47 protein-coding genes and 2 rRNA genes are annotated in these 52,966 nt (G+C 60.6%); 38 read left to right on the forward strand and 11 right to left on the reverse strand.

The annotated features are described in order from the left end of the window. From AB5Y83_RS12225 to AB5Y83_RS12265, 9 genes are all read left to right on the forward strand, one after another. Positions 1 to 76 (forward strand): 23S ribosomal RNA (locus AB5Y83_RS12225); the annotation flags it as partial. Between the two features lie 120 nt (positions 77 to 196). Then, positions 197 to 311, forward strand: a 5S ribosomal RNA gene (gene rrf / locus AB5Y83_RS12230). 183 nt (positions 312 to 494) lie between these two features. Continuing rightward, positions 495 to 1,001 (forward strand): NUDIX domain-containing protein, encoded by a 507-nt coding sequence (locus AB5Y83_RS12235; protein WP_279488339.1) that lies wholly within the window; start codon positions 495 to 497, stop codon positions 999 to 1,001. Positions 1,002 to 1,133: 132 nt separating this feature from the next. Next, the gene (locus AB5Y83_RS12240) at positions 1,134 to 3,296 is read left to right on the forward strand and encodes an AsmA family protein (RefSeq protein WP_368175241.1); all 2,163 of its coding nucleotides are present in this window, start codon (positions 1,134 to 1,136) and stop codon (positions 3,294 to 3,296) included. Between the two features lie 145 nt (positions 3,297 to 3,441). Next, complete coding sequence (locus AB5Y83_RS12245; protein WP_368175242.1) at positions 3,442 to 4,815, forward strand: DUF3404 domain-containing protein; 1,374 nt, start codon at positions 3,442 to 3,444, stop codon at positions 4,813 to 4,815. Next, entirely contained in the window at positions 4,812 to 5,459 is a 648-nt protein-coding gene (locus AB5Y83_RS12250; protein WP_368175243.1) for a response regulator transcription factor, read from the forward strand. The genes AB5Y83_RS12245 and AB5Y83_RS12250 overlap by 4 nt, the downstream gene beginning before the upstream one ends. Continuing rightward, entirely contained in the window at positions 5,456 to 6,277 is an 822-nt protein-coding gene (locus tag AB5Y83_RS12255; protein WP_368175244.1) for a DUF2861 family protein, read from the forward strand. Before AB5Y83_RS12250 ends, AB5Y83_RS12255 begins: the two co-directional genes overlap by 4 nt. 108 nt (positions 6,278 to 6,385) lie before the next feature. Further along, positions 6,386 to 8,587, forward strand: coding sequence for a glycoside hydrolase (locus AB5Y83_RS12260; protein WP_368175245.1), 2,202 nt, complete (start codon positions 6,386 to 6,388; stop codon positions 8,585 to 8,587). Between the two features lie 95 nt (positions 8,588 to 8,682). Beyond that, the gene (locus AB5Y83_RS12265) at positions 8,683 to 9,213 is read left to right on the forward strand and encodes a GNAT family N-acetyltransferase (RefSeq protein WP_368175246.1); all 531 of its coding nucleotides are present in this window, start codon (positions 8,683 to 8,685) and stop codon (positions 9,211 to 9,213) included. Positions 9,214 to 9,301: 88 nt separating this feature from the next. Here AB5Y83_RS12265 and glnE read toward each other — a convergent pair whose 3' ends face one another. Beyond that, entirely contained in the window at positions 9,302 to 12,175 is a 2,874-nt protein-coding gene (gene glnE / locus AB5Y83_RS12270) for a bifunctional [glutamate--ammonia ligase]-adenylyl-L-tyrosine phosphorylase/[glutamate--ammonia-ligase] adenylyltransferase (protein ID WP_368175247.1), read from the reverse strand. Positions 12,176 to 12,380: 205 nt separating this feature from the next. Continuing rightward, entirely contained in the window at positions 12,381 to 13,631 is a 1,251-nt protein-coding gene (locus AB5Y83_RS12275) for a methyl-accepting chemotaxis protein (RefSeq protein WP_005362726.1), read from the reverse strand. 101 nt (positions 13,632 to 13,732) lie between these two features. Here AB5Y83_RS12275 and AB5Y83_RS12280 point away from each other — a divergent pair, with 101 nt between their 5' ends. The 11 genes from AB5Y83_RS12280 to AB5Y83_RS12330 all read left to right on the forward strand — a co-directional run bounded on the left by AB5Y83_RS12280 (position 13,733) and on the right by AB5Y83_RS12330 (position 27,803). Beyond that, positions 13,733 to 14,485, forward strand: a complete 753-nt coding sequence (locus AB5Y83_RS12280; protein ID WP_368175248.1) for a potassium channel family protein — start codon at positions 13,733 to 13,735, stop codon at positions 14,483 to 14,485. A 146-nt stretch (positions 14,486 to 14,631) separates the two neighbouring features. Next, positions 14,632 to 15,237: a TIGR04211 family SH3 domain-containing protein gene (locus AB5Y83_RS12285; protein ID WP_005335443.1), complete on the forward strand. Its 606-nt coding sequence runs from the start codon at positions 14,632 to 14,634 to the stop codon at positions 15,235 to 15,237. Positions 15,238 to 15,566: 329 nt separating this feature from the next. Continuing rightward, a complete protein-coding gene (gene putA, locus AB5Y83_RS12290; protein ID WP_368175249.1) occupies positions 15,567 to 18,731 on the forward strand; it encodes a bifunctional proline dehydrogenase/L-glutamate gamma-semialdehyde dehydrogenase PutA in 3,165 nt (1,054 codons plus the stop codon). A 221-nt stretch (positions 18,732 to 18,952) separates the two neighbouring features. Then, complete coding sequence (gene nudC / locus AB5Y83_RS12295) at positions 18,953 to 19,732, forward strand: NAD(+) diphosphatase (RefSeq protein WP_368175250.1); 780 nt, start codon at positions 18,953 to 18,955, stop codon at positions 19,730 to 19,732. A gap of 182 nt (positions 19,733 to 19,914) precedes the next feature. Continuing rightward, entirely contained in the window at positions 19,915 to 20,982 is a 1,068-nt protein-coding gene (gene hemE / locus AB5Y83_RS12300; protein WP_179902467.1) for a uroporphyrinogen decarboxylase, read from the forward strand. A 111-nt stretch (positions 20,983 to 21,093) separates the two neighbouring features. After that, positions 21,094 to 22,023 (forward strand): ROK family protein, encoded by a 930-nt coding sequence (locus AB5Y83_RS12305; RefSeq protein WP_368175251.1) that lies wholly within the window; start codon positions 21,094 to 21,096, stop codon positions 22,021 to 22,023. Between the two features lie 60 nt (positions 22,024 to 22,083). Further along, complete coding sequence (epd, locus tag AB5Y83_RS12310) at positions 22,084 to 23,094, forward strand: erythrose-4-phosphate dehydrogenase (protein WP_368175252.1); 1,011 nt, start codon at positions 22,084 to 22,086, stop codon at positions 23,092 to 23,094. Between the two features lie 61 nt (positions 23,095 to 23,155). Further along, complete coding sequence (locus AB5Y83_RS12315) at positions 23,156 to 24,319, forward strand: phosphoglycerate kinase (RefSeq protein WP_011704731.1); 1,164 nt, start codon at positions 23,156 to 23,158, stop codon at positions 24,317 to 24,319. Between the two features lie 115 nt (positions 24,320 to 24,434). Beyond that, complete coding sequence (gene fbaA, locus AB5Y83_RS12320; protein WP_005340963.1) at positions 24,435 to 25,514, forward strand: class II fructose-bisphosphate aldolase; 1,080 nt, start codon at positions 24,435 to 24,437, stop codon at positions 25,512 to 25,514. Positions 25,515 to 25,672: 158 nt separating this feature from the next. Further along, the gene (locus AB5Y83_RS12325; protein ID WP_368175253.1) at positions 25,673 to 26,977 is read left to right on the forward strand and encodes an NAD(P)/FAD-dependent oxidoreductase; all 1,305 of its coding nucleotides are present in this window, start codon (positions 25,673 to 25,675) and stop codon (positions 26,975 to 26,977) included. 238 nt (positions 26,978 to 27,215) lie between these two features. After that, positions 27,216 to 27,803 carry a hypothetical protein gene (locus tag AB5Y83_RS12330; protein WP_368175254.1) on the forward strand — a complete coding sequence of 196 codons (588 nt, stop codon included), beginning with the start codon at positions 27,216 to 27,218 and terminating at the stop codon, positions 27,801 to 27,803. Positions 27,804 to 27,857: 54 nt separating this feature from the next. On the opposite strand, the gene AB5Y83_RS12335 is transcribed toward AB5Y83_RS12330, so the two are convergent. The 3 genes from AB5Y83_RS12335 to cutA all read right to left on the reverse strand — a co-directional run bounded on the left by AB5Y83_RS12335 (position 27,858) and on the right by cutA (position 30,508). Then, positions 27,858 to 28,271, reverse strand: a complete 414-nt coding sequence (locus AB5Y83_RS12335) for a hypothetical protein (protein WP_368175255.1) — start codon at positions 28,269 to 28,271, stop codon at positions 27,858 to 27,860. Between the two features lie 132 nt (positions 28,272 to 28,403). Next, the gene (locus AB5Y83_RS12340) at positions 28,404 to 30,194 is read right to left on the reverse strand and encodes a protein-disulfide reductase DsbD (protein ID WP_368175256.1); all 1,791 of its coding nucleotides are present in this window, start codon (positions 30,192 to 30,194) and stop codon (positions 28,404 to 28,406) included. Then, positions 30,191 to 30,508 (reverse strand): divalent-cation tolerance protein CutA, encoded by a 318-nt coding sequence (cutA, locus tag AB5Y83_RS12345; protein WP_227342013.1) that lies wholly within the window; start codon positions 30,506 to 30,508, stop codon positions 30,191 to 30,193. The genes AB5Y83_RS12340 and cutA overlap by 4 nt, the downstream gene beginning before the upstream one ends. Before the next feature lie 244 nt (positions 30,509 to 30,752). Here cutA and AB5Y83_RS12350 point away from each other — a divergent pair, with 244 nt between their 5' ends. Further along, complete coding sequence (locus AB5Y83_RS12350) at positions 30,753 to 31,109, forward strand: hypothetical protein (protein WP_069529227.1); 357 nt, start codon at positions 30,753 to 30,755, stop codon at positions 31,107 to 31,109. 162 nt (positions 31,110 to 31,271) lie between these two features. Here AB5Y83_RS12350 and AB5Y83_RS12355 read toward each other — a convergent pair whose 3' ends face one another. Continuing rightward, positions 31,272 to 31,718, reverse strand: a complete 447-nt coding sequence (locus AB5Y83_RS12355; RefSeq protein WP_005335423.1) for a PACE efflux transporter — start codon at positions 31,716 to 31,718, stop codon at positions 31,272 to 31,274. Between the two features lie 125 nt (positions 31,719 to 31,843). Between AB5Y83_RS12355 and AB5Y83_RS12360 the strand changes: the two genes are divergently transcribed. After that, a complete protein-coding gene (locus AB5Y83_RS12360; RefSeq protein WP_005335421.1) occupies positions 31,844 to 32,725 on the forward strand; it encodes a LysR family transcriptional regulator in 882 nt (293 codons plus the stop codon). A 6-nt stretch (positions 32,726 to 32,731) separates the two neighbouring features. Here AB5Y83_RS12360 and ygfZ read toward each other — a convergent pair whose 3' ends face one another. Then, positions 32,732 to 33,640 (reverse strand): tRNA-modifying protein YgfZ, encoded by a 909-nt coding sequence (gene ygfZ / locus AB5Y83_RS12365; protein WP_368175257.1) that lies wholly within the window; start codon positions 33,638 to 33,640, stop codon positions 32,732 to 32,734. A 111-nt stretch (positions 33,641 to 33,751) separates the two neighbouring features. Between ygfZ and AB5Y83_RS12370 the strand changes: the two genes are divergently transcribed. Continuing rightward, positions 33,752 to 34,021 (forward strand): succinate dehydrogenase assembly factor 2, encoded by a 270-nt coding sequence (locus tag AB5Y83_RS12370; protein WP_005335417.1) that lies wholly within the window; start codon positions 33,752 to 33,754, stop codon positions 34,019 to 34,021. A 19-nt stretch (positions 34,022 to 34,040) separates the two neighbouring features. After that, entirely contained in the window at positions 34,041 to 34,433 is a 393-nt protein-coding gene (locus AB5Y83_RS12375; protein WP_323937076.1) for a protein YgfX, read from the forward strand. Between the two features lie 155 nt (positions 34,434 to 34,588). Here the strand turns inward: AB5Y83_RS12375 and nadB are convergent, their stop codons facing one another. Next, positions 34,589 to 36,196 carry an L-aspartate oxidase gene (nadB, locus tag AB5Y83_RS12380; RefSeq protein WP_368175258.1) on the reverse strand — a complete coding sequence of 536 codons (1,608 nt, stop codon included), beginning with the start codon at positions 36,194 to 36,196 and terminating at the stop codon, positions 34,589 to 34,591. 182 nt (positions 36,197 to 36,378) lie between these two features. On the opposite strand from nadB, the gene rpoE reads away from it, so the two are divergent. The 11 genes from rpoE (at position 36,379) to cysQ (ending at position 46,050) form a co-directional block, all read left to right on the forward strand. Next, on the forward strand, positions 36,379 to 36,960 hold the full coding sequence (gene rpoE / locus AB5Y83_RS12385) for an RNA polymerase sigma factor RpoE (protein ID WP_005335411.1): 582 nt from the start codon (positions 36,379 to 36,381) through the stop codon (positions 36,958 to 36,960). 22 nt (positions 36,961 to 36,982) lie between these two features. After that, positions 36,983 to 37,585 (forward strand): RseA family anti-sigma factor, encoded by a 603-nt coding sequence (locus AB5Y83_RS12390; protein ID WP_368175259.1) that lies wholly within the window; start codon positions 36,983 to 36,985, stop codon positions 37,583 to 37,585. A 21-nt stretch (positions 37,586 to 37,606) separates the two neighbouring features. Beyond that, entirely contained in the window at positions 37,607 to 38,587 is a 981-nt protein-coding gene (locus AB5Y83_RS12395; protein WP_005335407.1) for a MucB/RseB C-terminal domain-containing protein, read from the forward strand. Positions 38,588 to 38,680: 93 nt separating this feature from the next. Continuing rightward, on the forward strand, positions 38,681 to 39,142 hold the full coding sequence (locus AB5Y83_RS12400; RefSeq protein WP_040068038.1) for a SoxR reducing system RseC family protein: 462 nt from the start codon (positions 38,681 to 38,683) through the stop codon (positions 39,140 to 39,142). A gap of 116 nt (positions 39,143 to 39,258) precedes the next feature. Further along, the gene (gene lepA / locus AB5Y83_RS12405) at positions 39,259 to 41,052 is read left to right on the forward strand and encodes a translation elongation factor 4 (RefSeq protein WP_005335396.1); all 1,794 of its coding nucleotides are present in this window, start codon (positions 39,259 to 39,261) and stop codon (positions 41,050 to 41,052) included. A gap of 3 nt (positions 41,053 to 41,055) precedes the next feature. Next, positions 41,056 to 41,979 carry a signal peptidase I gene (lepB, locus tag AB5Y83_RS12410; protein WP_368175260.1) on the forward strand — a complete coding sequence of 308 codons (924 nt, stop codon included), beginning with the start codon at positions 41,056 to 41,058 and terminating at the stop codon, positions 41,977 to 41,979. Beyond that, positions 41,980 to 42,651, forward strand: coding sequence for a ribonuclease III (gene rnc / locus AB5Y83_RS12415; RefSeq protein ID WP_005335394.1), 672 nt, complete (start codon positions 41,980 to 41,982; stop codon positions 42,649 to 42,651). Next, complete coding sequence (era, locus tag AB5Y83_RS12420; protein WP_042053921.1) at positions 42,648 to 43,547, forward strand: GTPase Era; 900 nt, start codon at positions 42,648 to 42,650, stop codon at positions 43,545 to 43,547. Before rnc ends, era begins: the two co-directional genes overlap by 4 nt. Beyond that, a complete protein-coding gene (recO, locus tag AB5Y83_RS12425) occupies positions 43,548 to 44,258 on the forward strand; it encodes a DNA repair protein RecO (protein WP_005335391.1) in 711 nt (236 codons plus the stop codon). 84 nt (positions 44,259 to 44,342) lie between these two features. Next, entirely contained in the window at positions 44,343 to 45,080 is a 738-nt protein-coding gene (gene pdxJ / locus AB5Y83_RS12430) for a pyridoxine 5'-phosphate synthase (RefSeq protein WP_204484068.1), read from the forward strand. 214 nt (positions 45,081 to 45,294) lie between these two features. Next, positions 45,295 to 46,050, forward strand: a complete 756-nt coding sequence (cysQ, locus tag AB5Y83_RS12435) for a 3'(2'),5'-bisphosphate nucleotidase CysQ (protein ID WP_257124956.1) — start codon at positions 45,295 to 45,297, stop codon at positions 46,048 to 46,050. Between the two features lie 87 nt (positions 46,051 to 46,137). On the opposite strand, the gene AB5Y83_RS12440 is transcribed toward cysQ, so the two are convergent. From AB5Y83_RS12440 to AB5Y83_RS12450, 3 genes are all read right to left on the reverse strand, one after another. Next, entirely contained in the window at positions 46,138 to 46,434 is a 297-nt protein-coding gene (locus AB5Y83_RS12440; RefSeq protein ID WP_005335344.1) for a YciI family protein, read from the reverse strand. Positions 46,435 to 46,458: 24 nt separating this feature from the next. Further along, positions 46,459 to 47,022, reverse strand: a complete 564-nt coding sequence (locus AB5Y83_RS12445; RefSeq protein ID WP_064335576.1) for a septation protein A — start codon at positions 47,020 to 47,022, stop codon at positions 46,459 to 46,461. 90 nt (positions 47,023 to 47,112) lie between these two features. Continuing rightward, entirely contained in the window at positions 47,113 to 48,636 is a 1,524-nt protein-coding gene (locus tag AB5Y83_RS12450) for an aminotransferase class V-fold PLP-dependent enzyme (protein ID WP_368175261.1), read from the reverse strand. Between the two features lie 175 nt (positions 48,637 to 48,811). Between AB5Y83_RS12450 and AB5Y83_RS12455 the strand changes: the two genes are divergently transcribed. The 3 genes from AB5Y83_RS12455 to AB5Y83_RS12465 form a co-directional block, all read left to right on the forward strand. Next, positions 48,812 to 49,447 (forward strand): hemolysin III family protein, encoded by a 636-nt coding sequence (locus AB5Y83_RS12455; RefSeq protein WP_005335337.1) that lies wholly within the window; start codon positions 48,812 to 48,814, stop codon positions 49,445 to 49,447. Positions 49,448 to 49,574: 127 nt separating this feature from the next. Continuing rightward, on the forward strand, positions 49,575 to 51,236 hold the full coding sequence (locus AB5Y83_RS12460) for a putative transporter (protein ID WP_021229463.1): 1,662 nt from the start codon (positions 49,575 to 49,577) through the stop codon (positions 51,234 to 51,236). 231 nt (positions 51,237 to 51,467) lie between these two features. Beyond that, positions 51,468 to 52,966, forward strand: a 1,499-nt coding sequence (locus AB5Y83_RS12465) for a retention module-containing protein (protein ID WP_368175262.1), incomplete at its 3' end; no start/stop codon positions are given.

Genomic DNA, 52,966 nt, shown 5'->3' on the forward strand with positions numbered 1-52,966 from the left:
ACGTTGATAGGTGGGGTGTGTAAGCGCGGCGACGTGTTGAGCTAACCCATACTAATTACCCGTGAGGCTTAACCATACAACACCCAAGAAGTGTTTCTGGCCTTGTAGCGAATGAACGAACTACTCAAAATTCAGTGATAGTGACAAGCCAAGCGCAACATCACTACTCACGTCAGCTTTCTAGATTAAGAATTTGCCTGGCGGCCATAGCGCCGTGGAACCACCTGATCCCATGCCGAACTCAGAAGTGAAACGCGGTAGCGCCGATGGTAGTGTGGCATTCGCCATGCGAGAGTAGGACACTGCCAGGCACCCAATACAAGAAACCCCGCTCATCGAGCGGGGTTTTTTATTGGCTGCAATTTAGAAAATCGCCTGATAATTGCCCCGTTTTATTCCTCTCCCTTTGAATTCCTCGTCTTTCCCGTCGGTTTTACTCATAAAAAACAGCCATGGCAGCGTAAAATAGCGCTTTATTTCGTCGGAGATAGCCCATGTTTTGTCCAAAATGCGGCGATCAAACCCTGCAGAGTGTCAGTCCCAAAGAGTTTCGCTGTGGCTGCGGTTTTCATTTTTTCCAGAATGTAGCGACGGCGGTGATGGTGGCGCTTTGCTGGCAGGACGAGGTGCTGGTTGCGGTGCGTGCCGGCAATCCGGGCAAGGGGTTGCTGGATCTGCCAGGCGGATTTGTCGATCCCGGCGAGTCGCTGGAGGGGGCGCTGGTGCGCGAGCTGCAGGAGGAGCTGGGGCTCGATGTCAGCGCCCAACCTTTTACCTACCTCGGTTCATTCCCCAATATCTATCCCTACGATGGCATCACCTATCACACCTGTGACACCTTTTTCGCCATCGTGCTGAGCGAAAAACCGGTCATCCAGCCGGCTGACGATGTGGCCGCCTGTCAGTGGCTGAAGATCAGCGATATCCCCTTGCCCCGCTTTGCTTTCGAGTCGACGCGCACCGCGATGGCGCGGTTGCAGCAATCCCCTTTGCAAGCCTGATCCTTGCTGATGACGATGGGGATTGGCAGCGACCATCCCTGTCTCATCCTTGTCCGCTTTTATCCCGCAGACGCCATTCGTCAGACGGTGAGTGGTATAGTCTGCAGTGGATCCGGATTCAAGGAGCATATCGTGAAGAAGATAGTTCTCATCTTGCTCGGCATCGCCGTGGCGGCCTTGCTGGCCATAGTGACGTTGATAAGCCTTATCGACCCCAATCAATTCAAGCCCCAACTGGCTGAACAGGTGCGCAAGAGCACGGGCCGGGAACTGGTGATGACGGGGGAGATTGACTGGCGTTTCTGGCCGAGCCTCGGCCTCTCGCTGGAAAAGGTCGCCCTGCGCAATCCGGCCGGTTTTGCCGAGCCGGATCTGGTTCGTTTCGAACAGGGTGAGGCCTCGGTGGCCCTGTTGCCGCTGCTCTCCCATCGTCTGGAGATTGGCAAGGTGACCCTGAGTGGCGCCCATCTCTTTATCCAGACCAAGGCGGATGGCAGCTCCAATCTGAGCGGACTGATCAAGGATGCCACTGCTGATGCAAGCGAACCGGTCGTCCCCGCAACCCCTGCGCCAACCGCTGATAGCACGCCCTGGCAGATCAGCTTGCAGGGTGTCGCGCTCTCCCAGGCCAGTGCGCTGGTACAGGATGATCGCAGCGGCACCTCGCTGCGACTGGATCGCCTCGATCTCGATATGGGGCAGCTGGCCACCGATCAGTGGGTACCCGTGACGCTGGCCGCCAAGGGGAGTGCCGACAAGCTCGCTTTCGATGTTAAAGGGCAGACCCAGGTCAAGCTGGCGCAGGAGGTGATGGCCAGTGAACTGAAAGATCTGAGCCTCAGTGGCAGCTTGAGTGACCCGTCTCTGCGACTCGACAGTTTCTCCATAAAGGGAGACCGATTGGCCCTCGGTGAGTGGAGCAACCTCACGTTGGCGCTGAAGGGTGCCAAGGTCGAGGGGCAGCAAGCTTCACTGGCTGGCTCGCTGGAAGGAACGCTCAAGGGACGGCTCGATAAAGAGATGAAGCTGGCCGAGCTCTCCGATGTGCTGCTGACGGCAGCGCTGGAAGGTGATGCCCTGCCGCGCCCGCAAATGAAGCTGAAACTGGCCGGTTTTGCCCGTGCCGAGCTCGACAAGCTGTTGATTACCCTGAGCAAGCTGGTGATGAGTGCCGATGAGGCGCTGTTGAGTGGTGATGGAACCGTGCAGCTTGGTGCTGTTCCCGCAATCAGCTTCGATCTCAAGGGGGAGAAGCTGGATCTCGACAAATGGCTAGCCAAATCGGCACCGACCACACCAGCGCAGGTGAAAGAGGACAAACCGGCGACCGGTGTTGCCAACACCGCTGCAAGTGACAATAAAGCGGTCACCGGCAAGAGCGAAGCCCTCTCCGCGGTTGAACCGGATCTGGGCGCGCTCAAAGGGGTGGATCTGGATGGTCGGTTGCAACTTGGCAGCCTGCGCCTGAAAGGGCTGGATCTCGGTGCTGTCGATCTGCAGGTGGCTATGGCCAAGGGACTGCTCACGCTCAAACAGTTCAGCGCGACCGTGGCTGGCGGTCAGGTAAGCGCGAACGGGGTACTCGACGCACGCCAGCAGCCCGCCACCTACAAGGTGCACAAGCAGGTGGCCGGAGTGAATATTCGCCCCTTGTTGCAGACTCTGGCTCAGAGTGATCTGCTGGAGGGCAAGGGCGATCTCGATGTGCAGGTGCAGGGGCGTGGTCTCTCTGAGTTGGCACTGCGCAACGGGATGCAGGGCAAGGTTACCTTGAAACTGAGCGACGGTGCCCTGCATGGCATCAACCTGCCGGAGATGATCCGCGAGGCGCGGGCTACCCTCACCGGCAAGGGGGCCGAGCAGGTGAAGGAGGCGCGCAAGACCGACTTCAGCGCCCTGACCGCCAGCTTCCAGATTGCCAACGGCATCGCCCGCAGCAACGACATCCAGCTCTTTGCTCCCGCCTTGCGCGTCAAGGGCGAGGGGCAGACGGCGTTGGTGCCGGAGAGCCTCGACTTCCTGTTCCTTACCTCCATCGTCGAGAGTAGCAAGGGGCAGGGAGGGAAGGATGTGGACGAGCTCAAGGAGATTACCATTCCGGTGCGGATCGGCGGCCACTGGCAAGCCCCCAGCTATCAGCTCGATGTGAAGGCGCTGCTCAGCAACAACAAGCTGCTGGAGGATAAGGCGCGCAAGGAGGCCGAACGCGGCCTCAAGAAGCTGCTGGGTGACAAGGCCGACAACGAGGCCGTCAAAGGGGTGGCTGACCAGCTGCTCAAGGGACTGTTCAAATAGGTGACGGTTCATATGGGCTGGCGGGAGCCGCGCCAATGCCGTTAGCGGTTGACCGGATGTCAGCGCCATTGAAAAATGGCGCTGACATTTTTTATGGCGCAGTGATCTGCTGCGCCTTGATCCGGAGTCATCTCGAGTTGAACCCATGCGCCTGATCCTGCTGCTCTGCTCCCTGACCTGCTACGGCATGGCGTATCCCGTGCTGGCCGGGCCGCTGGCAGATCGTCTGGCGGGCGCGCTGGCCGAGCAGGCTCCCGAACAGGCGCTGCCTCTTGACGAGGTGCAGCGGCTCGATCGTCGCCTGATCGCTCCCGACTCCCTTCATCCCGCCTGGCAGCGCTATCCGCTGCGTCAGCTGCAGGCCATCTATCGCTATCAGCAGGAGTGCGGGACAGAGAATGAGTTGCCCGCCGAGTGGCTGCCACTGCTGCGAGCGCTTTGCGGCCAAGGGGCTGTGCCCTCGACCCGCTGGTTTGCCGCTCACCCCATCTATCCGCTGGGCGGTTCCAGCGCGGCTCGCTGGCAGGTTGGTCATCCGGCGGCCGAGCTTGACGCTCTGCTCCATGTGCGGGAGCGGCGCGATCAGCTGGGGCTGCTCGGCGATGACAACCTCGACGCCCTGCTGCGGGGCGAGCGCTGGCTGCTGCAATCGGGTCAGCTCTGGCTGCTTGCCGATGGGCAGTGGCGTCGCTACGGTGCCGGGCAGTGGCTACCGCTGGCCGAGCGGCTTGGTGTGACGCTGGATAGCCGGGTCGATGGCTCCTGCCAGGAGCGGGTTGGGGGGATCTGCCTCAACGAGCGCCCCACGCTGCACTGGCAGTGGCTGGCGCTGGCCAGCACGCTTGGCTTTATCCTGTTGCTGGGGTGGGCCAGTAGGCAGCGCTGGCGCCTGCTGCGGGAGCGGCGCGTCGCATTGCAGATGCTGACCCACGAGCTGCGCACTCCCATCATGGCGCTCTCCGGCATCAGCGAGGAGCTGCGCCACGATTTCGACCAGCTGCCCCCTTCCGCCCAACAGAGCGTGGGTCAGCTGCTGGGCAGTGTCGCCCGCCTGCATCAGCTGGCGCAGGCCAGTCGCCACTATCTGGCGGCAGAGACTCTCGAAGATGAGCGGGTGGCGGTCAGTCTCACCGAGTGGCTCACCCTGGCTTGCGAGCGGCATGACGCCACCTTCTGCCTTGAGCGGGAGATGACTCTGGCGCTCCCCTTCTACTGGCTCGATCTCGCCCTCGACAACCTGCTGCGCAACGCCAGCCAGCATGGCCACGCGCCGGTTCGGATCTGTGCCAGCTGGCAGGCGGGGCGTTTGATCCTCGCGGTCAGCGATGGCGGCGAGCTGCCAAATTACCGACTCGCCACCCTGCTGCACCGCGGTGCCCGTGCCGATGGTTTGGGGCTGGGGCTTGCCATCGTGCGCCATCTGCTGCGTCGTCTTGGCGGGCGTCTCGCCCTATCCGGCCCGCCCACTACCTTTACCCTGACGCTGCCCTGCCAACTCTGGAGCGACCCCGAATCATGAAGACCATCCTGCTTGTCGAAGACGAGGCGCTGCTGGCGGAGAACCTGCAACGCTATCTGACCCGTGAAGGGTATCGCTGCCTCTGGTGCGACACTCTGGCTGCGGCGGAGCAGCAGTGGCTGACGGCGGATCTGGTGCTGCTGGATCGCACCATGCCTGAGGGGGATGCCCTCGACTGGCTGCCCCAGTGGCTGGCGCGCAAGGCACTGCCGGTGATCGTGCTCACCGCAAGGGTGGAGGTAAGCGATCGGGTGGCCGGGCTCGATGCGGGGGCGCGCGACTACCTGACCAAACCCTTCTCCCACGACGAGCTGTTGGCGCGGATCCGGGCCCAGCTGCGCCAGTTGGGGGATGGCACTCAGGCGGTGGGCTGCTTGCAGCTCCACCCCGCCCGGATGCAGGCGAGCTGGCAGGATGCGGAGGTGAGCTTTACCCCCACCGAGTTTGCCCTGCTCACCCTGCTGGTACGGATGGCGGGGCGGGTGCTGAGCCGGGAGGAGATCCTCAACCGGGTGTGGGGCTATCAGGCGTTTCCCTCCACCCGCACCGTCGATACCCATATTCTGCAGTTGCGCCAGAAGCTACCCGGACTGGCCATCGAGACGGTGCGCGGCATCGGCTACCGGCTGGAGGTGCCAGCGTGAAGCGTGCAACGCTGCTGGCTCTAAGCGTCGGCCTTCTGAACGCAAGCTGTGTGATGGCAACCGATCGCCTCCTGGAAACCGAGCACACCGACCCGCTGCAACCGGCTACCTTGGCGCTGTTGCAGGGAGATAACCGGCATGCCTGGCAATCTTTGCAGCAGGCTTGGCCTGCCCTCAACAGCGATGCCGAGCGCCGCAGCTGGCAGGGGATGCTGACTGCGCTGAGTGCCCAGCACTGCGGCAAGGATTTCCCGCTCACTCTGCCTGATGGGGTGAGCGAGCTGCGCCTTGAGCTGATCCAGCGCGATGCGCCGCTGCTGCGGGACTATCGGGTGCAGTTGACCGGCGAGGGGGCCATCACCGCCGCTGAACTCATCGATCCCGCTGGTCGCAACCGGTTGGCAGGTGCCCAGTGGGAGGCGGAAGGGAGCAAGGGGGCCAGGGTCGTGGGGGCCGATCTGCCTACGCCTTTGCCAGCCGGACTCTATCAGCTGCGGCTGGCGGTGGCTGGCAAGGAGTGGCAGGTAGTGCTGCCGCTGCCTGCGGTGCAGGATCTGGACTGGCTCTCCCGCTCGCCGCAGACGGTGGCCAATCCCCCCGCCAATCCCGCTTCGTGCACTCCGCTCTGGCTTGAGCAGACTGTGCTGGCTCGCCCGCAATACTCCCTGCTCTGGTGGCACCGCATTGCGCCCGATGAGCCGGTGAACTGGCCTGCTGCCACGCCCGACAGCTGGCGTACCCTTTCGCTGGTGCAGACCAGCCAGCGTGGCCAGCTGGTGTTGCAGCTGAGCCACAGTCAGGCGGGGCCGGTGGACTAATGGATGTCGTGATGGTCAGGTCACCGCAATCCTGACATTGGCCTGACAATCGCAGGCGGCCGATCTGCTGAAATGGCGATTCCCGTGTGTTATCAGGAATCACCGACCATGACTCTTCTTCCCGAATTAGCGAGCCGGATCCGCCCGCTGCTGCTGTTGGCGCCGCTGTTCTCCCTGCCTGCCGAGGCGCTGACCCTTGCCAACGATCAGTGGCGTATCGAGCTGGATCCCGCCACCCTGGCGGCCGAGGCTGTGCTGCCATCGGGCAAGCACCTTGCCATCTCTTCTCCCGGCCCGCGTCAGCCTGTCACCGCCTTGCAGCAGGAGGGGGTACGTGCCAACTGGCTGACCAGCTCTGATGGTGAGGTGCGAGCCTTGGCTCGCCTTGAGGGTAACCGTCTGATCCTTACCCTCAGCCGTGCGAGTGCTGGCGAGCTGGTGTGGCCGCGGGTACCGGCAGGGGCGCAGGCGCTGATGCTGCCGATCCACGAGGGATTTCGCATTCCGGCTACGCACACTGCGTGGCGCAAGGCGCTGGCGCAGGAGTATCAGGGGATCAACACCACGGATAATCTCACCCTGCCGGTGGTTGGGCTGGATCACGGCGATCAGCAGTTGGCGATCCTCTTTGCCAACCATTTCAACAACCGGCTCACCTTTGCTCCGAAGAAAGATGGCATTGCCCTCACCGCGACCCATAGCGTCAACCGCCTCAATCTGGCTGACCCCTATGAGGTGGCGGTGTCGCTGCAACCGGGCAATGACTGGCTGGCGGCGGCCAAGGCCTATCGCAGCTGGTTGCAGGCACGGGGCGAGCTGGTCTCGCTCGAAAGCAAGCTGGCGGCGGTACCGGATGGCAAACGGCTGATTGGTGCCTCTCACCTCTACCTTTGGGGCGAGCGACTGCTGGTGCCACAGGATGTGAAGAGCTGGCCCGCGCTGCGTCGGCTGATCCCCGCCGACTGGCTCAAGGGGGAGAGCAAGCGTGCGCTGCAAGCGCCCGATCTTGAGCGCAACCGCTATCTGCAAAATCTGGTGCTGACCGGAGTTGAGCAGGCGCTGGTGCTGCGCCATCCGGGTCAGCAATCGGCCGATTTCGCTGCCCGGCGTGCGCTGGCGGCCACGCAACTGGGCTCTGCGCTCAACGAGCCGCAGAGTTGGGGTGATGGCAGCTCGACCAAGATGATCGCCGCTCTCAAGCAGGCTGGACTACCCAGACTCTGGCTGGGGCTGCCCCAGTGGACTGCCGGTTTTGCTGCGCCAGAGGGGATTGCACTTGCCAAAGCGGCGGGCTATCTCATCGCTCCCTACGACTCTTACGATACCGCGCTACCGGAGGGAAATCGCCAGCAGAGCTGGCTCACCGCCCAGATGGGGCAGGATATTTACTTGCGCTGCGGCATCATGCAGGAGAACGGGCGGCGCAAGAGCGGCTTTCAAAATAGCGGCGTTTACACCAATCAGGCCTGCGTGCGTCCGGTGATGGAGCAGCGAGTGCCCAAATTGCAGCAGGCAAGCCACTACAACAGCTGGTTCCTCGATGTGGCGGCGACCGGCATGGTGTTTGACGACTTCGACCCGGCCAAGCCGACCACTCAGGCGCAGGATGCGCAAAACCGGATGGCCGGGATGGCGTGGATTGCCAGGAGTCAGGGGGTGCTGGTGGGCTCCGAGGAGGGCGGCGCGGTTGCCAACCGCACTGCGGCCTTTGCCCACGGCCCTCAGACCAGCGGCTTTGGCTGGCAGGATCCCGATATGCGCCGCAACAAGCGCTCTCCCTACTATCTGGGAGCCTGGTATCCCGAACATGAGCCCGCGTTCTTCTTTCGCCAGAGCCATTTAAAACCTGAGTATCAAGGGCTCTACTTCGATCCGGCGCTGCGGTTGCCGCTGTTCCAGAGCGTCTTTCACGACAGCATAGTGACCACCCACCACTGGACGATAGATAGCCTCAAATTCAAGGAGAGCCGTCAGGTCACCGAACTGTTGCAGCAGCTCTACAACGTGCCGCCCCTGCTCAACATCAGTCTGGATAGCGCCAGCGCTCGCATTCCCTACCTCAAGGGGCTCGATGCCTTCTTCCGCCCGCTGCATGAGCGGCTCTACAACCAGCCGCTCACCGGTTTTCGCTGGCTCGATAAAAGAGGTGTGGTGCAGCAGAGCGAGTTTGCCGATGGCACAAGATTGGTGGCCAACTTCGGCCCGGCCACCGAGCTGGCGGGGATGAAGCTGGCAGCTCAAAGCGTGCTGGCGCTGCTGCCCGATGGCAGGCGGTTGCAGTTTATTTCGCAACCGGATGGCGCCCGCTAATCTGGCGTTCTGGCTTTTATTTCACCAGAGGATGCTGTGGCAGAACTTTTCATGTATAGATGAACGTTCTGCAAAATAAACGAGAGGCAGTTCTGATGATTGAGAGTGAAGTGATTAGAGAGGTAAACCATCCGGCGTGGTCGTTGGTCTGGCAGATCTATGGCGAGAGTTTTCCCCGCTACGAGCAGCGCCAGTCACAGCATCAGCCGCAGAAGATGCGGGATCCTCGCTATCACTGCCAGATCTTTTATCAGGACGGCCTGCTGCTCGGTTTCATCTTCTGGTGGGCGTGTGGCGAGCAGATCTATATCGAGCATCTGGCCATCAATCCTGCGCTGCGCGGCAGCAACTACGGCAGCAGCCTGCTGGCCGAATTTTGCGAGTGGGTAGGCAAAACCGTCATTCTCGAGATCGATCCGCCAGAAGATGAGATTGCCATTCGCCGTCTGCGCTTCTATCAGGGGCTGGGTTTTTGTCTCAACGACTATGCCCATGTCCACCCGCCCTATCATCCTGATTATCAAGGACATGTGCTGCGGGTGTTGAGCTATCCGGGGCTTCTTGAGGAAGAGGCCTATCAGCATTTCAACAGCATGCTGGTGGAGACGGTGATGGATCACGGCTGAGCAGCCGTAAGAATGCTGTTTTACCGATAAGAGCTGGGCCCGCCTGAAGCAATTCAGGCGGGCCCATTTTCATTGCCGCTGGCGGGAATTACTCCCCCAGCAGGGTGTGCCAGACGGCGAGCACATGGCTGCGCTCACTCTGCAGCTGATCGTCGCTCACCTTGCGGGAGATCTCCGAGAGGTTGAGGCGATGGCCGAGGTTGCGGATCTCCAGATAGGCCTGCTTCAGCCCCTCCGCCTGCTCCAGGGTCAGCACCCCCGCCATCACGCACTCATCGAAGATGCGCACGTTATCGGACCAGCAGGTGAGGGCATCGGGCTCGCCGCAGGCGTGGGCCAGCACCAGATACTGGGCGATAAACTCGATATCCACCATGCCGCCGGGGGACTGCTTGAGGTCGAACTCGCCAGCCCCCGCTTTCAGCAGGTGATCCCGCATCTTGTGGCGCATCTCGCGCACCTCGCGGGCCAGGGTCGGCAGCTCCCGCTCCTTGGCCAGGACATCGCGGCGGATGCGGGCAAATTCGGCAATGATGGCGTCATCGCCATAGATGGGGCGAGCCCGCACCAGCGCCTGATGTTCCCAGGTCCATGCCTCGTTTTGCTGGTATTGCTCGTAGGCCGACAGCGACGAAACTAGCAGGCCGGAGTCGCCGGAGGGGCGCAGCCGCATATCGATCTCGTAGAGAATGCCGGAGGGGGTGCGGGTGCTGAACAGGTGCAGGATCCGCTGCGCCAGACGCAGGTAGAACTGACGGCTGTCGATGGGCTTGCGACCATCTGTGTAGCTGTTGGGATCGCCGCCGTGCAGGAAGACGAGGTCGAGATCCGAGCCGTAGCCGAGCTCGATGCCACCCAGCTTGCCATAGGCCACCACCGCAAAGCCGCGCTGGCCGCTCACCGCCACCTCGGGTGGCACCCCGTAGCGCTCGCTCATCTGGGCCCAGGCCTGATTGACCACCTCTTCGGTGATCGCCTCCGCCAGCCAGGTGAGGTGATCGCTCACCTTCATCAACGGCAGGGCGCCGGCGATGTCGGCCGCCACGATGCGCAGCAGTTGTACCTGCTTGAACTGGCGCAGCGCCTCCATCTGCTGCTCCACATCCTCTTCGGGGATGCGCAGCAGGAACTGGCGCAGTTGGGGCTTGTACTGATCGAGCGGGGTGGGATGGTAGAGGTGCTGGGGATCGAGCAGCTCATCGAGCAAAATGGGGTAGCGGGCCAGCTGCTCGCTCACCAGATGGCTGGCGTCGCACAGCCGCACCAGCTGGCGCAGGGCGCCCGGGTTTTCCGCCAGCAGCTGCAAATAGGCGCTGCGGGTGAAGATGCGGGTAAGCAGCTCACAGACCCGCTCGAACAGGCGGGCGGGTTGCTCACTGGCGACCACCAGCCGCAGCAGCTCCGGCATCAGCCAGTCCAGCGCGATGCGCCCCTGCGGCCCCACCTGACGGCGCTTGTACTCCTCCTTGAAACGCAGCAGCGCGGCGCAGAGCGGGGCGGGCTCGGCCACCCCCTGCGCGGTCAGCAGTTTTTCCAGCTCGGCGGCGTCGAGCTCGGTGCGCCACAGATCGAGCCAGAGCTGCTCCAGATGGGCGGGTGCCTCTTTCTCTTCCCCCACCACGGCGGCGAACTCCTGATGGACGGCGGCCATCTCCTCATCCAGATGAGCCATAAAGGCGTCCCAGTCAGCAAAACCCAGAGCAGCGATCAGCCGCTGGCGATCCCGCTCCTCGGTGGGCAGGGTCTGGGTCTGTTGATCGCCGATCTCCTGCAGGATGTTTTCGACCCGGCGCAGGAAGCGATAGGCATCCAGCAAGCGGTCGCAATGGGCGGATTCGAGGGCGCCGCACCGGGCGATGGCGGCCAGCGCCTGGGGCAGGTGGCGCACTCGCAGCGCCGGTTCACGCCCGCCGCGGATCAGTTGCAGCGCCTGGGCAATAAACTCCACTTCACGGATGCCGCCTGCCCCCAGCTTGATGTTGCCCTCCAGCCCCTTGCGGCGCACCTCGGCGGCGATCATCGCCTTCATCTGGCGCAGACCGTCGATGACGCCGAAGTCGATGTAGCGGCGAAACACGAAGGGGCGTAGCATCTCGGCCAGCTCGACCGCGTGCTCGCACTGGGGCCCCAGCACCCGCGCCTTGACCATGGCGTAGCGTTCCCAGTTGCGGCCGTGGTGCTGGTAGTAATCCTCCATGGCTGCGAAGGAGATGGCGAGCGGCCCCGCATCGCCAAAGGGGCGTAAGCGCATATCGACCCGGAACACCTGACCATCCTGGGTGGGCTGGTGGAGGGCGTTGATGATGCGCTGACCGAGCTTGATAAAGAACTGCTGGTTGGCGAGCTCGCGCCGCCCGCCGACCGTGTAGCCATTTTCAGGGAAGGTGAAGATAAGGTCGATGTCCGAGGAGAAGTTCAGCTCGCCGCCACCGAGCTTGCCCATACCGAGGATAAGCAGCGGTTGCGGGTTGCCGTTGCCGTCCATCGGAGTGCCCAGCTCGCCACACTGTTTGGCGTAGAGCCAGTCGCGGGCAGAGCAGATCAGGGCATCCGCCAGTTTGGTGAGGTGGATAAAGCTCTCTTCTACTTCAGCGTGGCCCAGCAGCTCGCGCCAGGCGATCACCAGCATACGGCTGCGGCGGAACTTGCGGAGGATACGCTTGAGCGCCTCTTCATCACTCACCTCGGCGAGCAGGGAGGTGAGGTCACTCTGGTAGGCGGGCCAGCGTTCGGTTCGTTCGAGATCACCGGAGGCGAGCAGCTCGGTCAGCAACTCCGGCTGTTTGAAGAGGGAGTCGGCGACAAAATCGGAGAGGCCGAGCAGGGTCAGCAGGGTCTGGCGAACGGGCTCGGGCAGCGAGCCATAGTCGGGGGCTAGCTCGACCAGTCGCTGCCATTGGCGCTCGGCCTGTTCTTGCAGCAGGGGGGAGAGGGCGGAGAAAGAGGGAGAGTGCTGGGCCACGGTTGCCGTCCTTGTGGTTCACGACAGCTGGTTAACGACACGAGGTTAACAACGCTGCCGGTTCAAAATGGTGGCTGCCAATCTAGCACTGTCAGGCTCCCGCGTCACAGCGCAGGGGCGAGAAGCATGATCCGGCAAGGAAAATGGGTTGCTGGTGGGGATATGAAGAAAGGCCCCGCAGGGCCTTTCTGTCTATGCGCTGTGGTCACGCCAGTTTGAAGGACTGGATCTGGCTGTCGAGCTCCTTGCTGTGCTGCTCGACCAGTTCGGAGGCCTCTTGCAGTTCACGCAGCACCACGACGGAGCCTTCGGCGATCTGCTTGACCTGTTCCAGATTGCCGCGCATCTCTTCGGCGACCGAGCTTTGTTGCTCGGAGGCGGCGGCGATGTGGCGGTTCATGTCGGCGACACCCTGTACCCGCTGCACTATGGTGGCGAGCTGGGTACCGGCCTGGGTCACCTGTTCCACCCCCTTGTCGGCCTGCTGTACGCTTTGGGCCATCAGCTCGCCAGCCTGATGGGCATTGCCCTGCAGCTGTTCGATCATCTTCTGGATCTCGACGGTGGCGGCCTGAGCCCGGTTGGCCAGCTCGCGCACTTCGGAGGCCACCACGGCAAAGCCGCGACCAGCTTCACCGGCGCGAGCCGCCTCGATTGCAGCGTTCAGGGCCAGCAGGTTGGTCTGCTCCGAGATGCCGCGAATGGTGTCGACCACAGAGCCAATGCGCTCGACTCCCTGCTCCACCTCGTTGACCACGGTGGCGGAGCGCTGGATGTTGCCGGAGAGGGTGTCGATGGTGCTGACGGTGTCGGCGACGCAGCGGCTCCCCTCTTCCGCCAGCTGGCTGGTTTCGGCGGTGGCGTGAGAGGCCTGATCCGCATGGGCGGCCACTTCGCGAATGGCGCCGACCATCTGGCTCATGGCGCTGGCCAGCTGTTCGATCTGGGTGAACTCTTCGTTGATCGCTTCGTTGGCCTCTTCCATGCAAAGGGTCACCTGGGAGGCGATGTCGTTGAGCTCCTTGCAGGCGGCGCGCTGGTTGCCAAACACCTCTTTGAGGTTCTCCTGCGAGTGGGAGACCGCCTTGGCGATGTCACCGAATTCGTCACGAGACTTGAGCAGTACCTTGTGGCTGAGGTCCCGCTTGGCGAAGCGCTCCAGCAGGCCCACCAGATAGTGCACCTGCTTGACCATCAGGCGGGAGCCGGTGAGCAGCAGGATCACGAACAGCAGCCCCATGATGGCGGTCTCCATCAGACCGGTCCAGAGCAGGCGATTGGAGATCGCATCCGCCTTGGCGGGATCGAGCCCTTCGCTGAGCAGGGTCGCTTCCAGATTGTTGGCGTCAAACCAGAGTTTTGTCAGTAGCAGGAGGGTACTGAACACCATCAGCAGCACCACTTTGGGTACCAACCGGATGTTGCTCATTCTTTTCTCCAGCAGGTTCAGCTGCATTGTCATTCTCCTTTTAAAAGCCGTTTTTTCCTTTGCCCTCAGGACTATCGGCATTATCTTCTCTTTTATTAATTTGCACTGTGCTTAAAGTTGGAAAATGTATGCGACATCACTTAACTCATCTGCGGGCGATGGATCTGCTGATGGCATTTCTGTCGATTATCTCGGTTGTGCTGGTGACGGCCCGCTGGTGGGGCCATGAGAGCCTGACACCACAGACTCTGCAGCTCTTCTATGACCTCGACAGTCTGATCTGCTACTTCTTCCTCGCGCACTTTGCTTATGGTTGGATCCGGGCCTCCGATCGCAAGGCCTATTTCAAGGCCAACTGGATCTATCTGCCGGGTAGCCTGCCGATGGCGGAGCAGCTGCGCTGGGCGCGGTTGATCCAGTTGTGGCGGGTCTATCAGCTGTTCAAGGAGCACCCGGATCTCTGGGCCATGTTCCGTCGCGAGCGCAACGAGACCACTCTTTCCGGCATCCTGTTCCTCTTTTTCCTGCTGCTGGGGGTGGGCTCCGGCGTCATGTACTGGATTGAGTCAGGCCAGCCCGGCAGCCAGATTGAGACACCCTATGATGCCTTCTGGTGGACGCTGGTGACCCTCTCGACAGTGGGTTACGGGGATCTGGTGCCCAAGACCGAGGAGGGGCGGTTTGTCGCCAGCCTGCTGATCCTGTTCGGGGTCGGTCTGTTCGGTGCCATCAGCGGTTTTATGGCCAGCCTGTTTTTGCAGCCCAACAAGGGGGATGGCGAGACCGACAAGTGGCGTCATCACAACAACAACCAGCAAGAGGAGCTGCTGCGTGAGATACGCGCCCTGCGCAGCGAAGTGCAGGAGCTGAAAAACAAGTGAGGCCGCGGACGGGCAAGTTGCGAGGTGACTCGCAACTCTGCGCTCTTTAATCCGGGGGAGGTGCTTTTTCTTTGCTTGTCCTTTAACCTGCTGGCGGCTTAACATTCAACCTCTTGTCCAAACCTGAAAAAGAGAATCGATCGACCATGCGCGCCCTTCTCGGGATTTTGATCTGCTTGTGTGCCCAACAGGCACTGGCCGATACCCGTTATGTTTCAGACAACATCTTTACCTATATCCACAATGGCCCGGGTACCCAGTACCGGATCCTTGGCAGCGTCAAGGCTGGTGAACCGCTGGAGGTAAAGGCGGTGAACAGCGAGGCCGGTTTCACCCAGGTGGTGGACGGTCGTGGCCGCGAGGGGTGGATCAAGAACAGCGAACTGCAGAGCCAGATCAGCCTGCGCGAGCGTCTGCCCCAGGTGGAAAAAGAGCGCGATGAGCTTAAAGATCGCTTGCAGAACCTCAACGGTGACAACGAGAAACGCTTCACCGAGAAGGATGGTCAGATCGCTGCCCAGAGCAAGGAGATCGCTGCTCTCAAGGCCCAGCTGGTCAGTCAGGGTGAGGAGATGAGCAATCTCAAAGAGCAGAATGATGCCCTGACCCAGAGCTACGACAACCAGGAGCACGACATGCAGATGGACTGGTTTATCCGTGGTGGTGCCATGGTGGGTGCCGGTATCCTGCTTGGTATCCTGCTGCCGATGCTGCCCCGTCGTCGCAGCCGTGGCGATCGCTGGATGAACTGACGCATCTGGCTGAATGAATTGCTAAGAAGGGTCGCCGTGGCGGCCCTTCTTTTTTTTGGGCACATTGGAGACATCCGCTATTGGGCGGAATGCGTGGCTGCTTTGCGATAGAGCGGCGGCAGATCGTATACAAAATGAAGTCAGATGACCCTCACGCTTGCTGGCGTATTGGCTTCAAAAGGGAGTTCATGGGGGGAATGAGCGATCTTTGTTAAAGGTTGGCAACAAATTCATTTCATATAGGGTGCAACATTGTATACATTATCGGCGTTTCGGCGGCGCGTCCGCCTTTGTCGATATCAGCCCTAGGGCGTACAGGAAGACCCCATATGTTCAAAGCTACTCAAGTGCTTGCCGCTGACTATATCCCCTCCGATCTGGCCGCCCTGCGCGAAGCCATCACCCAAAACTACGTGGTGGATGAAAATGCCTATCTGGCCGAACTGTCGGCCATGCTGCCGGGGGATGGCGCCTCGCTGGAGCAGGTGACCCAGCGTGCCCGTACTCTGGTGACCAAGGTGCGCAAGGAGAGCGGCTCCGGTGACGGTATCGACGCCTTCCTGCAGGAGTACAGCCTGGATACTCAGGAGGGGATCATCCTGATGTGTCTGGCCGAGGCGCTGCTGCGCATTCCCGATGCCGAGACCGCCGATGCCCTGATCAAGGACAAGCTCTCCGGCGCCAACTGGTCATCCCATTTCCGCAAGAGCGACTCTACTCTGGTCAACGCCTCCACCTGGGGGCTGATGCTGACCGGCAAGATCATCAAGCTCGACAAAAAGCTGGACGGCAACCCGGCCAACCTGCTGGGGCGCATGGTCAACAAGCTGGGGGAGCCGGTGGTGCGCTCTGCCATGTATGCCGCCATGAAGATCATGGGCAAGCAGTTCGTGCTGGGGCGCGACATGAAGGAGGCGCTCAAGGCGAGCCGCAAATCCCGCGAACTGGGCTACACCCACACCTACGACATGCTGGGCGAATCGGCGCTGACCATGCAGGATGCCGACAAGTATCTGACCGATTACCGCAACGCCATCGAGGCGGTCGGCAACGAGCGGATCAGCGACGGCGGCCCGGCCCCCTCCATCTCCATCAAGCTTTCGGCGCTCCATCCACGCTATGACGTGGCCAACCGTGAGCGGGTACTTGGCGAGATGTGCGAGCGGCTGGTGGGGTTGGTGCGGCTGGCCCGCGACAAGGATGTGGCCATCAGCATCGATGCCGAGGAGATGGACCGCCTCGAGCTGTCACTGGACTTGTTCGAGCAGCTCTACCGCTCCGATGCCAACCGCGGCTGGGGTAAGCTCGGCATGGTGGTGCAGGCTTACTCCAAGCGCGCGCTGCCGGTACTCTGCTGGCTTACCGCACTGGCCCGCGAGCAGGGTGACCTCATTCCGGTTCGCTTGGTAAAAGGCGCCTACTGGGACAGCGAACTGAAATATGCCCAGCAGGCGGGCTTGCCCGGCTACCCGCTATTTACCCGCAAGGCGGGCACCGATATCTCCTATCTCGCCTGCGCCCGCTATCTGCTGAGCGAGCCGACCCGCGGCTTTATCGCTCCCCAGTTCGCCACCCACAATGCCAATACCGTGGTCAGCATTCTGGAGATGGCCGGTGATCGCCAGTTTGAATTCCAGCGCCTGCACGGTATGGGGGAGGAGCTGCACAACGCCGTGCTGAACGACAATCCCGGCCTGCACTGCCGCATCTATGCGCCGGTCGGCGCCCACAAGGATCTACTGCCCTATCTGGTGCGCCGCCTGCTGGAGAACGGGGCCAACACCTCCTTCGTCCACAAGCTGGTGGACCCCAACACCCCGGTCGATTCGCTGGCCGAGCACCCGCTGCGCACCCTCAAGCGCTACTCCGGCTTTGCCAACGACCGCATTCCGCAGCCGGTGAACCTCTTCATCGACCGCAAGAACTCCAGCGGCGTCAACATGAACATCCTCTCCATCCAGCGCCCCTTCTTCGCCCGCTTGAAAGAGCTGGAGAGCAAGCAGTGGCTGGCAGGCCCCATCGTCGATGGCGAGACCCTCAAGCGCAGCGAGGCGCGCACCGTGCTGAGCCCGCAGGATGTGAGCCTCACCGTCGGCAAGATCCACTGGGCCGACGAGCAGGCGGTGGAGCAGGCCTTGGCATCTGCCCACGCTGCCTTCCCGCGCTGGCGTGAAACCCCGGTGAGCGAGCGTGCCGCCGCGCTGGAGAAGCTGGCGGATCTGCTGGAAGCGCACCGCGAGCAGTTTGTCTCCCTCTGTACCCGCGAGGCGGGCAAGCTGCTGCAAGATGGCATCGACGAGGTGCGTGAAGCGGTCGATTTCTGCCGCTACTACGCGGTGCAGGCGCGCAGCCTGATGGGACAGGCGACCCTGCTGCCCGGCTACACCGGCGAGCAGAACGAGCTGTTCCTGCAGGGGCGCGGGGTGTTTGTCTGCATCAGCCCGTGGAACTTCCCGCTGGCGATTTTCCTCGGCCAGGTCGCTGCTGCGCTGGCAACCGGCAACACCGTCATCGCCAAACCGGCGGAGCAGACCGGCCTTATCGCCCATCTGGCGGTGACGCTGGCCCATCAGGCCGGTATTCCGGGCGACGTGCTGCAACTGCTGCCCGGTGACGGTGCCACCGTCGGTGCCAAGTTGACAGCCGATCCGCGTATCGGCGGCGTCTGCTTCACCGGCTCCACCGAGACCGCCAAGCTGATCAACATGACCCTGGCCCAGCGCGATGGCGCCATCCTGCCGCTCATCGCCGAGACCGGCGGCCAGAACGCCATGATTGTCGACTCCACCGCGCTGCCGGAGCAGGTGGTGCGCGACGTGGTGAGCGCAGCCTTCCAGAGCGCCGGTCAGCGCTGCTCGGCCCTGCGGGTGCTCTACCTGCAGGAGGAGATCGCAGAGCGGGTGCTGGAGATCCTCACCGGCGCCATGCAGGAGCTGAAAGTGGGCAACCCGGCCGAGCACAACACCGACGTCGGCCCGGTGATCGATGCCGATGCCAAGGCCGAGCTGGATGCTCATTTGGCCCGAATGATCCCGCGAGCTCGCCTGATTGCCCAGGCGCCGATGCCCGCCGCGACCATGGAAGGGCACTTCGTTCAGCCGACCGCGCTGGAGATCGGCTCCATCCGCGAGCTGGTCAAGGAGCAGTTCGGCCCCATCCTGCACGTGGTGCGCTACGCCACCCGGGATCTGGACAAGGTAATCAGCGACATCAACGGCACCGGCTACGGCCTGACGCTCGGGATCCACAGCCGCAACGAATCCCATGCCGAGGAGCTGGCGAGCCGCATCAACGTGGGTAACGTCTACATCAACCGCAACCAGATCGGCGCCATGGTCGGGGTGCAGCCGTTTGGCGGCCAGGGGCTCTCCGGCACCGGCCCCAAGGCGGGTGGCCCCCACTACCTGAGCCGCTTCGTTACCGAGAAGACCCGCACCATCAACACCACGGCGGTGGGCGGCAACGCCTCCCTGCTGGCGATGGGCGATGCCTGATCCGCGTCGATAGAGGCCGGATACGGGATGCCGGATAACAACGGGCCGCCTTAGGGCGGCCTCTTTATTTGTACCATCCGTTTTTTACGAATGGGACAATCGGCCACGGCGGGGTCGTCAGCGACCTGTGCTGGTCGTAAGATGGGAGCCATTCGCGCGGCGTTTGCCCCTTGGCGGGCCCGCCGTAGCCAAGGTTTTGTTTTAACGAGAGTGTTTATCTGATGTCATTAACCGAACAAGCCCGCTGGTTCGTGCTGGGGGGCGATCATCTGGTACTGCTCGATCCGCAGGGAGAGGTGCCACAAGGAAGTAAAGCGTGCCTGCCCGCAGCGCTGGCCGGTGCCCGTTTCGAGCGTTTCGATGAGTGGCAGGGTCAGCCCTGCTATCTGCTGGATCTGGGGGCTGAGGCCGACACGACTATGATGGCCCCGCTGCGCCAGTTGATGGTAGCGGGGGATGAAGAGGGCTTTCGCCTTGCTGGCCGCGCCTGGCAGCTCGCCACCTTCCGCCGCACCCACCGCTTCTGCGGCGAGTGCGGCGCCCCCATGACCCCGAAGGCGGGGGAGTGGGCGCAGGTGTGCCACCTCGGCCACACGGCCTATCCGCGCATCTCCCCCTGCATTATCGTGGCGGTGCGCAAGGGGCCGGAGATCCTCTTGGCGGCCCATCGCCGTCACTATCAGGCCGAGGATCCCATGTATACCGTGCTGGCCGGCTTTGTGGAGGCGGGGGAGAATCTCGAGCAGTGCGTGGCGCGGGAGGTGTTCGAGGAGAGCGGCATCCGGGTGCGCAATGTGCGCTATGTGGCGAGCCAGCCCTGGCCCTTCCCCCACAGCCTGATGATGGGCTTTACCGCCGACTACGAGAGCGGCGAAATCCGGGTGCAGGATGACGAACTGGTCGCTGCCGATTTCTTTACCGCCGACCGCTTGCCGCGTTTGCCGCCCCACGGCACCATCGCCCGGCGGCTGATCGAGCGTTCGCTGGCGGGCGAGGGGTAACGAGGCGCTTATCTTTTCGCCAATCTTTTTGCACTTCTTGTTACAAGCGGGGCGGTCAGGTTTGCGCCCCTTCACATCTTTGCAACCGATCACCCATTTGCCACGTTTTGGGCAGTCCGATCCGGTGGGCAAAGTGGTATTATGGCCGCCATTTTATGCGTGATACGAACTCAGGAACTGGGATGAAAGAGCTGAAGAACGATCGATACCTGCGCGCCCTGCTGCGTCAGGACGTGGATATGACCCCGGTATGGATGATGCGCCAGGCTGGCCGTTATCTGCCGGAATACAAGGCGACTCGCGCCCAGGCGGGGGATTTCATGTCCCTGTGCCGCAACGCCGAGCTGGCCTGTGAAGTCACCCTGCAGCCGCTGCGCCGCTACCCGCTCGATGCCGCCATCCTCTTCTCCGACATTCTCACCGTGCCCGATGCCATGGGGCTCGGTCTCTACTTCGAGCAGGGTGAAGGCCCGCGCTTCGAGCGTCCGATCACCTCCATGGCCGATGTGCAGGCGCTGCCCATTCCGGATCCGGAAGATGAGCTGGGCTACGTGATGAACGCAGTGCGCACCATCCGCCGTGAGCTGAAGGGCGAAGTGCCGCTCATCGGCTTCTCCGGCAGCCCCTGGACCCTGGCTACCTACATGGTGGAGGGGGGCAGCTCCAAGGCGTTCACCAAGATCAAGCAGATGATGTACGCAGAGCCGCAAACCCTGCACCTGCTGCTCGACAAGCTGGCCGACAGCGTGATTGCTTACCTCAACGCCCAGATCAAGGCGGGTGCCCAGGCGGTCATGGTGTTCGACACCTGGGGCGGCGTGCTCACCCCGCGCGATTACCGCGATTTCTCCCTGCAGTACATGCACAAGATTGTCGATGGCCTGATCCGCGAGCACGACGGTCGCCGTGTGCCGGTCACCCTGTTCACCAAGAACGGCGGTCAGTGGCTGGAGCAGATCGCCGCCACCGGGTGCGATGCGCTGGGTCTGGACTGGACCACCGACATTGCCGATGCCAAGCGTCGGGTCGGCGACAAGGTGGCGCTGCAGGGCAACATGGATCCCTCCATGCTCTACGCCACTCCCGCTCGCATTCGTGAAGAGGTCGCCTCCATTCTGGCCGGTTTCGGTCACGGTAATGGCCACGTATTCAACCTCGGCCACGGCATCCATCAGGATGTGGATCCGGAACACGCTGGCGTGTTCGTCAACGCGGTACACGAGCTCTCCGCCCAGTACCACGGTCGCTAAGGCCGGGGCGAGAGAAGAAGAGTGTGTTTGATATCCGGGGCCGCAAGGCCCCGTTTTACATTGAAAAAGGCGCCGCGACGACGAGAGCGTGGCGCCCGTGCAGGAGGCAAGATGAGCAGCAAGTCACTGGATTGGGGTATCGATCTTGGCGGTACCAAGTGTGAATGCGTGGTGCTGGATGGCGACGAGGTGCTGCTGCGCCACCGCATCCCCACCGAGCGGGCTGGCGGTTATGAGCATATGATCGGCCAGATCGCCAAGCTGGTAGCTGAGTGCGCCGAGAAGATTGGCCAGCGCCCGGCCGTCATCGGTATGGGCACGCCGGGGGCGCGGGATCCGCAGACCGGCCTGATGAAGAACTGCAACACCACCGAGCTCAACGGCAAGCCGTTCAAGGAGGATCTGGAGCGCAAGCTGGGCGTGCCGGTGCTGATCGCCAACGACGCCAACTGCTTCGCGCTGGCAGAAACCCATCTCGGTGCAGTGCGCCAGCACCATCCCGATGCGAAAGTGGTGTTCGGCATCATCATGGGCACCGGGGTCGGCTCCGGCATCGTCATCAACGGCCAGATCCTCAACGGCCACCACGGCATCGCCGGTGAGTGGGGCCACAATGTGCTCTCCCCTGATGGCCCCGAGTGCTACTGCGGCAAGCGTGGCTGCGTCGAGACCCTGATCAGTGGTCCGGCGCTGGAGGCTTGGTACGAGGCGAAGGCCAAGCGCCGCCTCTCGCTCGCCCAAATCGCGGCTGCCACCGCCCACGATCACATCGCCAAGCTCACCATCGACCGGCTGCATCTGCTGTTTGGTCAGGCGTTGGCCAACGTGGTCAACATTCTCGACCCGGATGTGATCGTCATCGGCGGCGGGGTGGGCAATGTGCAGAGCCTTTACAGCGCCGGACGGCAGACAATTTTGCCCTTCCTCTTTAATCCCCGCTTCGCAACCCCCATTATTGCTCCTGCCCTTGGTGACAGTGCCGGGGTATTCGGGGCCGCACTGCTGGCCCGCGGTGAATTCAAGGAGGCCCTGCTGTCGTAGCCGGGGCTCCCGGGCGGCCGGTGCGCCGCCCTGTTGCTGGTTCAAGGAAACGGATTCTCGATGATCAAGATTGCCATCAATGGTTACGGGCGGATCGGTCGCAACGTGTTGCGAGCCCTCTATGAAAGCGGGCGCGACAAGACCATCAAGATCGTCGCCATCAACGAGCTGGCGGCCCCCGAGGCCATGGTGCACCTGACCCGTTACGATACCAGTCACGGTCGTTTTCACTATCCGGTGCAGCTGGCTGGCAACAGCATGCTGGTGGGGGAGGATCTTATTTCCCTGTTTGCCGAGCGGGATCCGTCGAACTTGCCGTGGCGGGCGCTGGGGGTGGATGTGGTGCTCGATTGCACCGGGGTATTTGGCTCGCGGGCCGATGCCAAGCTGCATCTGGCTGCGGGGGCGGGCAAGGTGCTCTTCTCCCACCCGGCGGATGCCGATGTGGATGCCACCGTGGTCTACGGGGTCAACCATCATACCCTCACCGGAGCGGAGCGGATCGTCTCCAACGCCTCCTGTACCACCAACTGCGTGGTGCCGGTGATTGAAACATTGCATCGAGAATTCGAGATAAATTGTGGTACTATTACGACAATTCATTCGGCCATGCATGATCAGCAAGTCATCGATGCCTACCACAGTGACTTGCGCCGAACCCGCGCTGCCAGTCAGTCCATCATTCCGGTGGACACCAAGCTGGCAAAGGGGCTGGAGCGTATCCTGCCCCACTTCGCCGGCAAGTTTGAGGCGATCGCGGTGCGGGTGCCGACCATCAATGTAACAGCGATGGATCTCAGTATTACTGTTCGTAAAAAAGTGACAGTTACTGACGTAAATCAAGCCCTGCAACGGGCATCCAGAGGTACATTACACGGTATTCTGGATTACACGGAAGAACCTCTGGTCTCCGTAGACTTCAATCATGATGCACACTCCTGCATCATTGATGGTACCCAGACCCGGGTGAGCGATGCCAACCTCGTCAAGATGTTGATGTGGTGCGATAACGAATGGGGCTTCGCAAACCGGATGCTGGATACCACCCGGGCCATGATGGCCGCAGGCTGAGCCTGCCCCGGGCGAAAGGTTACTGTTTTTAACATTACCTGGAAAATATAGAGGACTGAATATGTCTGTTATCAAGATGACTGACCTGGATCTGGCGGGTAAACGCGTTCTGATCCGTGCTGACCTGAACGTACCGGTAAAAGACGGCAAGGTCACCTCCGATGCACGTATCGTTGCGACTCTGCCGACCATCAAGCTGGCTCTGGAAAAGGGCGCCAAGCTGATGATCACCTCCCACCTGGGTCGTCCGACCGAGGGTGAATACAACGAAGAATTCTCCCTGGCTCCGGTTGTCAACTATCTGAAAGACGCTCTGTCCTGCCCGGTTCGCCTGGCCAAGGATTACCTGGATGGTGTAGAAGTCGCTGCCGGTGAGCTGGTTGTACTGGAAAACTGCCGCTTCAACAAAGGCGAGAAGAAGAACACCGAAGAGCTGGCCAAAAAATACGCCGCCCTGTGTGATGTCTTTGTAATGGATGCGTTCGGTACTGCTCACCGCGCCGAAGGTTCCACCTACGGTGTTGCCCAGTTCGCTCCGGTCGCTTGTGCTGGTCCGCTGCTGGCGGGTGAACTGGAAGCGCTGGGCAAAGCCATGCTGAAGCCCGAGCGCCCGATGGTTGCCATCGTTGGCGGCTCCAAGGTCTCCACCAAGCTGACCGTTCTGGAGTCCCTCTCCAAGATCGCTGACCAGCTGGTTGTCGGTGGTGGCATCGCCAACACCTTCATCGCTGCTGCCGGTCACAACGTCGGCAAGTCCCTGTGCGAGCACGATCTGATCGACACCGCCAAGAAACTGGCTGCCGAGACCAACATTCCGGTGACCACCGACGTGGTTGTCGGTGCCGAGTTCTCCGAGTCCACTCCGGCTACCATCAAGTCTGTTGCTGACGTGACCGACGGCGACATGATCTTCGACATCGGCCCTGACTCTGCCAAGGCCCTGGCTGACATCATCATGAACGCCAAGACCATCCTGTGGAACGGCCCGGTCGGTGTATTCGAGTTCGACCAGTTCGCTGAAGGCACCAAGGTTATCGCTGAAGCCATTGCTGCTTCTCCGGCCTTCTCCATCGCTGGCGGTGGTGACACCCTGGCTGCCATCGACAAGTTCGGCATCGCTGACAAAGTCTCCTACATCTCCACTGGCGGCGGCGCCTTCCTGGAGTTCGTAGAAGGCAAGGTACTGCCGGCTGTTGCGATTCTGGAACAGCGCGCTAAAGCCTAATTGACCCGGAACGGGGGGCAAAAGCCTCCCGTTTCGTTTATCATGTGCCCGCTGTGCCGGTTCATGATGAACCCCCCATTTTTTATTAACGGCATACGAGACAGGACGATTAAACATGTCTAAGAAAATTTTCGACTTCGTAAAACCCGGCGTGATCACTGGTGATGACGTTCAGAAAGTGTTCGCCATCGCTAAAGAGAACGGCTTTGCTCTGCCGGCCGTAAACTGCGTTGGTACCGACTCCGTGAACGCCGTACTGGAAGCTGCCGCCAAGGTTAAAGCGCCGGTTATCGTTCAGTTCTCCAACGGTGGTGCCGTGTTCACTGCCGGTAAGGGTCTGAAGCTGGAAGGTCAGAAAGCTGCCATCCTGGGTGCCATCTCTGGTGCCAAGCACGTTCACGCTGTTGCCGAAGCCTACGGCGTGCCGGTAATCCTGCACACCGACCACGCTGCCAAGAAGCTGCTGCCGTGGATCGACGGTCTGCTGGAAGCGGGCGAGAAGCACTTTGCTGAAACCGGCAAGCCGCTGTTCTCCTCCCACATGCTGGATCTGTCCGAAGAGTCTCTGGAAGAGAACATCGACATCTGCTGCGAGTACCTGACCCGCATGGCCAAGATGAACATGACTCTGGAGCTGGAACTGGGTTGCACCGGTGGCGAAGAAGACGGCGTCGACAACAGCCACATGGATCAGTCCGCTCTGTACACCCAGCCGGAAGACGTTGCTTACGCTTACGAGCGTCTGTCCAAGATCAGCCCGCGTTTCACCATCGCTGCCTCCTTCGGTAACGTACACGGTGTATACAAGCCGGGTAACGTCAAGCTGACCCCGTCCATCCTGGACGCTTCCCAGAAGTACGTTTCCGAGAAGTTTGGCGTTCCAGCCAAGTCTCTGGACTTCGTATTCCACGGTGGTTCAGGTTCCACTCTGGAAGAGATCCGCGAGTCCATCTCCTACGGCGTAGTGAAGATGAACATCGACACCGACACCCAGTGGGCAACCTGGGAAGGTCTGCTGAACTTCTACAAGAAGAACGAAGCTTACCTGCAAGGCCAGCTGGGCAACCCGGAAGGCGCCGACAAGCCGAACAAGAAGTACTACGATCCGCGCGTATGGCTGCGTGAAGGTCAGACTTCCATGATCGCTCGTCTGGAGAAAGCATTCTCCGACCTGAACGCCATTGACGTACTGTAATTCGTTACAGCACCTTGATTGCATGAAAAGGCGCCCTTCGGGGCGCCTTTTGTATTTCTGTGATCCGTGGCTGCTGGTTTGCCGTGCCGTAGCTGGGTATTATCGAAACAAGTTTGCTTATTTTACTAAACAATTTGCAACAAGGCAGGATGCTGAACATGCAGGCAGGAAAGCAAATCGGATATCAGGAGCACGCGGCCTCCTACTACGCCGCGACCCGCAACGACTCGCAACAGTGGCCCGAGCTGGAGGGGGAGCACAAGGCTGACGTCTGCATCATCGGCGGCGGTTTTACCGGTCTCAATACCGCCATCAATCTGGCTGATGCCGGTTACAAGGTCGCCTTGCTGGAGGCCAACCGTATCGGCTGGGGCGCCTCCGGGCGCAACGGCGGTCAGCTTATTCGCGGTATCGGCCACGATACCAGCCAGTTCGCCCACTGGATTGGTGAGGAGGGAGTGCGCGAACTCGACCTGATGGGGCTGGAGGCGGTGCAGCTGGTGCGCGAGCGGGTCGAGCGTTTCAATATCGAGTGCGATCTCACCTGGGGCTACTGCGATCTGGCCACCCGTCAGCGCCATCTGGTCGGCTTTGAGGAGGATCTCGCGCATCTGGCGAGCCTCGGCTATGAGCACGAACTCAAGCTGGTACCGCGGGAAGATATCCATAGCGTGGTGGGGTCGGACCGCTATATCGGCGGCCTCATCGACATGGGCTCCGGCCATCTCCATCCCCTCAATCTGGCGCTCGGCGAGGCGCGCGCCGCAGCCAGCCTCGGGGTTTCCCTGTTCGAACACTCTCGGGTGACCCATATCGAGTACGGCAAGCAGGTAGAGGTGACCACCGCCCACGGCCGGGTCACTGCCGACTATCTGGTGATCGGCTGCAACGCCTATCTCAACGACCTCAATCCGGAGCTGGGAGGACGGGTGCTGCCGGCCGGTTCCTACATCCTCGCCACCGAGGTGCTGGATCGCCGCTTGCGCCAGCGCTTGCTGCCGCAAAACATGGCGGTATGCGATCAGAACGTGGCGCTCGACTACTACCGCCTCTCCGCCGATGGGCGCCTGCTGTTTGGCGGCGCCTGTAACTATTCGGGGCGAGACCCGAAGGATATCAAGGCCTTTATGTTGCCCAAGATGCTGCGGGTCTTCCCCGAGTTGGCTGGCACTGCCATCGAGTTTCAGTGGGGCGGGATGATCGGGATCGGCGCCAACCGGCTGCCGCAGATTGGCCGCTTGAAGGAATACCCAAACGTGCTCTACGCCCAGGCCTACTCGGGTCACGGTCTCAATGCTACCCATATGGCGGGCAAGCTGGTGGCCGAGGCGATCCGCGGCGAGAGCCGGGGTTTCGATCTCTTTGCCAGCGTGCCCCATATCACCTTCCCCGGCGGCCCGGCGCTGCGCTCCCCGCTGCTGGCACTGGGGATGCTGTGGCACCGGATGAAGGATATCTTCTGATGCCGATTGTCAGCCTGCGCAGTGATGGCTGAGTGCCAGCTCCCTTGCCAGCCCTTGTTTATAGCGGGTTGGCACTATCGTTACGCCTGATAGACCAAAAGATGCATTCGCGCCAATCTCGTCCGGTTGGCGCTATCTTTTAGGTGTGAGAGCGGTTATCTACCAAGGGGACGAGGGTGTGTCTGCTTGCCGGAATAGTTGCCGAAAAAGGGCCGAGGACGGGGAGAGGAGGGCCAAGATGGAGATAAATGTGGTCGCGTCAGGCGGGCTCAGCCCGCTGGCGCAACGGCAGGGTTCTTCCGCTGTGCAGGCACAGGAGAGGGCTGCAACTTCACCATCAACGGGCAGTGACAGCCTGGTGCGCGACCTTGGCGCTGTGCTGGATGAGCTGGGGCTGTCACCGCAAGGGGAGAGCAGCGGCGGTGGCACTGTTTCAATCAGGGATTCGCTGGAAGCGTTCATCAACACCATGATGGGCTCCCTGCAACAGCAGCAGGAGCAACAGCTGGCATTGCAGCAACAACAGCGGCAAGAGCAGGAACAGCGCAAACTCGCCATCGCCGACAGCAGCGAAAACCCGCTCAAGCGGGATCTGGAGCGCCTGCTCGAGACGCTGGATCAGCAGGGCGGACAGGAAAAAGAGAGCGAGCAAGGAGCCGAGCGTGAAGCGGTCAACCCCTTGCAGAGCCAGCTGACCAAGCTGCTGGAGAGCAGTGGTGCGGCAGAGAGCGGGGTCACCCTCAAGGAGGTGCTGTCAGGGTTGGCCAGCAAGCTGCCGAACGAACCTGCCGAGCGAAAAGGGTATCGGGTCGATACCCAGGTTTGAGCTGGTTGGCAACGGCAGGAGAGTCGTTGCAGAGCATAAGGGGCGGAAAGCGCTTTATTGGGCCGGTTCCGCCAGCCGCCACCCCTGTTCGTCCTTCATCATCCATACCTCGGCCTCTTGTGGCAGCACCTGGCCCGCCTCGAACTCGCCATATTTGCGCTCGAGCTCCATCAGCCCCATCTCCTGCTGGAAGGGGCCAACCCGGTCGTAGACCAGGTCCTCGTCGTGCAACACCTGCAACTGATCGAGCCCCTGCTTGAAGTGGAGCTGGTAACTCACCTTGACCAGATAGACCCCCTCCATCCGCTCCTCCTTGCCGAGGATGGTGAAGTCGCTGATATCGAACAGGTTGGCGTCTGTCTCGGCCAGTAGCTTGGCGGTGACCTGCTGGTGGATATCCTCTTCACCGGGCCCTGCACTGCAGCCATAAAGCCAGAGGGCTAGCAGGGGGATGAACCACTTTTTCATCAAAACTCCGGACGGGCGAGACAATCGAAGGGCAAATTCTGCCATGCTGCCGGTCATATACAAGGGATTGCCAGAAAAATCAGTGCGTAACGTATAAGGCTGCCCCCTGTCTGTCTACAGGGGCGCCGTTGGTCAGCGTAGCTGATCGAGCCTGCCCAGAAACTCCGCCGGCCCCATAAAACCGGTGACCCGCTGGCCTGTCAGCTCCTTGCCCTCGCGGTCGAAGAAGATGAGGGTCGGCAGCCCCAGTACATTGAGGCCGTTGAGCAGCTCGATATCGGCATCGTCGTTGGCGGTAACATCCGCCTGCAGCAGCACCATCTGGCCGAAGCGCTCCCGCACAGCTGGATCGCTGAAGGTCTTGTGCTCGAACTCCTTGCAGGCGACGCACCAGTCGGCGTAGAGGTCGAGCAGCACCGGCTTGCCGCGGGCGGCGGCCAGCTGCACCTTGAGATCATCCAGCGTCTTGACGCGGATAAACTGCGGCGCCGTTTGACTGGCATCCGTCGTGATGGCAGCAGGGGGGGCCGGTTGCAGCAGATCCTTGCCCACTACCACGGCGCTGATCATCGCCAGCAACAGCACGAAGCCGCGCACGCTTTTGGCCACCGAGTGGGGTTGGTGCTGGTTGTGGTGATAGAGGTAGCCGCACAACAGCAGCCCCCAGCCGAGCCAGGCGAGAGTGGCAATCTGATCGCTCCAGAGCCGTGACAGCAGCAGGATCGGCACTGCCAGCAGGGCGAAGCCAAACAGCTGCTTGATCACATCCATCCAGGCGCCCGCCTTGGGCAGCAGCTTGCCACCTGAGGTGCCGAGCAGCAGCAGCGGCAGACCCATCCCCAGTGAGAGCGCATAGAGCGCCGCCCCGCCGAGCCAGAGATCGCCGCTCTGGGCCACGTAGATCAGCGCCCCCGAGAGCGGTGCTGTGGTGCAGGGGGAGCAGACCAGCCCGGAGATCATTCCCATGACGGCGACCCCGACTACTGAGCCGCCCTGCTGGCGGTTGGAGAGGCCGGAGAGCCGGGTTTGCAAACTGCTCGGCAGTTGCAGGGTGTAGAGTCCGAACATGGAGAGGGCCAGCAGCACGAACATCACCGAAAGGCCAATCAGCACATAGGGGTGTTGCAGCGCCGCCTGGAATTTCAGGCCCGCCGAGGCCACTACCAGCCCCAGCAAGGTGTAGGTGACCGCCATCCCCTGCACATAGACCATGGAGAGCAGGAAGGCGCGACCGGTGGAGAGGCGATCGCCGGCGCCAGCGATGATGCCGGTCAGGATTGGGTACATGGGGAAGACGCAGGGGGTGAAGGCGAGCCCCAATCCCAGGGCGAAGAAGGCGACGATGCTGAGCCAAAAACCCTGATTGCCGAGGGCGGCGGCCAGCTGATCCTGCTGGCTAACCGGTGTGACGCTTTGTGCCGTTTCCTCAGTGGACGCTGTGGTTGCCGTGACCAGCGGGGCCACATCGATCAGCTTGTCGGTCGGTGGATAGCAGAGGCCGTCGGTACAGCCCTGATAGCGCACCCGCAGGGTAGCATTTTCCCCCACCTCCTTTAGCGGCACCGCGATGCTCACCTGCTGGTAGTAGACCCGGGTCTTGCCGAAGAAGTCATCCTCGTGCTCGGTGCCTTCCGGCAGGGTCGGCTCGCTGAAGGTGAGGTTGTTCCCCTTGAAGCGCAGGCTGTGGCGATAGAGGTAGTAGTCGTCGGCGATGTGGAGGGTCAGCAGCAGCTGATCGCCACGCTGTTCGCTCTCGATCTGAAAGGCCTCATCGACCTGCAAAAATTTGGGTTTGGCGTTGGCCTCAATGCCCAGCGAGCTGAGCAGATCGGCGCCGCTGGCGTGGGCAGGGGCGCTGCCCACCGCTGTCATCAGCAGGGCACAGAGCAGCAACAGGGGAGAGAGCAAGCGGGTGAATGTCATGAGGTCTCCCCATTGAGCCAGTCGAGATAGGCGGGTAGTCCGGCACTCACCGGCAGGGCCAGCAGCTCGGGCACCTCATAGGGGTGATTGGCTTGAATCCATGCCTGCAGCTCGGCAAAGCGCGACTGGCGGGATTTGATGATGAGCTGGATCTCGGTGGCGCGCTCCACCTTGCCTTGCCAACGATAGACGGAGGTAATGCCCGGCAGTTGATTGATGCAGGCGGCCAGCCGCTGGTTCAGCAGCTGTTCGCAGAGAAGGTCGGCACTGGTTTGATCTGGGCAGGTGCAGAGCACCACAATGGCGTCGGTCATAAAGCGGATCTTCACCTCGTTGGGGTAAACCGGGCAGGCGCCCTTGCCGTCTCATCCCTGTCTGCGGATGAAGGTGAAAAAAGCGCCCTAAAATCAGCGGCTACTATACCCCAGAGCCGCTTCAAATAGCATCTGTAGCCATTTGTGAGCCAGCGCCAAAAATTTGTGGGGGGCATGAGATAGACGCTGTCATGGGGACAGGGCAGAATGAGCGGGCTTGTTCCCAATTGACGTAAGGAAATGTATGACCCAACAGAATGAGCAGCAGAGAAACCGCATGTTGAGCCTGCTGCGCGAAGGTGAGCGCCGCATGTTGGTTCAATTGGCCGGGCTGCTGCGCACGACCGCCGATGAAATCAATGCCGAGCTGGAGAAAGAGGAGCTGATGGCCACCCTGGAGCAGCCCATCACGGTGGAGTATCTCAACGGCGTGGTGCAGCACCATCTGTTCGAGCGCAAACACAAGGGTGATATGGCGGTTGCCCAGCAGATCCTGAGCGATTATCAGAGCGAACTGGAAGCGCTGCAGGCCGCCCAGGCGCAGCCTGAAGAGGCTGTCGCAACTGACGAGAGCGGCGAAGAGCTCAAAGCCCAGGCTTGAGCGACGGGCAGGTTTGAATCCTTACCTCTGAATCAGCCGGCCTGCCAGCGCTGATCCCTGTTGCGGCCCCATCATGTCTGCCATGATGGGGCCGTGTCGTTTCTTCAGTTGCCTCCCCTTGTTGACCTTCACTTCTCGGTTTCAATCCAACGGATTCGTGCCTTAGCGCGCCTCTTGTGGCATTCCGTGCGGCACTTCGCGGGGGATGGGGAACACCTTGTCATAGCCCCAGTTGTAGACGAAGGCATAGATCAGGTAGAAGACGACGAAGCCCAGATCCAGCACCAGCGCCTCCAGCATGCTGACGCTCAGCCACCAGGACATGACCGGTAGCGCGACGATCAGCAGACCGCCCTCAAAGCCGAAGGTATGCAGCACCCGTTGCCACAGGGTCTTGTGGGTATGGCCCTGATATTTGAGCAGCAGCTTGTCGACCCCGATGTTGTAGATGTAGTTCCAGACGGTGGCCAGTACCGAGAAGAACAGTGCCAGCGGGCCCATATGGTTGAGCCCGACCCCGGTAACCCAGCTGGCCAGCGGGGCGGCAATCAGCAGGCCAATGAATTCAAAGCCAATGGCATGGCGTAGGCGATCGTTACGGGTACGCATAAGTCACTCTCTCAATCAGGTTCATTCACGAATTGCAGGTTAATCTATAGAACTTTCGCGATAGATTCATGTTGGTATCCATCGCTAAAATAGATGGATGAGATGACTTGCCGGAGGGCAACAAGATGACGCCATCACTGGAACAACTGAGGATCTTGCTGGCGGCCGCCGAAACCGGCTCGTTTTCCGCTGCCGCCCGCAAGCTGGGCAAGGCGCAGTCGGTGGTGAGCAGCGCCATCGCCAATCTGGAGATCGATCTGGCGCTCACCCTGTTTGACCGCAGCGGCCGCTATCCGCAACTGACGGAGGCGGGGGCCCGCATGGTGCAGGAGGCGGGGATCCTGCTGGCGCAGAGTGAACGATTGCAATCCATTGCCGGGGAGCTGGCGGCCGGGGTGGAGACGCGGCTCACTCTGGCCATCGATGATGACTCCCACCTACCCTGGCTCGGCACCCTGCTGGAGGAATTCGCCACTCGTTACCCGACCGTGGAGCTGGAGCTGCTCTTCCCGCTGATGGAAGATGTGACCGAGATGCTGGTGACCGGCCGGGCCCAGCTCGGCATCAGTTATCAGAAGGTGCATCCCCAGCGGGAGATTGTCGCCCATTCGCTGGGGGAGGTGACCATGCCGCTGGTGGTGTCACCGGATCATCCGCTGGCCCGCAAGCAGCCGCTGCGGGAGGTCGATCTGCAGGGGGCACGTCAGCTGATGGTGACCGGCAGACGGGAAGGGAGCGAGCGCCAGCGTTTTCGCATCTCGGCTCAGGTGTGGTGGGTCGAGGGGGATCTCGGAGTGCTGGAGCTGGTCAAGCGGGGTCTTGGCTGGTCCGCGATTCCGGAATTTCTGCTGCATCAGCCGCTGAAGCGGGGCGAGGTGGTGGTGCTGGAGCCGGACTTTATCGCCAGCCACGCGCTGGCGCTGGAGTTGCAGTGGCATCGCGCCCGCCCGCTGGGGCAGGCGGGGCGCTGGCTGAAGGAGGCACTGCTGGCGCGGGTGCCTCGCTAGCCGACCTTACTCGGTCAGGGCGTAAGGCAGGGGTTGCAGGATGAGGCGGGAGCCTTCGTCCTGCTTGAGGCGGAATTGGGCGTCAGCCTCGGTATCTTTCGGCAGTACGGCGGTGAGCCACACCTGCCCGGCCTGTTGCCAGGCGTTGAGCACCATGCCGCTGCGGCGCCAGTTGTCACCCAGTTGCAGTTCAAGGGTATCGCCGCTGGCGACCGGCTCGCCGGCACTGCCCGCCAGCAGGAACAGGGCGCGGTTGTTGGCGCCGCGATACTTGGCGCGGGCCACCGTCTCCTGCCCCATGTAGCAGCCCTTGTTGAAGCTGATGCCGTCCAGTGCCTGCAGGTTGAGCATCTGCGGGATGAACTCCCCCTGATGCACCGCTTCCATGTGTGGCAGGCCCGCCTTGATCTCGAGCCCCCACCAGAGTGACTCGTCACCTTGCGGCAGGGCGTCGGCTTGCTGATTGCTCACCAGCAGCCAGCGATCCTGCTCAATCTTCACCGCCATGCCGCCGTCGATAAGACCGCTCTGCAGAAGGCCAAACTGCTCGGCGATCCACCCATCGCTGCCCGTACCGGCGATCCCGGTGGCGTGACGCTCATCGGCGGCGATCTCGACCTTGGAGAAGACGGCAAATTTCTTCAGCTCCGGCAGTTGGCGCTCCAGTACCGAAGGGCTGGTCAGCAGCAGCAGGCTGTCGTCGAGACAGAGCAGGCGGAAATTGCTCCACAGCTTGCCCTTGGGATCACAGTGGCCGCCCGGGGTCTGTTGCCCCGGTTGCAGGGCGTTGACATCACAGGTGACCTGACCTTGCAGATATTTGGCGCGATCCTGGCCGCTGATACGGGTGATGGCCAGCTTGGTCAGGGAGAAGCGGGTCGGCTCGGCAGGAAAAACAGGTGGTTGCAGGCTCACGATGGTATTCCAGAGAGAAAGTATGTGAGCTGCATGGTAAAGACGTAACTAATGTTTGTCAGCCGGAAAATCCAGCTGGTACCATCCCCCGGTCTTTGTAAGGAGAGTGCCATGTTGAGCCCAGTTGAAAAATCCCGCCTGAAGTGGGCCTGCCGTCGCGGTATGCTCGAGCTGGATGTGATCTTTATGCCCTTTTTCGAACACGAGTTCGACTCCCTGAGCGAAGCCGATCAGCAGACCTTTATCCGCCTGCTGGCGAGCGACGATCCGGATCTGTTCAAATGGTGCATGGGTCATGGTGTCCCTGCCGATCCCGCATTTGCCGCCATGATCCCGATGATCCTGGAGCGCAATCAGGCGCGCCACGACCGCCAGGGGTAATACCGTGGAGCGGGTGATCATGAAGGTTCACCCCTCCCGCCATCAGCAATATTTGCTGGTGGCCCTCTTTCTGTTGCTGCTCTGGCCGGTGGCTGGCCTGATTGCCGGTTGGCAGTGGGCGCTGTTGCTGCCCGTCTGGCTGGCGGCGCTCTGGCTGAGCTGGCGTGCGCTTGCCGAGCCCCGGTTCGAGCTTGTCTGGGATGGTCAGTGGTTGCAGTGGCAAGGTCGTCGCTATCAGCTTGACAAGAAAAGCCGCATTCTGCCCGGCGTGCTCAGGCTGGTGCTTTGTCCCGAGCAGCAAGAGAGTGGAGCTGTGTCGCCACGGCAATTGTGGCTCTTCTCCGATGCCCTTCCCCCCGAACATTACCGCCTGCTGGCGCGAGCCATCCACTTTCTGCCGTCTCGGCGCTGACACCTGCTTTCCGTGATGACCATGCGCTGATTTACCGCGATAAGCTGCTGCCATGTGGCTGGCGGCACTCTTTTTGGGGCTGAAAAGCGGTTGAAAACAAGTGACCCCGCCGGGGCGGGGTCACTGATAGCTGCAACGCTTGGCAGGAAGGGGGATTAATCCCGCTCCGGGGTCAGCACGGTCGGTTTGGAGTCCGGCAGCATATCCGGATAATCCAGGTTGTAGTGCAAGCCGCGAGACTCCTTGCGCTGCAGGGCGCAGTTGACGATAAGCTCGGCCACCTGCAGCAGGTTGCGCAGCTCCAGCAGGTTGTTGGAGACGCGGAAGTTGGCGTAGTACTCCTGCACCTCCTGCTTGAGCAGGTCGATGCGGCGCTTGGCACGGGCCAGGCGTTTGTTGGTACGCACTATTCCCACGTAGTCCCACATCATCAACCGCAGCTCGTGCCAGTTGTGCTGGATCACCACCAGTTCGTCGGAATCTTCCACCTTGCTCTCGTCCCACACCGGCAGGCGCGGCGGCTCCACGCTCATCGGCAGCTTGGCCAGAATGTCGGCCCCCGCCTGATGGGCATAAACCACGCATTCCAGCAGGGAGTTGGAGGCCATGCGGTTGGCGCCGTGCAGACCGGTGTAGGTCACTTCACCGATGGCGTAGAGGCCGGGAATATCGGTCTGGCCGTTGTTGTCGATCATCACGCCGCCACAGGTGTAGTGGGCGGCCGGCACGATGGGCATCGGCTCCTTGGTGATGTCGATGCCGACCGCGAGGCAGCGCTCATAAATGGTCGGGAAGTGCTTGATGATGAAATCGGCCGGTTTGTGGCTGATATCCAGATACATGCAATCCGCCCCGAGCCGCTTCATCTCGTGGTCGATGGCGCGGGCGACGATATCCCGCGGCGCCAGCTCGGCCCGCTCGTCAAACTCCGGCATAAAGCGGCTGCCGTCCGGGCGGCGCAGATAGGCTCCCTCGCCACGCAGCGCTTCGGTCAGCAGGAAGTTGGGGTCGTCCGAGTGAAACAGGCTGGTGGGGTGGAACTGGTTGAACTCCAGGTTCGCCACCCGGCAGCCGGCCCGCCATGCCATGGCGATGCCATCGCCAGAGCTCACATCCGGGTTGGAGGTGTACTGGTAGACCTTGGAGGCACCACCGGTCGCCAGTGCCACGAAACGGGCGCGGATCACCTCGACCTGCTCGGCGTTGCGGTTCCAGACGTAGGCGCCCAGTACCTTGTTGCCCGGCAGGTTGAGCTTGCGGGTGGTGATGAGGTCGACCGCGTTGAAGCGCTCCATCAACTGGATATTGGGGTGGGCACGAACCTGATCGATCAGGGTGAGCTGCACCGCTTTGCCGGTGGCATCCGCCGCGTGGAAGATGCGGCGATGGCTGTGGCCGCCTTCCCGGGTGAGGTGGTACTGGGATTCACCATCGGCGTTCTCCTCCTGATCGAAGGGGACCCCTTGCTGAATGAGCCACTGGATGGATTCGCGGGCGTGGCGTGCGGTGAACTCGACCACTGCCGGGTCACACAACCCGGCGCCCGCGTTGAGCGTGTCGCTCACGTGGGATTCGATGCTGTCGGTTTCGTCGAAAACGGCAGCGATGCCTCCTTGCGCATAGAAAGTGGCCCCTTCACTGATGGGCCCCTTGCTCAGAACCAGGACTTTGGCGTGGTTTGCCAATCGCAACGCGAGGGACAAACCAGCGGCACCGCTGCCAATGATCAGTACATCGCAAAGGTATTCAACACTTGCTTTCATAAGTATCATTGGCCTGGATTAAGAACTGGCACCATGGTAGCCCAAGCGAGGGCGAGGATGCAGCCTGCATCACATTTTTTTCAATTGAAGCGAACTTTCTCTGATTCTCCCTGTCTGAACTTGTGCGCTTAGGAAGGGCCGGAAAAGAAAAACGATAACCTGATGGGGGTTTTACGGCTCTGATGAGCGACCAGAATCTACTGGACGAACAGCTGGTTGAACGGGTCCAGCGCGGCGATAAAGCAGCTTTCAACCTGTTGGTAAAAAAATACCAGCATAAGGTGGTCAACCTGGTTGCCAGGTATGTCAACAATCCCGGTGATGTGCCCGATGTGGCGCAAGAGGCCTTTATAAAAGCCTACCGTGCATTGCCGACATTCCGTGGCGAAAGTGCTTTTTACACCTGGTTGTACCGAATTGCCGTGAACACGGCGAAGAATTATCTCACCTCCCAGGGGCGCAGGCCGCCCAGCAGTGATGTGGAGGCTGACGAAGCGGAGTCTTATGGTGGTGGTGAAGCCTTGCAAGAGGTCTCAACCCCCGAAAACCTGGCGCTGACTGACGAGATCAAACGCACCGTGTTTTCAGCCATAGAGGCATTGCCGGAAGACCTGAGGACAGCTATCACCCTTCGCGAACTGGAAGGGCTGAGCTACGAAGAGATTGCCGAAATCATGGATTGCCCTGTGGGTACGGTCAGATCCCGTATCTTCCGGGCGAGGGAAGCAATCGATAAAAAGCTGCAACCTCTGATCGAGAATTAACTGGGGAAAGACGGGTTAACTTATGGCAAATAAAGAGCAAATCTCTGCCCTGATGGATGGTGACCTGAGTGACGCAGAGGTACTGAACGAGCTGGAGATGGACTCCGACTTGCAAGATACCTGGGGTCGTTACCACCTGATCGGCGATGCCATGCGGGGTGACCTGCCGGTCAATCTGCAACTGGATCTCAGTGACAGCATCATGGCTGTGCTGGAGGATGAGCCCACCATACTGGCACCCAAGCCGGTCGAGACGGCTCCCGTGCTGCAACCTGCCGTTGCACCGGTCAAGACTGATTCTAATGTGGTTCCGTTGTTCCGCCGTGTCGGTCAGCAACTGGGTCAATATGCCATTGCGGCATCTGTGGCCGCTGCCGTGATCTTCGGGGTGCAGCAGTATCAGTGGCAGGATGGCGTTCCGGCCAATCCGGTTCTCAATACCATTCCAATCGGTGGCAGTGCTGCACCTGTGAGTGTTCACTATCCGCAACAGGACGGTGCCCGCGCCCGTCAGCAGGGGCTGACCGAACAGCAGATGCAGGAGCAGCGGGAGCGGATCAATGCCTTCCTGCGTGACCACCAGTTGCAGCAGCGCCTGTTGCAAGACAGACAGATCCAACAATAACGAATTGTCAGGGATACAAACGTGCGCCAGTCCAGCCGTATTTTGCTGGCCTCTCTCCTGCTGATTAGTGCCAAGGCCTCGGCCGACGATAAGTCGGCCGAGGCCTTGTTGCAGCAGATGCAGAGTGCCGTGCAGCAACAGAATTTCGAGTTGTCCATGGTCAAGGCTCGTCAGGGGCGTCTTGAACCGATCCGGATCAGCCATGCCGTCATCAACGGCAAGGAAGTGGCCCACCTCAGTTACCTCGACGGCAAGGCGATCGAGTATCTCCAGCGCCAGAACGAATACACCTTCTTTGAAAACAGCCACGATCCCTACACCCTGAAGGATGCCCGCTTCCCCGGCATCTGGTCGACCCTGGTGAAGATGCCGCTGGCGCAGGTGCTGGAGAGCTATGATCCTGTGCTGGCCGGTCGCAGCCGCGTCGCCGGTGTGGTGGCGCAGGTGGTGAGGCTGGTGCCTAAAGAGGCCGACAAATATGGTTTCGTGCTCTGGATTGACGAGCAGAGCCACTTGCTGCTGCGGATCGACATGGTCGAGCGGGAAGGCAATCTGGTGGAGCAGGTACTTGGTGTCGAGCTGGATCTGCAGAGCAAACCGGCCCCCTGGCTGGTGAAGCTGGCCAACAGCAAGCAGCCTCCGGCGCTGGCGCTGGAGGATGCCTATCCGGCGCCACAACAGCAGTTGAACTGGCAGATCACCTGGCTGCCCGATGGCTTCAAGGTGCTGTCGCAAGACCGGCACCAGCTGGTGACCACCAGTATGCCGGTGGACTACATGATGCTCTCCGACGGGCTGGTGGATCTCTCGGTCTACGTCTCCCGGGTGGATCCCAAGCAGGCGGTGCGCCAGCAGCTGATCCGCCAGGGGGCGACCTCGCTGGTGAGCTATGTCAACGAGGTGGGGGTCGAGATCACCGTAGTCGGGGAGGTGCCTGCCGAAACCGCCAAGCGCATCGCCGAGTCGGTCCAGCCGCTGGCCCGCAACGAAGCGGTGCAGTAACGGGGGATGCGGGGTTGTCCCCCGCTTGCCGAGCGTGGCGAGTCGTGGTCAGATCCCCTGATTGTGTGAACCCGAGGTGTTGCCGTGAATGAGATGAGTGAAGAGCTGGCGACCGTGGTGGCCATTGAGGGTGACCATGCTTGGGTGGAGTGCGAGCGTCGCTCCGCCTGCAGTGGTTGTCAGCAGCAGTCCAACTGCGGTACCGGCACCGTGGCCAAGGCATTTCCCCTGAAAGCTCCCCGCTTGCGGGTCAGGCTGACCGCCGAGGTGCGGGTTGGCCAGCAAGTGAGGCTCGGTATCCCGCAGGAGAGTCTGCTGCGCGGGGCGGCGCTGGTCTATGTGCTGCCGCTTTTCTGCCTGTTGGCCGGCGCCTTGCTGGGGCAGCTCTGGCTGGCACCGCTGCTCTCGGGGGGGGAGGGAATTACCATTCTCTGCTGCCTGCTGGGGGGCGTGCTGGGCTTTTTACTGGTTCGTTACTTTTCCAACCGCCTGGATCAGGGGCGTTACGGCCCGCAGATGCTCGGCGTTGTCGTCCCTGTCCGCATCCTCCCCTGACTGAACAGGCGCTATTTCACTGGCGCTGGCGACTAAAGAATGGCCGTCAGCCGGGTTATCCAGTAAAATCGCGCCTCCATAACTGACCTTAACTAATTTTGAGTGACTCTTGCTCGATGAAACACATTCGTAACTTTTCGATTATTGCGCACATCGACCACGGTAAATCGACCCTGTCGGACCGTCTGATCCAGACTTGCGGTGGCTTGTCCGACCGCGAGATGCAGGCTCAGGTGCTTGACTCCATGGATCTGGAGCGCGAGCGCGGCATTACCATCAAAGCACAGAGTGTGACCCTGAACTACCAGGCACAAGACGGTAACACCTACCAGCTGAACTTTATCGACACCCCGGGCCACGTGGATTTCTCCTACGAGGTCTCCCGCTCTTTGGCGGCCTGTGAAGGGGCGCTGCTGGTGGTGGATGCCGGCCAGGGGGTTGAGGCACAGACTCTGGCCAACTGCTATACCGCCATGGAAATGGATTTGGAAGTGGTGCCGGTGCTGAACAAGATTGACCTGCCGGCCGCAGAACCCGAGCGGGTTGCCGAGGAGATCGAAGACATCGTCGGTATCGATGCGGTCGATGCGGTGCGCTGCTCCGCCAAGACTGGTCTGGGTGTTGATCTGGTGCTGGAAGAGATCGTCGCCAAGATCCCGGCGCCGGAAGGTGACCCGGATGCCCCGCTGCAGGCGCTGATCATCGACTCCTGGTTCGACTCCTATCTGGGCGTTGTCTCTTTGGTGCGGATCAAGAATGGTTCCCTGAAGAAGAACGACAAGATCAAGGTGATGAGCACCGGTCAGGTGTGGGGTGTCGATCGTATCGGTATCTTCACGCCCAAGCAGGTGGATACCCAGGGGCTGGGCTGTGGCGAGGTAGGTTGGGTTGTCTGCGGTATCAAGGATATCCACGGCGCGCCGGTGGGCGATACCCTGACTCAGGCCAAGAACGGTGCCGACAAGGCGCTGGCCGGCTTCAAGAAGGTGAAGCCGCAGGTTTATGCGGGTCTGTTCCCCATCTCCAGCGATGACTACGAGTCGTTCCGTGACGCCCTCGACAAGCTCTCCCTGAATGATGCCTCCCTGTTCTTCGAACCGGAGAGCTCCACTGCGCTGGGCTTCGGCTTCCGTTGTGGCTTCCTCGGCATGCTGCACATGGAGATCATTCAGGAGCGTCTGGAGCGTGAATACGATCTGGATCTGATCACCACGGCGCCGACCGTAGTGTACGAGATCGAGCTGACCGACGGCTCCACCATCCATATCGACAGCCCGGCCCAGATGCCCGCCATCACCAGCATCAAGGAGATGCGCGAGCCGATCGCCGAGTGTCATATCCTGCTGCCGCAGGAGTACATGGGCAACGTCATCACCCTCTGTATCGAGAAGCGTGGCGTGCAGACCAACATGGTCTACCACGGCAAGCAGGTGGCGCTGACCTATGAAATCCCGATGGCGGAAGTGGTGCTCGACTTCTTCGATCGTCTGAAATCCACCAGTCGCGGTTACGCCTCGCTGGATTACGGCTTCAAGCGTTTCGAAACCTCCGACATGGTCCGTCTGGACATCATGATCAACGGTGAGCGCGTCGATGCCCTGGCCATCATCACCCACAAGGACAACGCCCAGTATCGTGGTCGTCAGGTGGTGGAGAAGATGCGTGAGCTGATCCCGCGCCAGATGTTTGATATTGCCATTCAGGCGGCCATCGGCAACCAGATCATCGCTCGTAGCACCGTCAAGGCGTTGCGTAAAGACGTAACCGCCAAGTGCTACGGTGGTGACGTGAGTCGTAAGAAGAAACTGCTGAACAAGCAGAAAGAAGGTAAGAAGCGGATGAAGTCCCTCGGCCGTGTCGACGTGCCGCAGGAAGCCTTCCTCGCGATTCTCCACGTCGGAAAGGATTAATAGATGGCAAGCACGTTTTCCCTGATCCTGGTGGTGGTCTGCGCGATCACCGGTGTTATCTGGTGTCTGGACAAGATGATTTGGTCCAAGCAGCGCGCCGCCAAGATTGCCGTGGCTCGTGCCCATGGCGGTGCCCACCTGGATGAGAAGACTCTGGCCAAGGTCGCCCCCGTGCCGGTCTGGATTGAGCAGACCGCCGGGGTCTTCCCGGTCATCACCTTTGTGCTGATCCTGCGTTCGTTCATTTTTGAACCGTTCCAGATCCCGTCAGGTTCCATGATGCCCACCCTGCTGGTGGGCGACTTCATCCTGGTGGAAAAATTTGCCTATGGTCTGCGGGACCCGGTGACCAACACCAAGTTCCTCGAGACCGGCGAGCCCAAGCGTGGCGACGTGGTGGTGTTCAAGTATCCCCTTGAACCGCGCGTTGACTACATCAAGCGGGTGGTCGGCATGCCGGGCGATCGGGTCATCTATCGCAACAAGGAGCTGATGATCCGGCACAAGTGCGAGGAGCAGGAAGGGAAAACGTGCCCGGGCTTCAAGAAGCTCGACGTCAAGTTTGAACAAAGAGGCGAATTTACCCAGATGGGGATCCCCCTTGACCGCTATACCGAGCAGTTGGGTGATGTCTCCCACGAGACCCTGCGCAATCCGCTGATGCCCGACATGGTTGGCCGTTACTATCGTCAGCCCGGCACCTACCCCGACGAGTGGGTGGTACCGGAAGGCCAGTATTTCGTGATGGGCGACAACCGCGACAACAGCACCGACAGCCGCTTCTGGGGCTTTGTGCCCGAGCAGAATCTGGTCGGCAAGGCGGTCGCTATCTGGATAAGTTTTGAATTCGAGCGCGAAGAAGGCTCCCTGCTGCCAAGTTGGGTACCGACAGGTGTGCGCTTCAACCGCATTGGCGGAATCAAGTAAATGAATATCAAGATGAACAGACTGCAGTCCCGTCTCGGGCATGTCTTTGCGGATCTGGAACTGCTGACCCGGGCGCTGACTCACCGCAGCGCCGGTTCCCGTCACAATGAACGACTGGAATTTCTGGGTGACTCCATTTTGAGTCTGGTGATTGCCGACGATCTGTTCCACCGCTTCCCGCAAGCGGCGGAAGGGGATCTCAGCCGGATGCGCGCCACCCTGGTGCGCGAGAAGACCCTGGCCGAACTGGGCCGGGAGTTTGACCTCGGGGATCACCTGATCCTCGGTCCCGGCGAACTCAAGAGCGGCGGTTTTCGCCGCGAATCCATTCTGGCCGATACGGTCGAGGCGGTGATCGGTGCCGTCTATCTGGATACCAATCTTGAGACGGTGCGGACACTGCTGCTGAGCTGGTACGCCAGCCGCCTGGAAGAGATCAAGCCAGGCATCGAGCAGAAAGATCCCAAGACCCGTCTGCAAGAAATTTTGCAGGGAAGCCGCAAATCCCTGCCGACCTACACTGTGACCAACGTCAAGGGCGAGGCCCACAACCAGGAGTTCACCGTCCAGTGTGACGTGGAAGGTCTGGATGGTCCCCTCGTCGGGGTCGGCACCAGCCGTCGCAAGGCCGAACAGGCCGCGGCGCAGCAAGCATTGGAAAAACTGTCATGACAGATACTACCTACTGCGGCTTTGTCGCCATCGTGGGCCGCCCGAACGTGGGCAAGTCCACCCTGCTCAACAAGCTGCTTGGCCAGAAGGTCAGCATCACCTCGAAGAAACCCCAGACCACCCGTCACCGGATTTTGGGGATCGACACTGAGGAGAACTACCAGACCATCTATGTAGATACCCCGGGTCTGCACATTGAAGAGAAACGGGCCATCAACCGCCTGATGAACCGTGCCGCCACCAGTTCGCTGGGTGATGTGGCCATGGTGGTGTTCATGGTCGACGGTACCCACTGGACCAAAGACGACGAGATGGTGCTGGGCAAGCTGCGCAATCTCAAGTGCCCTGTGGTGCTGGCGGTCAACAAGATCGACAACGTCAAAGAGAAAGAAGATCTGCTGCCCCACCTCGAGTGGCTGGGCCAACAGATGAACTTCGCCCATATTCTGCCCATCAGTGCCGAAAAGGGCACCAACGTGGAGAAGATCCGCGAGTGGGCCAAGGATCTGCTGCCGGAAAACGTCCATTTCTTCCCGGAAGATTACGTGACCGACCGCTCGTCCCGCTTTATGGCCTCCGAAATCATCCGCGAGAAGCTGATGCGCTTCACCGGCGAGGAGCTGCCCTACTCGGTGACGGTGGAGATCGAGCGATTCAAGGTGGAAGAGAACGGCCTCTACCACATCCACGGCCTGATCCTGGTCGAGCGCGATGGCCAGAAGAAGATGGTCATCGGCAACAAGGGCGAGAAGATCAAGACCATCGGCACCGAAGCGCGCCTCGACATGGAACGTCTGTTCCAGAACAAGGTGCACCTCGAGCTGTGGGTTAAGGTCAAGTCGGGCTGGGCTGACGACGAGCGTGCCCTGCGCAGCCTCGGGTATGGCGACGACTGATTGCTGACCCCGGCTTTCGTCATCCACAGTCGGCCCTATCGGGAGACCAGCCAGCTGGTCGAGGTCTTCACCCAGGATAGTGGCCGATTTACTCTGGTGGCTCGCGGTTCTCGCGGGCCACGCTCCCCTCTCAAGGGGCTGCTGCAACCCTTTACCCTGCTCACCATCGCCTGGCGCGGCAAGGGTGATCTCAAGAACCTCACCCAGGTCGAATGCCCGGATCACTCCCTGCGTCTCGGCGGCGATCGCCTCTTCTACGGCCTCTATCTCAACGAGCTGGTTTACTACCTGCTGGAAGCGCACACCCCGTTCCCCGAAGTATTCGATGCCTATGCCCGAGCCATCATGGCGCTGGCCGATGGCGAGACGCCGGAGCTGCCGCTGCGTCGCTTCGAGTTCCTGCTGTTGCAGGCGCTCGGCTATGCGGTGGATTTCGAATACACGGCGGACGACGAGTCGCCCATCGAGCCGACCTTGCTCTATGGCTTCGAGCGTGAATTGGGCTTTGTTGCTTGCGAGCGGGCGCCGGATCCCCGTACCCTGTTTCTCGGTGCCCACCTGCTCGCCTTTGCCGAGGGACGTTTCGATACCCCTCCCTTGCTGCAGGCGGCCAAACGTTTCAGCCGATTGGCACTGCAACCCTATCTGGGCAAGCGCCAGCTAAAGAGTCGGGAGCTGTTTTTAAAACGCAAAGCCAGTATGCAAGGCTGACACAGATTACAGACATACGGATATTGGCGCGGTGTGATTCGCTGACCGCGCAGTCAACAGATGAAGCCTTTCAAGGAGTTCTCAATGAGTGAAATCTATCTGGGTGTGAACATCGACCATATCGCCACCCTGCGCAACGCCCGTGGCACCCAGTATCCGGATCCGGTACAGGCCGCGTTCGTGGCCGAGCAGGCCGGTGCCGATGGCATTACCGTGCATCTGCGTGAAGATCGCCGCCACATCACCGACCGCGATGTGGAGATCCTGCGCCAGACTATCCAGACGAGAATGAATCTGGAAATGGCAGTGACCGAAGAGATGATCGGCATCGCCTGCCGCATCAAGCCCCACTTCGTCTGTCTGGTGCCGGAGAAGCGCACCGAAGTGACCACCGAGGGCGGTCTGGACGTGGCCGGTCAGCTGGACAAGGTGACTGACGCCGTAGCCCGCCTCTCCGCGGTGGGGGCGCAGGTATCCCTCTTTATCGACGCCGATCCCATCCAGATAGATGCGGCTGCCGAGAGTGGCGCCCCCTTTATCGAGATCCACACCGGCCGTTACGCCGATGCCACCACCGATGCCGAGCGTAACGCCGAGTTCAAGCGCATCGCCGCCGGTGCCTCCTATGCCGCTGGCAAGGGCTTGAAGGTCAATGCCGGTCACGGCCTGCACTACCACAACGTCAAGGCCATCGCCGCCATCCCCGAGCTCTATGAGCTCAACATCGGCCACGCCATCATCGGCCGCGCCACCTTCGATGGTCTGGCCAAAGCTGTGAGCGATATGCGCCTGCTGATGCAGGAAGCCCGTCAGGGGATCTAAGCCGCCAGACAGTCTCGCGGTCCGAGACAGGTCGCCATAAACACTAAGGGACGCCACGGCGTCCCTTTTTATGTCTGGGCTTGTTCACCCAAGCGAAATGGCTCGGCGACCACCGCGCTGTAATAACCCAGTACAATCGGCTATAAGCAGTTGATGTCAAAAGGGTTACACTGGTTGACCCTGTGAGCTGGACGAGATTGTTATGGATCACCCCTTGTACCACCCCGATATCACCGAACTTGAACCTGTCGCCCGCGCGGCGGGGGCGGCCATCATGGCCATCTACAGCCAGCCTTTCGCGGTGGAGTACAAGAGCGACGAGAGTCCGCTGACCGCGGCCGACAAGGGGGCTCATGAGGTGATCGTTCAGGCGTTGGCACGGCTGACACCCGACATCCCTGTATTGTCTGAGGAGTCGGGGCCCGAGGTGATGGCGGCGCGCCACGGCTGGTCCCGTTACTGGCTGGTGGATCCCCTCGACGGCACCAAGGAGTTTGTCTCCCGCAACGGCGAGTTCACCGTCAATATCGCGCTGATTGAAGGGGGGGCGCCGCGCTGGGGGCTGGTCTATGCCCCTGTGCTGGACAAGCTCTGGTATGGCGGAAAGGGTCTCGGTGCCTGGCGCATCGCCGATGGCAAGCGCGAGCCTATCCAGACCCGGCCTCATCGTGAAGGCGAGGCGTGGCGAGTGGTGGGCAGTCGCAACCACCTGTCGCAGGAGACCCTCGATTTCTTGGCTCCTTTTGGCGAGCTCGAGCTGGTCTCCATGGGCAGCTCCCTCAAGTTCTGCATCATTGCCGAGGGGGGCGCCGAGCTCTATCCGCGCCTCGCCCCCACCTGCGAGTGGGATACCGGCGCGGCGCAGGCGGTGCTGGAGGGGGCCGGTGGCAGCGTCATCCAACTCGATGGCTCGTCCCTTGTCTACAACAAGCCCGATATTCTCAACCCCTGGTTTGTCGCCAGAGCGTGACCTTGTTGGTGCGCTGAGCATCGCGCAATAAAAAGAGGCCGGAGCGGGTTGTACACCCGTTCCGGCCTCTTTGCATCTGACGCAGTTTTAAAAGACTTTCTTGAACGGCTTGATGGTCACTTTGGCATAGACACCGGCGGTCACATAAGGATCGGCATCGGCCCAGGCTTTGGCGTCCGCCTGCGAGGCAAACTCGGCGATGACGGTGCTGCCGGTAAAGCCTGCATCAGCCGGATCCTCGGCATCGATGGCCGGGTTGGGACCGGCGGTCAGCAGCCGACCTTCATCCTGCAGGGCTTGCAGGCGAGCCAGATGGGCAGGGCGAACCTGCTTGCGCAGTGGCAGGCTATCGGGGACATCTTCGGAGTAGATGAGATACCACATGAGACAATCCTTTTCTGATGAGGGTTACTTTTTGGGTTCGTCTTTTTGCTGGGACAACTGCTCGGCAGGGATGTGGCGGTAGAGATAGACGCCGCTCAGCAGGGTAAAGACCAGCGTCATCCCCAGTAGGCCGAACACCTTGAAGTTGACCCACATCTCCTGCGGCAGGTTGAACGCCACATAGAGGTTGAGCAGGCCACAGACGGTAAAGAAGCCGACCCAGCCGAGATTTACTGTGTCCCAGACCTTATCGGGTGCTTGCAGCTCTTTGGCCAGCATCTGTTTGATAAGGTTCTTGCCAAAGCCGTAACGGCTGATGAGCAGGCCCAGTGCGAACAGCACGTTGATGACAGTCACTTTCCACTTGATGAAGGTGTCATCGTGGAAGAAGACGGTGAGGCCGCCGAAGAAGCCGACCAGCAGGAAGGTAAAGAGCTGCATCTTCTCGACTTTGCGATAGCGGATCCAGCTATAGGCGAGCTGCAGACCGGTGACCACCACCAGTGCGCCGGTAGCCATGTAGATGTCGTAGAACTTGTAGACCGCGAAGAAAACGATAAGTGGAATAAATTCAATAAATTGCTTCATTGTTGGCGCCTAGTCCTCAAAAATGGCCTGCAAATTTCGCCCAGTCTACCTGTACAGCAGACAACGGCAAATGAATAAGACCGCTCATTTTTACGCCGGTTCCGCGCTGTCGCCAAACAGTTGGCGAGCAATGGTGAGCCCCAGTCGCTGCTGATCGGCCAGCAGGTCGCGGATATGGCGCTCTTCAATCAGAGGGTTGAGCAGCACGGCGCGCAGCAGGGTGAGCGGTTGGGCACCGTAGCGTACCACCGCTCGTTGGGTGCGGGAGACAAAGCTGTGCCCCTCGGCCCGCTGGGCTTTTTGCAGGGACACGTTGAAGTCGTTGATCTGCGCATTGGCCGTCTCATCCAGCACCTTGCCCTGTAGATGGGGTGGGATGCAGCGATAGGAGAGCAGGTTCATCACCGGAGCAGACATCAGCTCGAAGGCGGGATTGCTGGTGATGAGCTCGGCCATCAGCCGGGCCCGGTCGTAGTTGGCTTCGATAAGCTCGGCATAGCCTTGCTGGCCAAAGAGCTGGAAGGCGGCGTCCAGATAGAGGGCATTGGCCGGGCGGGTGCCCTCCAGGGTAAAGCGACCCTGATCGAACGAGGTGGCACGAATGGCGTAGGGCGCCTCCCGCTTGACCGCCATCATCAGGTCGGGCTGGCGGCAGAGCAGCATGCCGGTACCGAGCGGCACCAGCAGCTGTTTGTGGCCATCCAGGGTGACGGTATCTGCGCGCTCGATGCCGGCCAGCAGACCTTGATAGCGGGGGGAGAAGAGGGTCGGGCCACCCCAGGCGGCATCCACGTGGAAGTGGATCTGCTCGCGCTCGGCGATGGCGGCCAGTTCCGGCAGCGGATCGATGGAGCCAAAGTCGGTGCTGCCCGCCACGCCGACCAGCGCCAGTACTTTCAATTTCTGCTCTCTGCACTGGATCAGCGCCTGCTCCAGCGCAGCCAGACTGAGCCGGTTCTGCTCGTCGGTCTCGAGGCGCCAGACGCTGCGAGCGCCCAGTCCCAGCAGATCCATCCCCTTGTCGAAGGAGTAGTGCATCAGGCGGGAGCCCAGAATGACGGCGCCCCGATAGCCCTGCTCATAGAGGGCGAACAGGTTGTCGCCACAGGCGCGGTTGCGGGCCAGCCACAGTGCCGTGACGTTGGCGATGGTGCCGCCGCTGGTCATGACGCCGAGGGCGGCATCCTTGGCATGCATCTGTTCGCCGTAGAAGGCATCGTCCATGCCATAGATGAGGCGGTGCAGCTTGGCCAGCACCTCCCGCTCCAGAAAACTGAGCAGACGGGAGGACTCCATCTTCATCGGATTCTGGTTGAGCATCACCACCAGACGGGAAAGCTCGGCAGTGAAGGCCGGCAATGGAGCCGTCATATGACCCATGTAGCGTGGCGAGGTGAGGTGAGAGGCGCCGGGTACCAGAGTAGCCAGCCGGGCGAGATAGGCCTCGGTCGAGCAGCCGCTGGCGGGCATGCGGGACTGGTCGAGCTGATGGGTGAACAGGTCGCGCTGGTAGGGGGCCTGACTGTCATCGGAGTGGTGGAAGCTCTCCAGCAAGGTGTTCATCGCCTCGCCAAAGGCGGGATCCGCTTGTGCAAACAGCTCAGTCAACTTCATCAGGTTCTCCAGACCAGGTCACCGGGTTAGGTGTCTATGCCGCTTGTCTCGGGCATCGGCGGCAGAGCATACACCAAAGGGGGGCGGGTGACAGCCACCCCATTTTTTAAGCGAACACTTGTACTCCGAAATGGTGCTGGGTAGAGTGAGCCACAGTTATTGTGGAGTCGATGTTATGAGTGGTGTGATGGATTACTCCCCCCGGGAGGAGCTGGCAAACCGGCTGAGTCACGGAGCGGGATTGTTGCTGGGGATTGTCGGGCTGGTGTTGTTGCTCATCAAGGGATGGGGGCAGGGCACGCAGGCGCTGGTGAGTTACAGCCTTTATGGCGGCAGTCTGGTGCTGCTCTATCTCGCCTCTACCCTCTATCACAGCATGGCGGAAGGGCGGGCCAGACGCTGGTGCAAGGTGTTTGATCACTGCGCCATCTATCTGCTGATTGCCGGCACCTATACCCCCTTCCTGCTGGTGGCGCTCGATACGCCGCTGGCGAAGGGCTTGATGGTGGTGATCTGGGCCCTGGCGCTGGCTGGTGTGGTGTTCAAGCTGGTGTTTATCAACCGCTTCAAGAAGCTGTCGCTCTTTACCTACCTGATGCTGGGCTGGCTGTCGCTGGTGGTCATCTATCAGCTCTATATCCATCTGGCCGGTGAGGGGCTGCTGCTGCTCGGGCTTGGTGGCCTTATCTACAGCCTCGGGGTCATTTTCTATGTGGCCAAGCAGATCCCCTATAACCACGCCATCTGGCATCTCTTTGTGCTGGGTGGCAGCGTTTGTCACTTTATGGCCATTTACGGCTACGTCGCCTAACGTCTTGCAACTAGCCCTTAATTGGTATTTTTAGCGCGTAAAAGGATAAATTCGTGCGGTATCACACAGTTGGCATCAGCGTTTGCTGACAAGCTAGGGCCAGTTCAATTCGCAAAGGATGCACGAAATGAGTGAAATCGCGCTTTCCATCAGCATGTTGTCGCTGGTGGCAGTGCTAGGACTCTGGCTGGGAAACTGGCGAGTCTATGGCGTTGGCTTGGGAATAGGGGGGGTGCTGTTCGGCGGCATCATAGTGGGTCACTTTGCAGGCGCCTCCGATCTCGCGCTGGATGCACAAACGCTTCACTTTATTCAAGAATTTGGCCTGATCCTGTTTGTCTATACCATCGGCATCCAGGTTGGGCCTGGTTTCTTCTCGTCATTGCGCAGTTCGGGTCTCAAACTCAACGCCTTTGCCGCCTTGCTGGTCATCCTTGGCTGCGTGGTGGCCGCTGGCTTGCATCAATTTTTCGATGTGCCGTTGCCGGTCATTCTGGGGGTCTTCTCCGGTGCCGTCACCAATACGCCATCTCTCGGTGCGGGCCAGCAGATCCTGGCCGAGCTGGGCGCCGCGCCCGGTTCTACCGGTTTGATGGGGATGGGCTATGCGGTTGCCTATCCGTTTGGTATCTGTGGCATTTTGCTCACCATGTGGTTGGTCAGGGTCTTCTTTCGCATCAAGATCGACGATGAAGCCGCCCAGTTCGAGCTACAAACCGGTAAAACCAAGGAGAGCTTGCAGACCATCAACATCGCGGTGCGCAATCCCAATATGCACGGCCTGATGCTGAGCGAGATCCCGAGTCTCGACGAGTCTGATGTCATCTGTTCACGGCTCAAACGGGGCGACGAGCTGATGGTGCCACGGCCGGAATCCCGTATCGAACTGGGTGACTTGCTGCATCTGGTGGGTGAGCGCCACGCGCTGCACAAGGTGTTGCTGGTGTTGGGGGAGGAGGTGGAGACCTCGCTCTCGACCCGCGGCACCGATCTGCGCGTCGAGCGGGTAGTGGTGACCAACGAGCAAGTTCTTGGCAAGAAGATCCGCGACCTGGATATCAAACAGCGCTATGACGTGGTGATCTCCCGTCTCAACCGGGCTGGTATCGAGCTGGTGCCGACCAGCCAGACCAGCCTGCAGTTTGGTGACATCCTCAACCTGGTTGGCCGTCTCGACGCCATCGAAGCTGTCACCAATGTGGTCGGCAACGTGCAGCAAAAGCTGCAACAGGTGCAGATGTTGCCGGTATTTATCGGGATTGGCCTTGGCGTATTGCTCGGCTCCATCCCCTTCTATCTGCCCGGTTTCCCGGCCGCCCTCAAACTGGGTCTGGCGGGGGGGCCGCTGGTGGTGGCGCTGATCCTGTCGCGGATTGGCAGCATCGGCAAGCTCTACTGGTTCATGCCCCCCAGTGCCAACCTGGCGCTGCGGGAGATCGGGATCGTGCTGTTTCTGGCGGTGGTCGGCTTCAAGTCCGGTGCCGGCTTTGTCGATACCCTGATCAACGGTGATGGCCCGGCCTGGATGCTCTACGGCATGGCGATCACCCTGATCCCGCTGCTGGTGGTCGGTGTGTTGGCGCGCCTCTACGGCAAGATGAACTACCTCACCCTATGCGGTTTGCTGGCCGGCTCTATGACTGATCCTCCCGCGCTGGCCTTTGCCAACGCCATGCACCCGACCAGTGGCGCCAGTGCGCTCTCATACGCCACTGTCTACCCGCTGGTGATGTTCCTGCGGATCATCTCGCCACAGCTGCTGGCTATCATCCTCTGGGCGGGTGTATAGGATTAATCTTGACGGGAGCATGCTTTGTCATGCTCTCGTCATCATTCTGTAAATTATTGATAATTTTGGTTTTTACTATTATCACAACCTAGTCTTACACACTTCTGTCTGGCTGAACAGTTCAGCCTCAAATTTCCCTATCCTTTCGAATTTTCGAGCTGGTTATTTTTGCCATGTGTATGCACAGTAAGATGTGGCTTGTTGCATTCAAATCAGGATTCAGGAGAGAACATGATTACCAATGCCGTTACCTTGGAACAGGGCGTAACCGTAACCCAACTTAAAGGACAAATTTATCTGGTTGCCGAAGATGGCAGCCGGAAGCTGTTGGCTGAAGGTGATGTGCTGCCGAAAGGGGCGGTGATCATGTCGCCGGATGGCGCCAGTTTCATGGGGGGCGGACAGTCGTTCACTGTGCAACCGGCCAACGAACAGAGTGAGCCTGCCGAAGAGGGGGATGCCCCCCAGTTGGCGCAAAACGGTGCTGCAGGTACTCCTGATGATATCAGTGCTCTGCAACAGGCCATTTTGGGGGGCGCGGACCCGACCCAGGCCTTTGAAGCCTCTGCCGCAGGCGGTGCGCCTGCTGCCGGTGGTGGCGGTATTGGTGGTGTCGCCGGTGCCAGTGGCAACGGCGGTTTTGTCACCATCGACCGTACCGGTTCCGAAACCATCGCTGAGGCCACCTTCGATACCACCTACAACGCCAATGGTGAGCCGCCGCTTGGTGCTGCTGGCGAAGATGAGGTATTTGACCTTACACCCCCAACCATCTCCGTTGTTGCGCCAGATAACACCAATGACACCACTCCGACCCTGACCGGAACAACGGATGCTCCCGTTGGCAGCACCGTAACCTTGCTGGTCACCGATGCAAACGGTAATCAACAAACCCTGACCGCGATCGTCACACCCACTGGCACCTTCACCGTGGATGTGGTTACCCCCTTGGCCGAAGGTTCTTATACCGTTACCGCCACAGTGACAGATCCTGCGGGTAATTCCGGAAGTGCGACTGATTCAGGGAGTGTGGATGTAACCGCTCCAGTGATCACCGTCGAAGCACCGGACAACAGCACCGATGACACACCAACTATCACAGGTACTACAGACGCCTCCCCAGGCAGCACAGTAACCATCTTCATCACCGACAGCAATGGGGATAATCAAACCCTGACCACCATAGTTAATAACGATGGTTCTTACACGGTTGATGTCACCAATCCATTACCTGAAGGTGGTTATACTGCAGATGCCAGCGTCACAGATCCTGCCGGAAACATAGGTATCGACAGAGACAATGGTGATGTGGTTTACCCTGAAGTCAGCCTTAGCGCCAATCAAATTGATGTCAGCGAAGGAGGCATAGCAAGCTTTAATGTAAGCTTGGATCAGATTGCGACAGAAGATGTTACCGTTAGTTTCAGCTATTCAGGCACAGCCGCTGATGGCAGTGACTTTGTCGGTGTGGTCAGTGTGGTTATCCCCGCCGGTCAAACTAGTGTGACCTTCAATATAAGTACAATTGATGATGCTTTTTACGAAGGTTCCGAAGACTTCAATATCAGCATCAGTGGCGTGAGTGGTGGCAATGCCACCATTGGCCCGAATAGCAGTGCCAATACCAATATTATTGACGACGGCACCGGTCCGGGTCCGAACCCGGATGATGATCGCCCATCGGTCTCTATCACCAATGCAGGGACTCTCAACGAAGGCAGCACTGCGCT

The sequence above is a fragment of the Aeromonas sp. R5-4 genome, assembly GCF_040908215.1.
In the GTDB taxonomy this organism is placed as follows: Bacteria; Pseudomonadota; Gammaproteobacteria; order Enterobacterales; family Aeromonadaceae; genus Aeromonas; species Aeromonas veronii.

Bases quoted from the DNA above. Each gene is read 5' to 3' on its own strand.
- AB5Y83_RS12340 (WP_368175256.1), bottom strand. From the start codon at position 30,194: ATGACATTCACCCGCTTGCTCTCTCCCCTGTTGCTGCTCTGTGCCCTG.
- AB5Y83_RS12460 (WP_021229463.1), top strand. From the start codon at position 49,575: ATGAGTGAAATCGCGCTTTCCATCAGCATGTTGTCGCTGGTGGCAGTG.
- AB5Y83_RS12245 (WP_368175242.1), top strand. From the start codon at position 3,442: ATGCGCCTGATCCTGCTGCTCTGCTCCCTGACCTGCTACGGCATGGCG.
- AB5Y83_RS12335 (WP_368175255.1), bottom strand. From the start codon at position 28,271: ATGAAAAAGTGGTTCATCCCCCTGCTAGCCCTCTGGCTTTATGGCTGC.
- lepA (WP_005335396.1), top strand. From the start codon at position 39,259: ATGAAACACATTCGTAACTTTTCGATTATTGCGCACATCGACCACGGT.
- AB5Y83_RS12260 (WP_368175245.1), top strand. From the start codon at position 6,386: ATGACTCTTCTTCCCGAATTAGCGAGCCGGATCCGCCCGCTGCTGCTG.
- AB5Y83_RS12350 (WP_069529227.1), top strand. From the start codon at position 30,753: ATGACCCAACAGAATGAGCAGCAGAGAAACCGCATGTTGAGCCTGCTG.
- rnc (WP_005335394.1), top strand. From the start codon at position 41,980: ATGAATATCAAGATGAACAGACTGCAGTCCCGTCTCGGGCATGTCTTT.
- AB5Y83_RS12280 (WP_368175248.1), top strand. From the start codon at position 13,733: ATGCGACATCACTTAACTCATCTGCGGGCGATGGATCTGCTGATGGCA.
- pdxJ (WP_204484068.1), top strand. From the start codon at position 44,343: ATGAGTGAAATCTATCTGGGTGTGAACATCGACCATATCGCCACCCTG.
- AB5Y83_RS12360 (WP_005335421.1), top strand. From the start codon at position 31,844: ATGACGCCATCACTGGAACAACTGAGGATCTTGCTGGCGGCCGCCGAA.
- putA (WP_368175249.1), top strand. From the start codon at position 15,567: ATGTTCAAAGCTACTCAAGTGCTTGCCGCTGACTATATCCCCTCCGAT.
- lepB (WP_368175260.1), top strand. From the start codon at position 41,056: ATGGCAAGCACGTTTTCCCTGATCCTGGTGGTGGTCTGCGCGATCACC.
- rpoE (WP_005335411.1), top strand. From the start codon at position 36,379: ATGAGCGACCAGAATCTACTGGACGAACAGCTGGTTGAACGGGTCCAG.
- AB5Y83_RS12330 (WP_368175254.1), top strand. From the start codon at position 27,216: ATGGAGATAAATGTGGTCGCGTCAGGCGGGCTCAGCCCGCTGGCGCAA.
- era (WP_042053921.1), top strand. From the start codon at position 42,648: ATGACAGATACTACCTACTGCGGCTTTGTCGCCATCGTGGGCCGCCCG.
- AB5Y83_RS12305 (WP_368175251.1), top strand. From the start codon at position 21,094: ATGAGCAGCAAGTCACTGGATTGGGGTATCGATCTTGGCGGTACCAAG.
- AB5Y83_RS12390 (WP_368175259.1), top strand. From the start codon at position 36,983: ATGGCAAATAAAGAGCAAATCTCTGCCCTGATGGATGGTGACCTGAGT.
- AB5Y83_RS12400 (WP_040068038.1), top strand. From the start codon at position 38,681: ATGAGTGAAGAGCTGGCGACCGTGGTGGCCATTGAGGGTGACCATGCT.
- AB5Y83_RS12440 (WP_005335344.1), bottom strand. From the start codon at position 46,434: ATGTGGTATCTCATCTACTCCGAAGATGTCCCCGATAGCCTGCCACTG.
- AB5Y83_RS12325 (WP_368175253.1), top strand. From the start codon at position 25,673: ATGCAGGCAGGAAAGCAAATCGGATATCAGGAGCACGCGGCCTCCTAC.
- AB5Y83_RS12285 (WP_005335443.1), top strand. From the start codon at position 14,632: ATGCGCGCCCTTCTCGGGATTTTGATCTGCTTGTGTGCCCAACAGGCA.
- AB5Y83_RS12235 (WP_279488339.1), top strand. From the start codon at position 495: ATGTTTTGTCCAAAATGCGGCGATCAAACCCTGCAGAGTGTCAGTCCC.
- AB5Y83_RS12250 (WP_368175243.1), top strand. From the start codon at position 4,812: ATGAAGACCATCCTGCTTGTCGAAGACGAGGCGCTGCTGGCGGAGAAC.
- hemE (WP_179902467.1), top strand. From the start codon at position 19,915: ATGAAAGAGCTGAAGAACGATCGATACCTGCGCGCCCTGCTGCGTCAG.
- epd (WP_368175252.1), top strand. From the start codon at position 22,084: ATGATCAAGATTGCCATCAATGGTTACGGGCGGATCGGTCGCAACGTG.
- AB5Y83_RS12265 (WP_368175246.1), top strand. From the start codon at position 8,683: ATGATTGAGAGTGAAGTGATTAGAGAGGTAAACCATCCGGCGTGGTCG.
- cutA (WP_227342013.1), bottom strand. From the start codon at position 30,508: ATGACCGACGCCATTGTGGTGCTCTGCACCTGCCCAGATCAAACCAGT.
- AB5Y83_RS12370 (WP_005335417.1), top strand. From the start codon at position 33,752: ATGTTGAGCCCAGTTGAAAAATCCCGCCTGAAGTGGGCCTGCCGTCGC.
- nadB (WP_368175258.1), bottom strand. From the start codon at position 36,196: ATGAAAGCAAGTGTTGAATACCTTTGCGATGTACTGATCATTGGCAGC.
- AB5Y83_RS12375 (WP_323937076.1), top strand. From the start codon at position 34,041: ATGAAGGTTCACCCCTCCCGCCATCAGCAATATTTGCTGGTGGCCCTC.
- nudC (WP_368175250.1), top strand. From the start codon at position 18,953: ATGTCATTAACCGAACAAGCCCGCTGGTTCGTGCTGGGGGGCGATCAT.
- AB5Y83_RS12275 (WP_005362726.1), bottom strand. From the start codon at position 13,631: ATGCAGCTGAACCTGCTGGAGAAAAGAATGAGCAACATCCGGTTGGTA.
- AB5Y83_RS12355 (WP_005335423.1), bottom strand. From the start codon at position 31,718: ATGCGTACCCGTAACGATCGCCTACGCCATGCCATTGGCTTTGAATTC.
- AB5Y83_RS12450 (WP_368175261.1), bottom strand. From the start codon at position 48,636: ATGAAGTTGACTGAGCTGTTTGCACAAGCGGATCCCGCCTTTGGCGAG.
- AB5Y83_RS12315 (WP_011704731.1), top strand. From the start codon at position 23,156: ATGTCTGTTATCAAGATGACTGACCTGGATCTGGCGGGTAAACGCGTT.
- AB5Y83_RS12455 (WP_005335337.1), top strand. From the start codon at position 48,812: ATGAGTGGTGTGATGGATTACTCCCCCCGGGAGGAGCTGGCAAACCGG.
- fbaA (WP_005340963.1), top strand. From the start codon at position 24,435: ATGTCTAAGAAAATTTTCGACTTCGTAAAACCCGGCGTGATCACTGGT.
- AB5Y83_RS12445 (WP_064335576.1), bottom strand. From the start codon at position 47,022: ATGAAGCAATTTATTGAATTTATTCCACTTATCGTTTTCTTCGCGGTC.